Below are 57,671 nucleotides of genomic sequence, written 5' to 3' on the forward strand. Positions count from 1 at the left end.
CACACGACCCCCACCCCGAACGGGACAAGAACCACACGACGATGAACCATCTTGGCATCGACTACTTGGCACACTGTTGAGTTCTCAAGGAACAGACGCGCATCCCGCAAGGCCCTTCGACCCGCCCGGAGGCAACCGTTCTAACTTAGCGGAGTGGACTCCCTCCGTCAACTTGCTCGTTTCTGAGCTCGCTGCGAGGATGCCGCCTCCTCCCGGACACAACAGCGCTGTGGCGACAGAGCCGCCATCAGTGTTGAGCCGGGGGTGGTCGCCCTCCGGGACCAGCCACCGCTGCGGACCATCTCTGGTCCTTCTCGGTGTCCGTTCCTCCCTGCCGGGCGACAACGTGAACACTACGCAGCGCCCCAGTGAACCGTCAAATCGCCTCGACGTGACGACGGTCACTCACATGGACTCTGACCAGCGCAGATACCCGTCTTGCGGGCGTCGCGCGACCTCAGTACAGCGCGCTGGCCAGTGCCCGACGCGCTGGGCCGACCCGCGGATCGTCACTGCCGACGACCTCGAACAGGTCGATCACGCGAACGCGCACCGCCTCGCGATCCTCCCCGGCTGTCACGCGCACCAGGTCGACGAGGCGTGTGAACGCGTCGTCCACGTTCCCCCCGAGCACGTCGAGGTCCGCGACGAGCAGCTGTGCGTCGATGTCCCGGGCGCCCGCCGCGGCCGCCGCGCGAGCAGCAGCGAGGTCAGCACCGCTCGTCCGCATCAGGAGGTTGACCTGAGCGAGACCCGCGCGCGCCATTCCGTCGCGCGGGTTCTCCTTCAGTGCTTGGGCATAGGCGTCGGCGGCCCCCGCCAGGTCGTCTCTTTCGATCGCGTCGTACGCGGCCTGGTGCAGCGGCGGGAGCGGCGGCTCCTCGGGCTCCGATGCAGGCTCCTCGCTCGTCGGGGCTGCTGAGCCGACCGTGCCGGTCACACCGTTCGCCGCAGCAGCGGCGATGACCTGGTCGAGCACCCCGCGCACCTGCTCGAGCGGATGCTGACCCTGGAACAGTGGCAGCGGCTGACCGGCGATGACCGCGACGACCGCGGGCACGGCCTGCACCGACACCTGGAACGCGGCAGCGACCTGAGGGTTGGCCTCGGCGTCGATGCGCGCGAGCAGGAACTTCCCAGCGAACTCCTCGGCGAGCGTGCCCAGGTCACGCGCGAGCGCGATGCTGACCTCGCTCCACGACGCCCAGAGCAGCACCACGACCGGGTGCTCGGTGGAGCTCTCGACCAACGAGCCGAAACCTGCCTCGTCGACGTCGACCACGTAGGTGCCAGCCACCGGCAGCCCGCCGGGACTGCCGGGCGGGGGCGTGGCCGGACGCGTCAGGGCAGCGAGATCGACCGCTCCGCGGACGTCGAGGCGCGGCTGGGGGACGGGGGGCTGACTCATCGTTGCGACTCCTGCGTGTAGCGGTTCGTCACTCGCCGGTGACGGAGGTCAGTGAGTGCTCCGCTGCGAGCACCTGGATCTGCGTCGTCGTGGAGCCTGCCGGCGGCACGTAGAACGCGACGACGTCGGTCCAGGTCCGCACCGCGCTCTTCGTCACGCTCGCTCGACCGGCCAGCGCAGCCTCGAAGGGATCGTCGAGCGCTACACGGCCCTGTGCGACCGCGATCGTCGTCTGGGTCGTCATCGCGCCGACGACGATGGCCCCGCCGTCGGCAGTGGCCAGTGCGACGATTCCTCCGTCTGTGGGCGTGTAGGTCTCGGTGACCGTCGCGACCGCCTTGAGGCTCTCGGAGTACGCCGCCCGCTTGGTCTCGATGTACGTACGGAAGAAGTCGGCTGGGAAGGCTCCAGCGAAGATCGAGGCGTCGCCGTTGGCCAGCACGTCGGCGTACTGCGCGAGCGTCTCGGCCGGACTGAGCAGGAGCCCGGTGGCGTCAGCGGCGATCGGGGCGCTGCCGTGGGCCGTGTCGGCGGTCGGCGGCATCTGCACTCCCGCACCGAGACGCGCCCAGCCCCACAGGCGATACGGGTCGCGAGCCGTCGCCTGCGTGAGCACGAGCAGGCGTGGGGCTTGGAGGTCGTCCGGCTGCTCCGTCACGACGAGCTCGGTCCGTGGCCAGGTCGTCGTGTCCGGAACGACGAGCGTCTGGGCCTTGGTAGGCAGGACGGTCGGCGGCTTGGCGCCGGCGGTGGCCGTCGCACGCACGTACTCAGCGGCTCGGATGGCGAGCGCCGGACCGGTCACGCGTCCCGGGAGGGCCCCCGGGTCGAGCGTCGCGTCCGCCGCCGTGAGCACCGCGCCGATCCGCGAGAGGACGCCCTCGGACTGAGCGACGCTCAGCACCGGAGGAGCGACGGCCGGCGCCGCTCCAGGCTCGGGCTGTGGCAGTGATGCGGCGCAGGCTCCCAGCGACAGCGCGAGCGCTGTCGTCAACGTCAACCGTGCGGCGTGGCGCAGGCCGGCCCTCATCGGTGGGTCCCTTCGTCCGTGTCTCCTGCGGCATCATCCGGTCCGTCGGCGTCATGCCCCGGGAAACCCCACGCGCGGCGCCACGCGTCGGCTCGCGCGCTCTGCGGTTCGACTGACGGTTCGTCGGTCGGCTCGACGGGAAGCGCCGGCTTGCCCATGGCCCAGGTCGGGCGTCGCATGGAGGTCTGATCCGATCCGTCGGTCGCCGCCGGGTCGCGCCGTGCGGTTCCGTGGTCCCCTGCGGGACGCGACGCGCCAGGATCGGCAGCCGTTCGGGAGCCCTGCGACTCCGGCTGGGTCCCCCCGGGCACCCAGCCACCTGGTGCGACCGGGGCGCCAGGACCGGTTCGCCCGCCGCCTGGGGCGGCGGGCCGCAGGAAGTAGCTGGGGAGAGCGGCCGTCGCCGACGTCGGCCCTGCGGGTGTGCGCGGTGAGTGGTCGTGTGGGCCCACCGGTACGGCCGACGACCGGCCGGGCTGCGAGTGCACGCCGTACTCCGACGACGTCGGGCCCGTATCAGGATGCTTCTCGCGCTCCACCGGAGGGGCCGTCGCGGCTCGCTCTTCCTCTCGGCGCGCGGCGGGCTGCACATCCTCAGCAGACCGCCAGGTCGCAGGAGGCAGACCGGCTGCAGCGCCGGTTCCGGTGGCGGTTGCGGGACCATCTGCACCAGCCCGGCGAGCTTCGCGGGCCGGGCCGGTTGCCGGGGCCCAGCCGGTGGCGGCGGGAGGAGTCGCGCCGCCGGCCCTCGCCGGAGCCTCCGTCGGTGCCTCGCGCTCTGCCAGGGGGACGAACAGCGGCTCAGCACCGGCAACGGGGGCGTCAGACGATCCTCGGCCACGCCGCCGGGTGGCCGAGCCGGTGGCTGCCTCCGCCTCGCGCAGCTGGCGGCGCGTGAGAACCACCGTCTCCGTCGCATCGGCCGAGTCCGCACCCGCTGCGGCGCCGGGTCGGGGGCTCGCGACGGTCGGCATGGCGCCTGTGAGGACGGGGTGCCACTCAGGCTCGGTCAGGCCGCGTCGGGCGCGGAGCCACAGGCGTGCGCCGAGAAGCAGACCCGCGAGCAAGAGCAGCGCTCCCCCGATGACGCCGGGCCACAGCCAGGGCGTCGTCACCGTCCGCGGCCACGCGAGCTCGATGACGGGTGACGAATCGCCGAGGCTTGCGACCAGCAGGCTCCACCGGCCCGGCTGCGCATCCCAGGTGAGCGTTGCCGTGCCGTTGCCGGTCGCCTGCGCGACCCAGAGGTCAGAGCCGGTGGGGTCAGCGACCGCAGCCGTGGCGCCTCCGGCGGTCTCGCTGGGCGCGGAGGCGGACGGTGCAGCTGCGGCCGGTTCCGAGGCAGCTGGTTCGGTCGGGGCCGGTTCGGTCGCCGCGGCTCCGGGAGCCACCGATGCGGCAGGCGTCGGAGCCTGCTCGGCGACCGTCGCGGTCCGCAGGGCATGCCAGCTCGCCAGACCGGTGATCTGGGCGTGGGCGTCCGTCCCTACCCAACCCGCCACGTCGGTGTCACGACCGACAGCGATCACCACAGGAGCGTCGTTCGCCGCGTGCACCGTGACAGTGACCGGACTGCCGGCAAGCTCGAGGACGCCGGGATCCGCGACCACCAGGTGAGCATCCGGCGAGGACCCCGCGACCAGGACGTCGTCACCTCGCCAGACGGTCGACGAGGCAACCCCGAGACCGATGGCCAGGAGGCCGAGCACGCCGAGCACGGCGGCGATGAGTCGTTGGAGCACGCGGGATCCTCTCGAACGTGACAGTCCAGGATAGGCAGGTGCCCGCGGCCAGGCAGAACGAGAGCCGGCACCGCCGCTCGGAACGAACCCGTACCGGGCGCGCACGTGGACCGTTACCCTGGCACCAGACTTGTCGCCGACCGAACCGGCGCCTCCCCCGAGGCGGTCACGGACCGGCGCCCGCGCGCTCAGGAGGATCTTCCGTGCCAGAGGACCGTTCGCCCTTCCCCGTGGTCAACTTCCGCGGCTATGACCGCGACGCGGTCGACGGACGACTCGCCGCGTTGGAGCAGGCCCTGGCAGATGCCCGCGCCCAGGTCGAGTCGCTCGACTCCCGCGCGATGCAGGTCTCGGGCGAGCTCTCCGAGGCGCACCGCCAGCTCCGTGAGGCCGAGCGCCCCACGTACTCGGGCCTGGGCTCGCGCATCGAGCAGCTGCTGCGGTCGGCGGAGGAGCAGTCGTCCGACGTCGTCCAGCAGGCGAACGCCCAGGCGTCCGACTCCCTGGCGCGCGCCAAGCTCGCAGCGGGTCAGCTGCGCGCACGCGCTGAGAACGAGGTCGCGGAGCTCCTCGCCACGGCACGCCGTGAGGCCGAGGAGCTTCGGAGCACCTCGACGACCGAGGCCGAGAGCACGCTCGCCGCTGCGCAGCGTCGGGCCGAGGAGCTCGTCGGGTCGGCAGAGCGGGAGGCTGCGCGGATCCAGAGCGCCATCACGACCGAGGAGAGCGAGCGTCGCAGCTCCCTCGAACGCGAGCTCGGAACCCTGCGGGCGACGGTCGAGCGCGAGGCCACCGAGCTGCGGATCTCGACCGAGCGGGCCGCGAGCGAGCTGCGGGGGACGACCGAGACCGAGACCAGCGCGCAGCGCGAGGACGCCGAGCGCTACGCACAGGACCTTCGGCAGAGCGCTGAGGCGGACACCACGGCGCTGCGCCAGCGGGTCGAGGCCGAGCTGGCGGCCGCACGTGGTGACGCCGAGAGGTTCGCTGCGATGCAGCGGTCGGTTGCCGCCACGGAGGTCGCGGAGGCCCGGCAGGCGCTCGCCGCCGAGCTGACGTCCCAGCGCACGGCAGCCCAGGAGTTCGCTGACAACGTCAGGTCGCGGGCCGAGCGCGAGGCGGCTGCGCTGCAGCAGCGGGTCGCGGCCGAGGTCGCGGCGTTGCGCGCCGAGGCCGAGCAGTACTCCGGGTTCGTCCGTGCGAGTGCCGAGCGCGAGACGGGCGAGATGCGGGCCACCACGGCCGACGAGGTCGCTGCTCTGCGTACCGAGACGGAGCAGACGATCGCCGCGCTGCGGCTTGAGGCGGAGACGTACGCCACCGAGCTCCGGTCGCAGGCCGAGCGCGAGACCACCGAGCTGCGCGAGCGTACGACGCAGGAGACAGGCCACCAGCGCGATGCGGCCGTCCGAGTGACGACCGAGCTGCGCGACACGACCCAGCGCGAGGCCACGGAGCTCACCGAGCAGACGCACCGTGAGGTCGCCGAGCTGCGGGAGAGCACGCGGGTGGAGGTCGAGCGACTCGTGACGGAGGCGCAGCGCACGGCTGCCGAGCTGACCGCGACGGCCAAGGCGAAGGCCGACGCCCTCGTGCGGCAGACCGAGCAGGCGCTCGCCGACGCCGAGCTCAGCATCGCGGCGCGGCACGAGGAGGCGGAGCGGTCCGACGCCGATCGGCACACGACGGCCCGCGCCGAGACCGAGCGGCTCGTCCGGGATGCCGAGGCGCACGCGACCGAGGCCGAGCAGCGGGTCGCCAAGGCACTCGAACAGGCCGAGAAGGTGCGGATCGACGCCGAGACGCACGCGAAGGAGCTGCTCTCCAACGCACGGCGCAACGCCGACCGTGTGGTCGCCGAGGCGCGCGAGCACGCCGAGAACTCCCTGTCGGAGGCGATGACCGAGTCGGAGCGCGAGCGCACGAGCGCGCAGCGGCAGGTCGAGGACCTCAACCGCCAGCGCGAGTCCATCACGTCCTACCTCGATGAGCTGCGCAACCTGCTCGGCAACGACCCGATGCCCAGCAAGCAGGCTCTCGAGCGCGCGCAGAAGGCCGAGGCGCAGTTCGCCGAGAAGCAGACGGGCGCGCAGCCCGTCGTGCCCGCACGAGCCGCTGCCGTCGGCACCGCCGGCACCGCGGGGCGGACGCCGACCAGCCAGCCTGCCTCGCGACCGGTGGCTCGGCCGGCAGGCAAGGGTCGCCCGGCGCCGGTCTCGGCGGCGGCGCAGGTCAGCGGTGACGCTTCGACCGACGCCTCGCACCACCCGGAGCCGACCGAGCGCAAGGACGCGGACGCAGCCGGGTCAGGTCGTGACGTGGACAGCGCTGCTGAGAGCGCGCCGGACGCCGTGCCGCAGGACAACGATGCTCCGGTCACCGGTCGCTGACATCGCGGGGACAGCGACGGAGGGCCCGTTCGCGTGACCACCTCGGGCGACAGCACCACGTGGCGCGAGCAACGCCGCGAGGCGAGTGCCGTGCACGCGGATGCTCTCGAGCGTCGACGCGCGGCCGAGGCCGCGCGGGCCCGCGCCCTGATCGCGGACTTCTTGGTGGACGTCCGGGCACGGCAGGTGGCGCCCGTCCCGCTGCAGGCACGGAGCTATGACGGCCGGCATCGCTACCGGACACCACTGCTCGGGTGGTACCTGCGGCGCGACAAGAACGTCGCGATCGGCACTGACGGCAACTACTACGTGCTCGGCGTCCCCACAAGCCTGCGGGCTCAGCTGCGTGGGACGTCTGTCGTGCCACGCGATCCCCCGCTCGTCGTCGGGGCCGGGGGCAAGGACGGCGAGTCGCTCGACCTCAAGGACGCGCTCGCGCGGGTGCTGAGCTCCTAGGCGGGGCGCTGGGCCGGTCCGTTCAGCCGCGAGCGCGCCGTTCGTCGATGTCGGCCCGACCGGCAAGGTCGCCGATCGCTTCCGCAACCGCGTCCGGGTCCTCGATCGCGGTCAGGTGTCCGGCATGGGGGACGACGACGAGATGCGGGGCTCTGAGGGCCGCCGCCATGTGCTCGGCCGCGGCGACCGGCGCTGCGACATCCTCGTCACCCACCAGGACGAGCGATGGCCCCGCAAACCGGCGCAGCACGGGCGTGCGGTCGGGACGAGCGGCCATCGCACGCTGGGACCACGCGACACCGGCTGGCGCCTGCTGCCCGATCAGAGCGCCGACCCGGTCAGCGAGCTCCGGGCGCAGCGTCCGGCTCGTCTCGCCGAGCAACGCTGTCGCCATCGGGCGCACCGCGTCCACGGTCCCTGACGACTCGAGCTCGGCCGCGATCCGCAGCCGGTTCGCCCGCGCCGCGTCGTCGTCCGGGGTCGATCGCGTGTCGAGCAGGCCGAGACCCGCGACGAGACCGCGATGGCGGTCCAGCAGCGCCAGCGCCACGTACCCACCCATCGACAGACCCACGACGACCGCCCGTTCGACGCCGACGGCTGCGAGGGTCTCGGCGACCGCGTCCGCCGCATCCTCGAGCGCGGGGGACGACGTCCCCAGCCCTGCCGAGCCACCGAGCCCCGGCAGGTCGACGGCGAGGACGGTGCGGGCACCGGGCACGAGCGGCGCCACGTCGTCCCACATCCGCGAGTCGAGCGGGAAGGCGTGCAGCAGGACGACGGGGAGCACGTCGCGAGGACCCGTGCGGTACGTCAGGACGTTGAGGCTGGTCATGCGGACTCCTCGGCGGGGGTGGTCACGGTTCCCGACCAGTGGGTGGGCAGCGGCAGCGGGTGCCCGGGCAGGACGTGGCCGACGATCTCGTCGAGCACGCGTCGCACGGCGGGCTCCCCCACCCACAGGTGCTTCGCCCCATCGACCCCGATGACCTCCGCGTGCCGGACCCGCGCGAACCGCGCGCGCGCCTCCTCCGGTCGCAGGTAGTCGTCGAGCTCGGGGACCAGCACGACCAGCGGCTTGCCGAACGCGTCCCACGCGTCGAGGTCGGCGTCCGTCGCGCGGTGCAACGGCGGCGACAGGAGGATCGCGCCCTCGAGCCCCGGGTCGCGCCCGTGCATCAGTGCCAGCTCGGTCCCGAAGGACCAGCCGACGAGCCAACGACGCGGGAGGTCGTGGAACTCGGCGAACTCGATCGCGGCGTGCACGTCGAACCGCTCGCCGTCGCCCGCGTCGAAGGCGCCCTCGCTCGTGCCCCGCGGGCTCGCCGTCCCGCGGGTGTTGAACCGCAGCACCGCCAGGTCGGCGAGCGCGGGCAGACGCCACGAGGCCTTGCGCAGGACGTGGGAGTCCATGAAGCCGCCGTGCGTGGGCAGCGGGTGGAGAGTCACGAGCGTCGCCGCCGGGCGCGCGGGGCTGCCGTCGACCCCGAGCGGCCGGGCGAGCTCTCCGACCAGCGTCAGGCCGTCCGCTGTGTGCAGCTCGATGTCCTCGCGATACGCGGGCAGGACCGTCAGCGACCTGATCTCAGCGCCGCCGGCCGGCCGTGGGTGCGGGTGAGTGCGTGGGGTGCTCATCGGCATCGAGCCTACCGAGCGGGCCGACGACGGTCGCGGGCGGCCCAGCACGCGACGTGCCAGTGGCGCCGGTCGGCGAGCGCCGCCTCGGCACCGAACAGCCCGTCGGCCGCCCAGGCGACGACGTGCGCCGTCCCAGGTGCGATGAGCTGGTCGCACCCCGGGCAGCGGTACTCCCGGTCCGAGCCGGTCACGCGCTGCACCGTCCAGTCGCCGCCCGGTCCGCTCTCGCTGCTGCGCCCGCCACGCACGCGGTCGATGTCGAGCGGCAGGGGCTCCGCGCCGTACGGGCGCTTCGTCGACCTCCGGCTGCTCGGCATGGTGTCCATCCTCCTCCGACGACGTGCGGCGGCGAACGCTCAGCCCAGCGTCGCTGCCGACTCGATCGTCGGGATCGCATGGGCGCGGATGAGCTCGGCGTACCAGTACGCCGAGTCCTTGGGCGTGCGCTCGAGCGTGTCGTAGTCGACGCGCACGATGCCGAACCGGCGGTCGTAGCCGTACGCCCACTCGAAGTTGTCCATGAGCGACCACACGAAGTAGCCGCGCACGTCGGCGCCGTGGTCGATGGCCTCGCCGACCGCGTCGATGTGGTCGTGCAGGTAGGACACGCGGTCGAGGTCGTGCACGCGACCGTCCGGCGACACCTCGTCGTGAAACGCCGCACCGTTCTCAGTGACCACGAGCGGCAGGCCCGGGTAGCTCTGGTGCAGGTCGACGAGCAGCTCGGTGAGGCCCTCCGGCTCGATGTTCCAGCCCATCGCGGTGTGGGGGCCTGGCAACGGGAGCCACTCGATGTCGTCGGTCGCGGGCCAGGCGCTCAGCGCCGAGGACTTGTGGCCGTCGGGCCCCGGCGTGCCGTCCCCCGGCACGCGCACGGCGTCCGACTTCCGCACGAGCCCGGTCGCGTAGTAGTTGACCCCGAGGACGTCGAGCGGGATCGAGATGAGGTCGAGGTCGCCCGGCTGCACGAAGGACCAGTCGGTGACCGACGCGGTGTCCTCGATGACGTCCGCGGGGTAGGCGCCGTCGAGCAGCGGTCCGAGGAAGACCCCGTTGGCGAGCCCGTCGATCCGCCGCTTCGCGTCGAGGTCCTCGGGCGAGTCGGACGCCGCGCGCGTCACGTGCAGGTTGAGCGTGATGGAGATCTGGGCGTCCGGCCCGACGACGTCGCGCACGGCGCTCCCCGCGAGCCCGTGCGCGAGGTTGAGGTGGTGCACCGCGGCGAGTGCGTCGGCGTGGTTCTCACGACCGGGCGCGTGCACGCCTGCTGCGTAGCCGAGGTAGGCCGAGCACCACGGCTCGTTGAGGGTCGTCCAGATCTTCACGCGGTCGCCGAGCACCTCGGCAGCCTTGGCGGCGTAGTCCGCGAAGCGGTACGCAGTGTCGCGCGACGGCCAGCCACCCGCGTCCTCGAGCGCCTGCGGGAGGTCCCAGTGGTAGAGCGTGACGACGGGGTCGATTCCGGCGCCGACGAGCTGGTCGACGAGGCGGGAGTAGAAGTCCAGGCCCCGGGGGTTGAACGCACCCGAACCCGCGGGCTGGATGCGCGGCCACGCGAGCGAGAACCGGTACGCGTGCAGCCCGATCCGCTTCATGAGCGCCACGTCGTCGACCATGCGGTGGTAGTGGTCGGCCGCCACCGCACCGGTGTCACCGTTCAGCACCTTGCCCGGCGTGCTGGAGAACGTGTCCCAGATCGACGGCCCGCGACCGTCTTCGTCGACGGCGCCCTCGACCTGGTACGAGGCGGTCGCCGAGCCCCAGAGGAAGTCGGCGGGGAACTGGCGTCCGGAGGGGCGCGCTGTCGTCATCGGGCAGTCCTTCATGGTGGGTCAGGGGCGTCAGGCGCCGGGTTCGGCACGGCAGCCCACGTCAGATCGAATCGATACGATACACGGCCCGGCCCGAACCCGCGAGGGTCCGACCCGGGCCGTGCGACGACGCACGACGATACGCGAGCACCGTCAGACGGCGACGTCGACCGAGGCCTGACCGGCCTCGGCCCGAGCCTCGGCGCCACCGACCACACGCACCGACCACGGGCCCGTCGCACCGGTCGCGTCGACGCGGATATGGTCGCCGTCGCGCGCCACCGTGAACGTCGCACCCTCGGCGCCTCCCGGCCGCGGGACGGTCGTGACCGACCGGTGCCCGTCGGGGAGCTCGAACAGCTGCAGGGTCACGCCGTCGACGTAGTCGTAGTCGGGGCGGTCGGTTCGTGCGCCCACCGGGAGCACCGTGCCGGGCCGGACCAGCAGCGGCAGCGAGTCGAAGCCGTGACGCTCGTTCACCCAGCGCGGACCCGTCAGGTGCTCGCCTGTCAGGAGGTGCGTCCAGGTGCCCTCCGGCACGTAGAACGACACGTCGCCGACCGCGTTGAACACGGGGGCCACGAGCAGCGCGTCGCCGAGCATGTACTGCGTGTCGATGCCCGCGGTCCCCCGGTCGTCGGGGAACTCGAGAATCATCGGCCGCATGACCGGCGTCCCCGCGGCGTGCGCCTCGCCGCCGACGCGCGCGAGGTAGGGCATGAGCGACAGCTTGAGCTTGGTGAACCGGCGCGTGACGTCGACGGCCTCCTCGTCGAACGCCCACGGCACGCGGTAGGAGCCGGAGCCGTGCAGACGGCTGTGCGACGACAGCAGGCCGAAGGCGAGCCACCGCTTGAACACCGCGGGGTCGGGCGTGCCCTCGAAGCCGCCGATGTCGTGGCTCCAGTAGCCGAAGCCCGACATCGCGAGCGACAGCCCACCCCGCAGCGACTCCGCCATCGACACGAACGTCGACTCGCAGTCGCCACCCCAGTGCACCGGGAACTGCTGGCCGCCCGCAGTCGCCGAGCGGGCGAACAGCACGGCCTCGCCCTTGCCCTTCTCCTCCTCGAGCAGCTCGAAGACGGCCTTGTTGTACAGGTGCGTGTAGTAGTTGTGCATCCCCGCAGGGTTCGATCCGTCGTGCCAGACGACGTCCGTGGGGATCCGCTCGCCGAAGTCGGTCTTGAACGCGTCGACCCCCATGTCGAGCAGGCCCTTGAGCTTGCCCTGGTACCAGGCGGTCGCCTCGGGGTTGGTGAAGTCGACGAGCCCCATGCCGGCCTGCCACAGGTTCCACTGCCAGACCGACCCGTCGGGGTTCTTCACGAGGTAGCCCAGCTCGCGTCCCTCGGCGAAGAGCGCCGAGCGCTGGGCGATGTACGGGTTGATCCACACGCAGATCTTCAGGTCCTTGGCCTTGAGCCTGGCCAGCATGCCCTCGGGGTCCGGGAACGTCGCCGGGTCCCACACGAAGTCGCACCAGTGGAACCGGCGCATCCAGAAGCAGTCGAAGTGGAACACCGACAGCGGCAGGTCGCGCTCGGCCATGCCGTCGATGAAGCGCGTGACCGTGGTCTCGTCGTAGTCGGTCGTGAACGACGTCGACAGCCACAAGCCGTACGACCACTCCGGCACCCGCGCGGGACGCCCGGTCAGCGCGGTGAGCTTGCGCAGGATGTCCTTCGGGGTCGGTCCGTAGATGACGTAGTAGCGCAGCGACTGACCCTCGACGCTGAACTGGGCGCGCGAGACGACCTCGGTGCCGACCTCGAACGAGACCTTCTCGGGCTGGTCGACGAAGACGCCATACCCGGCGTCGGTCAGGTAGAACGGGACGTTCTTGTACGCCTGGTCCGACGCCGTGCCGCCGTCCGCGTTCCAGATGTCGACCGTCTGGCCGTTCTTGACGAACGCCCCGAACCGCTCGCCCAGCCCGTAGACGTGCTCGCCGACTCCGAGCGTCAGCTGCTCGCGCACGAAGTGCCGTCCCACGGCATCGGTGATCACGCCGACGCTGCGGGAGGTCGACGTCGTCAGCTGGCGGTCGCCCGCCACGAAGTCCACGTTCCACTCGCCCTCGGTCGCCACCCGCGCCGTCAGCGCACCCGATCGGAACGTCGCGACCGGTTCACCCGAGCGGTCGGGTCCGGACACCTCGACGTCGGCCGAGGCGGTCGCGAGCTCGAACCTCGGGCCCCTGTTCAACCCACCCTGGAAGTGCTCGATCGTCACCCCGACGACGTCGTCCATGGGCGAGTGGAAGGACACGGTCACGAGCGGACGGTTCAGGGTGTCACCCCGCTTCTCGAGCGGCCCGGTCGCGGCGTACACCGTGAGGGACCCCGGCTCCGCTACCACGTCGTCGACCGCCTGAGGCCGCAGGATCGTGACACCGGGCAGCACCTGCCAGTAGCCATCGTTGAACTTCATGACGTCCTCTCGATCAGCGCGACGGCGCCCTCGGGTCCGAGGTCGACCGTGCCCGTGGTGTCAGTACCGGTGAGCAGGTCTCGATGGATGCCGGCCAGCACGACAGTGCGCTGATCGGCAGCGGGGTCGAGCAGGAACACCACATGCCATGGCTCTGTTCGTGTGCTCGTCCTATCATCGAAGCGTTTCGACATTCTAGAGGCTCCAGGTCTGAAGTGTCCACGCATGCATCCCATGAAAATAGGCACCTGGTCGCGATACTCGCCGTCGAACCGCTTGCGTGTCGAATCGATCCGTCGTCCACGCCGCCAGTCCTGCTCGGGGCCAATCTCGGCGCTAAGGTAGGCGCGGAGGCGCCCAGACGCGCCCGACGGCGGCCACCCGGCCGGACGCACGACCGAGCAGACAGGCGCACGGTGGCAACGATCGACGACGTGGCGAGAGCCGCTGGAGTGTCGACCTCGACGGTCTCGTACGTCCTCTCCGGAAAGCGCCCCATCTCCGCAGCGACCCGTCTCCGCGTCGAGCGGAGCATCCGCGACCTGGCCTATCGGCCGCATGCCGGCGCACGCGCACTCGCGTCGAGCCGTACGAACGTGATCGGGCTCATGGCGCCGCTGCGGGTCGACGTCAACGTCAGCGTCATCATGCAGTTCGTGACCGGCGTCGTCACGGCGGCCCGCACCTTCGACCACGACGTGCTGCTGCTGACGCAGGACGACGCCACCGGGCTCGAACGCGTCGCCGACGGCTCGATGGTCGACGCGCTGATCATGATGGACATCGAGGCCGACGACCCTCGCGTCCCCGTCCTCGTCGGGCTGCGCCAGCCGGCCGTGCTGATCGGCCTGCCCCGCGACTCGGCGGGCCTGTCGTGCGTCGACCTCGACTTCGACGCCGCGGGACGGGTCGCCGTGCGGCACCTCGCGCGCCTCGGGCACCGACGGATCGCCCTGATCGGTTCGCCCCGCGCGGTCCTCGAGCGCCACACGTCCTACGCGGACCGCATGCTGCGGGGGTTCACCGCCGAGTCCAGGGAGCTCGGGCTCGTCGCAGTCGCGGTGTCGTGCGAGTCGTCGCACACAGGAGCGATCGCCGCCGTCGACCAGGTCCTCGAGAGCATGCCCGACGTCACGGCTCTCGTGGTGCACAACGAGGTCGCGCTGCCAGCCGTCATCGCGACCCTGCGCGAACGCGGCCGCCGCGTCCCCGATGACATGTCCCTCGTCGCCGTGTGCCCGGAAGACGTCGCTGTCGGACAACCGCTCCCCCTCACCTCGGTGGACATCCCTGCCCACGCGATCGGACGTGTCGCCGTGGAGATGGCGATGGCTCGCGTCGAGGCCGAGCAACCGGCCGAGACGCGCTTGCTGCTCCCGGTCCTGACCGAACGCCAGAGCACCGCGCCGCTGAACTGAACCGCATGATCGGTCGGGCGCGGCTCGCCGAGCACGACACCCCACTCGCGGCCCCGCTACTTGACCGCCCCGGCCGTGATCCCCCGAGTGAGCGTGCGCTGGAAGATCAGGAAGAAGATGATCGCCGGCAGCAGGCTGATGAGCGAGCCTGCGTTGATCGTCGGTGCGTCCATGAGGCGGTCGCCCTGCAGCGACGCGAGCGCCACGGGGATCGTCTGGGTGCGGTTGTCGATGAGCATGACGAGCGGGATGAAGAACTCGTTCCACGTCCAGATGAAGAAGAAGATGACGAGCACCGACAGCGTGGGTCGGCTGATCGGGAAGACCACGCGCCACAGGACCTGCCAGCGGCTTGCGCCGTCGAGCGCCGCGGCCTCGAGGATCGACGGCGGGAAGGTGGCGAACACCGAGGACAGCAGGTAGGTGCCGAACGCGCTCTGGATCACGGTGAAGATGATGATCACCGAGAGCTGGTTGTTGTAGAGCCCGGTGGCCTTCGCGAGGTAGTAGAGCGGGTAGATCAGCGCCTCCTGCGGCAGCATGTTCGCGAACAGGAAGATGGCGACGATCCACAGCCGGCCCCGGACGCGCCCGATGCCGAGCGCGTACGCGTTGAGCAGCGACACCACCGTCCCGAGCAGGGCGACCGCGCCGCTGATGACGATCGAGTTGACGAGCTTCTCGGGGAAGTTGACGCGGTGCCAGAAGTTCACGAGCCCATCGGTGTAGAGCTTGCTGGGCAGGCTCAGCGGACCGTTGGCGGAGTACTCGGCGGGCGACTTGAACGCGTTGAGAACCATGATCACGAACGGCACCATCATGGCGAGCGCCACGAGCACCGTGAGCGCCAGGATGACCCAGCGCAGCGCGCCACGGTGGAACCTGTCGCGCGGTCGGTGCGCGGCGACCGGAGCCGGACCGGCCGGGTCCAGGACGAGGATGTCAGCAGCCATCTCAGCGGCCCTCCTTGCGCTCGCTCGCCGCTTGCGCGCGCATGAACACAGCGGCGACGACGATGACGATGAGGGTCAGGACGGTCGCGATCGACGCGCCGTAGCCGACCTGGGACTTCGGGAAGAAGTTCTGGTACGAGAAGTACGACGGCACGTTCGTGGTGTTCTCCGGGCCACCCTTGGTGAGCACGTAGATCGGGCCGAACACCTTGAGGGCCGCGATGGTGCACGTCAGCGTCACGACGAACGTCTCGGGCTTGATCTGCGGCAGGGTGATCGCCCGGAACCGGGCCATCCACCCCGCACCGTCGAGCTCGGCGGCCTCGTACAGCTCGGGGTCGACGCGCTGGAGCGCGGCCATGAAGATGACCACCGGGTAGCCGACCTGGACCCAGATCATGACCAGCATGACGGTCGGCAGGGCCGTCTTCGTGTCCCCCAGCCAGTTGAGCGCGAGCGAGTCGAGGCCGATCCGCCGCAGGAGCACGTTCAGCGCACCGGTCTGCGGGTTGAGGATCCAGCCCCACAGGATGCCGGCGACGGCGACGGGCAGGATCTGCGGCAGGTAGTAGGTCGCCCGCAGCGTGCTCGCGACCCGGCCCGGGAACCGGCGACCCAGGTAGTCGAAGAGCACCGCGGCGAGGAGCAGGCCCAGGATGGTCGGCACCACGACCATCGCGACGATCATGGCGATCGAGTTGCGGAAGGACAGCCAGAACGTGTCGTCCTGGAGCAGCCGCGAGTAGTTCTTGAGCCCGATCCACTTCGGGTCACCGATGCCGGCCCACTTCGTCATGCTGAAGTAGAGGTTCATGACGAACGGGACGAGGATCACCCCGACGAACAGGACCCCGCCGGGCAGCAGGTAGGGCCAGTAGCTGAGCTGCCCGCCCCCCTTGCGTCGTCGGCGGGTCCTCGCACCGCCGGACGCCTGTGTCGGCGCCTGCACCGTTGTCGTCATGTCGCTCGTCCCTCTCGGTCTGGTCCCAGGTGCGCTGGTGCGCTGGTGGCGCCGACCCGAGGGTCGGCGCCACCCGTGCACAGGTGCGGTGTCAGCCCGCGTTGGCGACGCCGTCGTCGTAGGCCTTGCCGATGTCCGTGAGCACGGCCTGCGGCGTCTTCGACTGGTTGATCAGCGACTGGAACCCGGCGACCAGCACGTCGTAGTAGCCGGGGACCGGCCAGTCGGGGTAGAACGCGAGGCCGTCGTTGTTCAGCACGTCGTTGAACGCCGTGATGAGCTCCTGGCTCTTCGGGTCAGTGATGTCCGAGGCCTTCGCAGCGACCGGGAGCCCGCCGTTGTTGCCGAGGATGGCCTGGATCTCGGGCCGCATCGTGATGTCGATGAAGTCGTACGCGAGGTCCTTGGCCTTGGACTTCGCCGGGACGACCCAGAGGTTGCCCGACGAACCGGCGTTGAGCTTGTTGCCCGGGAAGTTGAAGATGCCCCAGTCAAAGCCCTTGATGTCGGTCGTGAACCGGCCGTACCACCAGCTGCCCGACACGAGCATGGGCGACGTGCCGTTGATGAAGCTCAGCCCGGCGTCCTCAGCCTTGAGGCTCGCGGAGTCCGTCGCGATGTAGCCCTTCTTGACCCACTGGTCGAAGGTCTCGGCGCCGTACTTGAGCGGGTCGGCCTGGAAGTCGACCTTGCCCTTGTACATCTGGTACGAGTCGACGAACTTGCGGTCGGCCTTGCTGAGCGCGAGCTCGTAGTAGAGCTGACCGGCGGGGTATTCCGCACCGGCCATCGCGAGCGGCGTGACGCCCGCGCTCTTGAACGTGTCGAGCGCCGCCGTGAACTCGTCGAACGTCTTCGGCACGGCGATGTTGTGCGCGGCGAACATCGCCTTGTTGTAGTAGACCGTCACGAACTCGCCGTAGTTCGGGACGCCGTACCAGTTGCCCGACCCCATGACGCCCTTGTCGTCGTAGCGTGCGGTCGTCTGCAGGCTCGGGGCGAGCTTGGTGTCCCAGCCGCGCTTCTTGGCCACGTCGGTCAGGTCGGTGAGGAGGCCCTGCGACGCGAGGAGCCCAGCGGTCGCGTTGCCCTTGTTGTACTCCATGATGTCGGGGCCCTGGTCCGAGCTGAGGACCATGCCCGCGGTCTGCTGGATCTGCTCGAACGCCTTCTGCTCGAACTCCACCTTGACGCCCGGGTGCTCGGTCTCGAAGACCTTGATCGACTCGTTCCAGGCCTTGCCCATCGCGCTGTCGGCGCCTTCGTAGTGCCACAGCTTGAGGGTCGTGGCGCCGGACGTCGCCTCCGACGTCGTCTGGGTCGAACCGCCGCCGCTGCTGCATGCTGTCAGCACGAGCGGGAGTGCCGCGATCGCGGCGATCAGTCCCAGGCGCTTGCTGTAACGCACCATCTTCGTCCTCCTCATTGAGTGTTTCGATCGTGTCATGCGGTCCGAGGAGGCGCCCGGCATGGGCACCGCTCGGTGGACACCGCGCCAGTGCGGGCCGTCCCCCTGCGCCAGGGTCGGCTGCACGGCAAGGTGACGATGTCCCGGCCGAAGCGTTCATCGAAGCGCTTCGACGATTCAAGCATGTGCCTGGAAACGTGCGCAGTCAAGTTTCGGCGGATCACCGTTCGGTCACGGTCTGGGCACACGCAAGCGAGGAGAAGCTCACCCGCCGCCGTCAGAAGAGGCGCGAGTCCACGTCGTCGACGCCGCGCATCGCGTCGTAGTCGAGCACCAGGCACAGGATGCCCCGGTCGGTCGCGAGCACCCTGGCCTGCGGCTTGATCTCCTGAGCGGCGAACACCCCACGCACCGGAGCAAGGTGCGGGTCGCGGTTCAACAGCTCGAGGTACCGGGTCAGCTGCTCGACACCGTCGATGTCCCCGCGACGCTTGATCTCGACGGCCACCGCAACCCCGTCGGCGTCGCGGGCGAGGATGTCGACGGGCCCGATGGCCGTCGGGAACTCACGGCGGACCAACGTGTGGCCCGCCCCGAGCGCCCCGATCTGGGCGGCGAGCAGCTCCTGCAGGTGCGCCTCGACGCCGTCCTTCACGAGGCCCGGGTCGACGCCGAGCTCGTGCGCCGAGTCGTGCAGCACCTCGTGGACCTCGATGACGAGCCGGTCGTCGCTCTTGGTGTGCTGGACGGTCCAGACCTCCGCGGCGCCGCGCTCGGTGGCGTCGTCGTCGGGCGAGCCGATCGCGAGCGTGCACGGCGGGCTCATCCAGTTGAGCGGCTTGTAGGACCCGCCGTCGGAGTGCAGCAGGACGCTGCCGTCGGCCTTCACGAGCACGAGCCGGGTGGCCAACGGGAGATGGGCGTTAAGACGCCCGGAGTAGCGGGCGGAGCACCGCGCGACGACGAGCCGCATGGGCCTCTCCCCCCTTCAGATCACGTGGCCCGTGGCCGGCGGCGCGGCCTCGAGCCACGAGGCCAGCCCCGCATAGGCCTCGGCGGACATCAGCAGGTCGAACGCGTCGTCGTCAGTCCGACACCGCACGACGAGCTGGCCCTCGTACCCTCGCGCGTCGGCCACCGCGAGGTGCTCGATGACGAGCATGCGCGACCGCAGCCACGACCGGGTCGGACGCGGGGCCAACGACCACCAGCGCCACCAGTACAGGCTGTCGGCGCCGTACTGCCCGATTCCGGCGATCCACGGTGCGTTCGGGTCGGTCGCGCGGCTGAAGGCGCACTCGAAGGAACCGACGCGACGCGTGAGCGTCTGCACGCGCGAAGCGCCGAGCGCAAGCACGCACAGCACGAGCACCACGACAGCGCCGAGCACGAGCGCGGCATGAGCACCCGTCACGGCCAGACCGTCAGTGCGCGGTGGTGCCAGGGGCGGCCTCGACCGAGTCCACCACGACCGTCACCTGGTCGGAGTCGACGGACAGGAACCCGCCGTCGACCATCCATCGCAGCGCCTCGCCGTCCGACGTCTTCACGCGCAGCTCGCCGCGACGCAGGATCGTCAGCACGGGCGTGTGGCCCACGAGGATGCCGATCTCGCCATCCGCGGCGGGCGCGCTCACGAGCCGGGCACGACCCGACCAGATCTTGCCGTCGGCGGCGACCAGGTCGACCTCGAGGTCTGCCATGCGGGACTCCTTAGGGATCGGGAGCGCGAGCTCCGGGACGGGATCGAGGGCCTCCGAGGTCAGACCCCGTACTCCTTCTGGATCCGTGCCCAGTTGCGCTCGAGGTCCTCGAGGCCACCGATGTTGAAGAACGCCTGCTCGGCCATGTGGTCGAACTCGCCGTCGGCGATCTTCCCGAAGGCCTCGACCGTCTCCGCGACCGGGACCGTCGAGCCGACGACACCGGTGAACTTCTCGGCCATGTAGGTGTTCTGCGAGAGGAACTGCTGGATGCGGCGGGCCCGGGCCACGACGGTCTTGTCCTCCTCGGACAGCTCGTCGACGCCGAGGATCGCGATGATGTCCTGGAGCTCCTTGTTGCGCTGCAGGATCGACTTCACGCGCGTCGCGGTGTCGTAGTGCGCCTGGCCCACGTACCGCGGGTCGAGGATGCGGCTCTTGGACGCGAGCGGGTCGACGGCCGGGTACAGGCCGCGCGAGGCGATCTCACGGCTCAGCTCGGTCGTCGCGTCGAGGTGGGCGAACGTCGTCGCGGGCGCGGGGTCCGTGTAGTCGTCGGCCGGCACGTAGATCGCCTGGAGCGACGTGATCGAGTGACCACGCGTCGACGTGATGCGCTCCTGCAGCTGGCCCATCTCGTCGGCGAGGTTCGGCTGGTAGCCGACCGCCGACGGCATCCGGCCGAGCAGCGTCGAGACCTCGGAACCGGCCTGCGTGAACCGGAAGATGTTGTCGATGAACAGCAGCACGTCCTGCTTCTGCACGTCGCGGAAGTACTCCGCCATCGTCAGGGCCGACAGCGCGACGCGCAGACGCGTGCCCGGCGGCTCGTCCATCTGCCCGAAGACGAGGGCCGTCTTGTCGAAGACACCCGCCTCTTCCATCTCGACGATGAGGTCGTTGCCCTCGCGGGTGCGCTCACCGACACCGGCAAACACCGAGACGCCACCGTGGTCCTGCGCGACGCGCTGGATCATCTCCTGGATGAGGACCGTCTTGCCGACGCCGGCACCACCGAACAGGCCGATCTTGCCGCCGAGGACGTAGGGCGTCAGCAGGTCGATGACCTTGATGCCCGTCTCGAACATCTGCGTCTTGGACTCGAGCTGGTCGAAGGCCGGCGGCTTGCGGTGGATCGGCCAGCGCTCGGTGATCTCGAGCTTCTCGCCCGGGGCCAGGTTGAGCACGTCACCGGTCACGTTGAACACGTGCCCCTTCGTGATGTCGCCCACCGGGACGCTGATCGGCGCGCCGGTGTCGGTCACGAGGGCACCGCGGACGAGGCCGTCGGTCGGCTTCAGCGCGATCGCCCGCACGAGCGAGTCGCCGAGGTGCTGGGCGACCTCGAGCGTCATCGTGAAGGACTTCTCGTCCTCGCCCTGAGACGACAGGTCGATCTTGACCGTGAGGGCGTTGTACATCTCGGGGATCTGGTCCGACGGGAACTCGATGTCCACGACGGGGCCGATCACCCGGGCGACGCGGCCGACTCCGGGCGTGCCCGACTCGGTCGGCGTGCCGTCGACGGTGGTGGCGGTCATGTCCTGCCTCGCTTCGCTCGACCGGAGCGGACTCCGGCGTGGTCTGGGTCGTGCGGTCCTGCTGGGCGTTTCTGGGGGTCAGGAGGCGAGTGCGTCGGCGCCCGACACGATCTCGCTGATCTCCTGGGTGATCTCGGACTGCCGCGCCTGGTTCGCCAGTCTGGTGTACAGGCGGATGAGCTCTTCGGCATTGTCGGTCGCAGTGTGCATCGCTCGTTGCCGGGCCGCGAGCTCGGACGCTGCCGCCTGCAGCATGCAGGAGTAGATGCGGCTCCGCACGTAGCGCGGGAGCAGCGAGTCGAGCACCGCCTCCGGGCTCGGCTCGAACTCGTAGAGCGGGAGCACCTCGTTCGTGCCGACCGGCGCGACGCCCTCGACGACCTCGAGCGGCAGCATCCGGATCACTCGGGGGCGCTGGGTCACCATGTTGACGAACTGCGTGTAGACGACGTGCAGCTCGCCCACGCCGCCCTCGTCCGCGGGCGCCTGGAAGGCCTCGAGCAGCACACTCGCGATCTCGTCGGCCACCTCGACATCCGGCGCGTCCGAACCGCCCGTCCACTGCGCCGTCAGCGCACGCCGACGGAACGAGTAGTACGAGACCGCGCGGCGCCCGAACACGTACAGCGCGACCTCCTTGCCGGCGGCCTCGAGCCGCTCGACCAGGCGCTCTGCCTCACGGATGGCACTCGCGGAGTACGCGCCCGCCATCCCGCGGTCGGACGCCACGAGCAGCACCGCGACCCGGTTCGTGTCGCTGCGCTGGGAGAGCAGCGGGTGCGACACGGTCGAGTGCGTTGCGAGCGCCGAGACGGCGTGCGTGATCGCCCGCGAGGCAGGCGTCGCGTGGTGCATGCGGTCGCGCGCACGTCCGATCCGCGACGCAGCGATCAGCTCCTGGGCGCGGAACATCTTCTTCAGCGCCTGGGTCGACTTGATGCGCTGCTTGTAGACGCGCTGGGTACCGGCCATCCTCAGGCCTTCTTCTGCCGGACGATCTGCTCCTGGTCGATCTGCACTGCCTCGTCGGCGGCGTCGGCACCGACGAGTGGCGTCCCGTCGCCCGTGAGGAAGCCGTTACGGAAGTCGTCGACCCCCGCGCCCAGCGCCGCCTCGGTGGCGGCCTCGAGCTTGCCCGACGACGCGATCGTCGTCAGGACGTCGCTGTTGCGCCGCAGGTGGTCCAGCAGCTCCGTCTCGAACCGACGGACGTCGGCGATCGGGACGTCGTCGAGCTTGCCCTTGGTGCCCGCCCAGATGGACGCGACCTGGTCCTCGACCGGGTAGGGGTTGAACTGCCCCTGCTTGAGCAGCTCCATGAGGCGGGCGCCACGCGTCAGCTGAGCGCGGGAGGCAGCGTCGAGGTCGGAGGCGAACATCGCAAAGGCCTCGAGCGACCGGAACTGCGCGAGGTCGAGCTTGAGCGTGCCGGAGACCTGCTTCATGGCCTTGACCTGGGCCGCGCCACCGACGCGCGAGACCGAGATGCCGACGTCGACGGCCGGCCGCTGGTCGGCGTTGAACAGGTCCGACTGCAGGAAGATCTGGCCGTCGGTGATCGAGATGACGTTCGTCGGGATGTACGCCGACACGTCGTTGGCCTTGGTCTCGATGACCGGCAGACCCGTCATCGAGCCGGCGCCGAGAGCGTCCGAGAGCTTGGCACAACGCTCGAGCAGGCGGGAGTGCAGGTAGAACACGTCGCCGGGGTAGGCCTCGCGGCCCGGCGGGCGACGCAGCAGCAGCGACACCGCACGGTAGGCCTCGGCCTGCTTGGACAGGTCGTCGAAGACGATGAGGACGTGCTTGCCCTCGTACATCCAGTGCTGGCCGATGGCTGAACCGGTGTACGGCGCGAGGTACTTGAAGCCCGCGGGGTCGGATGCGGGAGCCGCGACGATGGTCGTGTACTCGAGCGCTCCGGCCTCTTCGAGCGAGGCACGCACGGCCGCGATCGTCGAGCCCTTCTGGCCGATCGCGACGTAGATGCAGCGGACCTGCTGCTGGGGGTCGCCGGTCGCCCAGTTGGCCTTCTGGTTGATGATCGTGTCGATCGCGATCGCGGTCTTCCCGGTCTGGCGGTCGCCGATGATGAGCTGGCGCTGGCCGCGACCGATCGGGATCATCGCGTCGATGGCCTTGAGGCCGGTCTGCAGGGGCTCGTGGACGCTCTTGCGGTCCATGACGCCGGGCGCCTGCAGCTCGAGCGCGCGCCGGCTGTGGGTCTCCACGTCGCCGAGGCCGTCGATGGGGTGGCCGAGCGGGTCGACGACCCGGCCGAGGTAGCCGTCGCCGACCGGGACCGAGAGGACCTCTCCGGTCCGGCGGACCTCCTGGCCCTCCTCGATGCCGGTGAACTCGCCGAGGACGACGACACCGATCTCACGGACGTCGAGGTTCAGCGCAAGGCCGAGCGTGCCGTCCTCGAAGCGCAGCAGCTCGTTGGCCATCGCGCCCGGGAGGCCCTCGACCTGCGCGATGCCGTCACCGGCGAGGCTGACGCGGCCCACCTCCTCGGAGACAGCTCGGGTCGGCTCGTAGGACTTCACGAAGCTGTCCAGCGCAGCGCGGATGTCCTCCGGCCGGATCGTCAGCTCAGCCATTGCTCTTCTCCTGTCGTGGCGCACGCGGTGCGTACGGTCATACGTGTTCGTGGGACGTCGCGCGCGGCGCGCGGCGCGTCAGCTGGCAAGTTGTCGTCGAGCATCGGCAAGGCGGGCGAAGACTGTCGAGTCGATCACGTCGGGCCCGACCTGGACCCGGAGCCCACCGACCACGTCGGGAGCCACGATCACGTTGAGCTGGATGGCGCGGCCGTAGGTCGCGGCGAGCACCTCGAGCAGGCGATCGCGCTGGGCTGGGCTCAGGTCCGACGCGGAGGTCACGGTCGCCACCTGGCGGCTGCGACGGTCCGCGACGAGGTCGCCGACGTAGCCGAGGGTCGCGACGTAGCGGCGCCCACGGGGTGCCGCCGCGGCGCGCCGGGCCACGACCTGGGTCGCGGCCGTCCCCTGACCGCCGAGCAGCCGGTCGACCAGGGCGACACGTCCGACCGCCTGGATCCGCGGCTCGTACAGCCCGCGGCGCAGCTCACGCTGACCGGCAAGGGCCCGCGTGATGCGGAACAGCTCCTCTTCGACCTTCTGCAGACCGCCGTCGCTCTCGGCGGACGCGAGCACGGCGTGGAACGCGAGCTCCTCCGCCGCGTCGCCCAGGTCGCCGTCGTGCGACCACCGTGAGCCGACGAGGTCACGCACCAGCTCGACCGTGCGCGGGTCCGCCGCCGTGAGCAGACGCGCGGCAAGCGCGCCCTTCGCGTCGGCGTCGACCGACGGGTCGGTCAGCGTGCGCCGCAACGACGCGGAGGAGTCCAGGGCGTCGACGAAGGCGAAGAGCTCCTCGCCCAACGTCAGCGCCTCCGCGCCCGCAGCGCTCAGGACCGGCTCGAACCGGTCCCGGGCCGACTGCAGCGACGCCCGACTCGTGCCGCGCATCAGTTCCCCTTACCGGCGTTCGTCGTGGTGCTGGCCTCGAGCTCGTCGAGGAAGCGGTCGACGACGCGCGACTGGCGTGCCGAGTCCTCGAGCGACTCGCCGACGATCTTCGACGCGAGCTGGGTCGCGAGCGAGCCGACGTCCGCACGCAACGAGACGGACGCCTGCTGGCGCTCCGCCTCGATCTGCTTGTGTGCCGTCTCGACGAGACGCGCGGCCTCCTGGGTGGCCTTCGCCCTCTGCTCCGCGAGGATCTGGCTGCCCTCGGTGCGGGCGTCCTCGCGGATCCGGGCTGCCTCGGTGCGGGCATCCTGGAGCTGCTGGTGGTAGGCCGCGAGTGCGATCGCCGCCTCCGCCTGAGCCGACTCGGCCTTGGCGATCCCGCCCTGGATCAGCGCGGTCCGCTCGTCGAGCACGGCCTGGAACTTCGGCAGGACGAACCGGTAGAACGAGAAGGCGATGACTGCCAGGACGACCGTCGACCAGAGGATGTCGTAGGGCTCGGGAATGAGCAGCGCGAGCCCGTCCGGCTCCCCTGTCGTCTCCGCGGCCGTGAGGACTGCCGCGGACAGCGCGGCGGCGATCACTTGAACAGGAACCCGGTGATCAGGCCGAGGAGGCCGAGGACCTCGACGAAGCCGATGCCGATGAACATGGTGGTGCGCAGCTGGCCGGCGACCTCAGGCTGACGCGCGATGCCCTCGACGGTCTTGCCGATGAGGATGCCGAGGCCGATGCCCGGGCCGAGCACCGCAAGGCCGTAACCGATGGTCGCGATGTTGCCCGAGACCTCGGCGAGGACGGTGGTGGTTTCCGCAAGTGCCACGGTGACTCGTTCCTTCCGTTCGACGTCGGCCGGGCGGCCGAACGTCAGTTCGTGGACGGGGACCGTGCGGCCCCCGTGTGGGGTGGGACTAGTGCTCCTTCGAGACCGACAGGTTGATGTAGACCGCCGTGAGGATCACGAAGATGTACGCCTGGAGGGTCGCGACGAACACCTCGAAGAGAGTGAAGATGAAACCGCCCGCGAAGGTCAGTGCGCCGAACCCCTTCATCGCGGGAACGGCCTCGAAGATGAAGTACTGCGTCGCCGAGAAGCAGAGCGCCAGCATGAGGTGGCCCGAGACCATGTTGGCCATCAACCGGAGTGCGAGCGTCGCCGGCCGGATGATGAACACCTGCAGGAACTCGACCGGGGTGAGCAGCACGTAGAGGAACGGCGGCACGCCCGGAGGGAAGAGGCTGTTCTTGAGGAACCCGCCGAGGCCCAGCTCGCGGACGCCGGCGCTCAGGTAGGACACGTACGTCCAGGCCGCGAGCATGAGTGGCAGACCGATGAGGGCCGTGGCCGCGACGTTGAGGCCGGGGATGATCCCCATCAGGTTGAACATGAGGATCGCGCAGAACATCGTCGTCAGGAGCGCGACGAACCTCGGCGCCTTCTCCTTGCCGAGGATCTCCTCGGCGACGTTGACCCGGACGAAGTCGAGGATCATCTCGACGACGTTCTGGAACCGGCCCGGGACGAGCGTGGCGCGACGCGCGGCGATCACGAAGATCGTGATCAGCGCCGCCGCGGCGATGAAGCGCACGATCTGCAGCCGGTTGATCTCGAAGACCGTGCCGTCGAAGAGGACCGGCCCCGGGAAGATGTCGCCGATCGTCGGCGCGTGGAAGCCACCGCCGTCACCAGTGGCAAACGGCACGATCATCGCAAGGCTGGACAGTGCGTACTCCGAGTCGTCAGCGGTGCCGCACGACCGCGTCTCTGCGGGCACGCCGTCGTCACCTGGCGGTCATGGATGTGAGTGAGAGCCTAACCTATGAGCCGCCCTGCACCGGACCGGCGTCGGCCTGCCGAGCGCCCGGTTCGACGTACGGAACCCGCCCCCGACTGACGGCGCGGTAGTCGAGGACCGCCGACCCGACGACCCCGACCAGGAGCACGACAGCGAGCATCGGCTTGTCGTAGAAGTCCCGGTCCTGGAGGAGCGCGAGGGCGACGATCACGACAAGGACCTTGCCCAGCCACGCTCCCAGGACGACCGCCGCGAGTCGCTGCACGCTCGCGCGCGCGGTGACGAGCATCGAGACGATCGTCGTCCCGGAGAAGACCAGCGCCAGACCCACCCCGATCAGGGCGCCCCACACCCCGGGCCGGCCGGCCACGAGGGCGCCGGCCCCGACGCCCAGCACGGCGAGCGCGGCCAGGAGCACGATCATGTCCCGGAGCGCACGCCGGAAGACTGCAGCGGCCGCTGAGGAGGGCACGGGCGGCACGGCGGGCTGGCGTGGTTCGGTGGTCATCTGACGGTCTCCGGGGTGGGGGCGACGCGTGCGCCGCGCAGTGGGCCGAGCGTGAGCAGGGCCGCGACGACGATGCCGACGCCGAGGGCAACGAATGCGACGGTCGTCGAGAATTTGACGAGCGCCGCGGCGCCGAAGGCGAAGACGGCGGTCCAGACGTACATGATCGCCACTGCCCGCCGGTGCGAGTGGCCGAGCGCGAGCAGCCGGTGGTGCAGGTGCATGCGGTCGGGGTGGAACGGCGACCTGCCGGCACCGACGCGCCTGACGACGGCGAGGACCATGTCGAGGAGCGGGAGCACGAGGACCGCGAGCGGAAGCAGGATCGGGATGAACGCGGGGATCTGCTGGCGGGGCAGCACCACCGTCACGTCGATCTGACCCGTCACGGTGATGGCTGCGGCGGCGATGACGAGCCCGAGGAGCATCGACCCGGAGTCGCCCATGAAGATCCGGGCAGGGTACAGGTTGTGCGGCAGGAACCCGAGGCATGCACCGACGAGCACCGCAAGGGTGAGCGTCGCAAAGCTCGAGTAGTCCCCCGGGCTCGCGCCGCGCGTCAGGAGGTAGGAGTACAGGAAGAACGCGGTGCCGCCGATCGCGATCACGCCCGCCGCGAGCCCGTCGAGGCCGTCGACGAAGTTCACCGCGTTCATGGCGACCACGACCGTGAGGACCGTCAGGGCGAGCCACATCCGTTGGGAGCCGATGAGCACGCCGGCGATCGGCAGCTGGAAGAGCTGGATGCCGTTCCAGGCCATGAACCCGGCCGCGAGCACCTGGCCCATGAGCTTGGTGATCCAGTCGAGGTCCCAGATGTCGTCGGCGACCCCGAGCAGGCAGACGAGCGTCGCGCCGCCGACGACGCCCCACACCGGCCGCGGGTTCGTGAAGACGCCGCTCAGGAACGGGAGCCGCGACGCCATGGCGAGGGCCGCGAGGATGCCGGCGAGCATCGCGAGCCCTCCGAGCCGGGGGGTCGGGATCGAGTGCACGTCACGGTCCCGCACCGCAGTGATCGCGCCCCAGCGCAGCGCGCACCAGCGTGCCAGCGGCGTCAGCAGGTACGTCACCGCGGCCGCGATGGCCATGACGAGCAGATAGACCCTCACCGGTCGAGGTCACCCGGCACAGGTCCCGCGTCGTCCGGGGCGGCTTCGGCGGGGTCGGCGTCCTCGACCGGGGCCACCGCCCGCAGGGCCTCGAGAGAGATCGCGCCCGGCCGCACGATGCGCAGGACGTCGCCGGTCGCGTCGACGATCGTCGACGCGACACCGCCAGGCGCCTCACCGCCGTCGAGGAAGACCGGCACGGCGGCACCGAGCTGCGTATACGCCTCGTCGACCGTGCGACCTGCGGCTCGACCCGTGCGGTTGGCGCTCGACACCGCGAGCGGGCCCGTCCGGCGAAGCAGTGCGAGGGCGACCGGGTGGTCCGGCACGCGCAGTGCGACCGTGCCGTGGGTCTCGCCCAGGTCCCACGCGAGCGACGGCTGCGCGCGCACGATGAGCGTGAGACCACCGGGCCAGAACGCCTCGGCGAGGGCCCGCGCGGAGGCAGGCACGTCGGTCGCGAGCCCGTCGAGCGTGCGCACGTCCGGCATCAGCACGGGTGGCGGAATCTGGCGACCGCGACCCTTCGCGTCGAGGAGCGCCTGGACGGCGGACGGCGTGAACGCGTCGGCCGCGATCCCGTAGACCGTGTCGGTCGGGAGGACGACGAGGTCACCACGCGAGATCGCGTGCACCGCCTCGTCGATCGCAGGGCCCCACGTCGTGGGGTCCGTGGCGTCCTTGATCCGGGTGAGGCTCACGCGTGCGAGTCTCCCACGACGTCCGCACGGGCGGGTTCACCGGAGCCGGACGGGGTCGGCACCGCGCTCGCGTCGAGGGTGCGCCGGGCAACGACCATGCGAGGCCGCCCCGTGAGGTCGGCGCAGGTCCGGACGTCGTCGAACCCCCCGGTCGAGCGCACGAGGTCGAGCGCCGCCGCGGCCTGCACCTCGGCGTGCTCCATGACGAAGAGGCCGCCGGGTCGCAGCAGTCGAGCAGCCGCAGCCGCAATGCCGCGCGGCACCTCGAGGCCGTCGCGGCCCAGGCCGTACAGCGCGACGGCCGGGTCGTGCTGCGCGACCTCCGGGTCGACGGGGACCGCGCCCGGCGGCACGTACGGCGGGTTCGACACCACGACGTCGAGCGTCCCGTCGAGCTCGCCGAGCGCGGTGCGCGCATCCCCACGGACGAGCCGCACGTCGAGCCCCGAGGCGGCCACGTTGCGCGCCGCCCAGTCGTGCGCGACGCGGTCCAGCTCGACGGCGTGCACGACGGCGCCAGGCACCTCGTGCGCGAGCGCGAGTGCGATCGCGCCGGAGCCGGTGCACAGGTCCGCCACGAGGACCGACCCGGCACGCGCTGCGACGGCGTGCGCCTCGGCGATCGCCACCTCGGCCACCTGCTCGGTCTCCGGGCGCGGGACGAACACTCCCGGCCCGACCGCGAGCTCGAGACCACGGAACGGTGCGAGGCCCGTCAGGTGCTGGAGCGGTTCGCGCGCCGCGCGTCTGGCCACGAGCTCGGCGAGCCCGTCGGGAGCGGGGCGACCAAGGATCGCCGCCGCCTGGACCTGCCCGCGGCTGACCGTGGCCCCGGTCACGGCGCCCATCAGGTGCGCGGCGAGGAGCTCGGCGTCGACCCGGGGGCTCGGGACGCCCGCTCCCGCGAGCAGCGCCTCGGCTGCACGCAGCTCCTCGGCGAGGGAACGGCCGGTCATGAGCCCGCGGCCGCCAGCTGGGCGGCCTCGTCGGCGTCGATCGCCGACCGCACGACCGGGTCGAGGTCGCCGTCGAGCACCGCGTCGAGGTTGTACGCCTTGTAGCCCGTGCGGTGGTCCGCGATGCGGTTCTCGGGGTAGTTGTACGTGCGGATCCGCTCGGACCGGTCGACCGTCCGCACCTGCGAGCGGCGCGCCTCGCTGGCGGCCGCGGCGGCCTCCTCCTGCTTGGCGGCGAGCAGCCGCGCACGCAGCACGCGCATGGCCTGCTCGCGGTTCTGCAGCTGCGACTTCTCGTTCTGCATCGACACCGTGATGCCGGTCGGCAGGTGCGTGATGCGCACGGCCGAGTCGGTCGTGTTGACCGACTGCCCGCCGGGTCCCGACGACCGGTACACGTCGATCCGCAGGTCGTTCTGGTCGATCGCCACCTCGGCGTCGTCCTCGGGCTCGGGCAGGACGAGCACACCGGCGGCCGACGTGTGGATGCGCCCCTGCGACTCCGTGACGGGCACCCGCTGCACGCGGTGGACGCCGCCCTCGTACTTGAGGCTCGCCCAGACGCCCTGCGCGGCATCGGCAAGCGTGCCGCGGGACTTCACCGCGACGTGCACGTCCTTGTAGCCGCCGAGGTCGGACTCGGTCGACTCGATGATCTCGGTGCTCCAGCCCCGCCGCTCGGCGTAGCGCAGGTACATCCGCAGCAGGTCACCCGCGAACAGCGCCGACTCCTCGCCGCCCTCGCCCGCCTTGATCTCGAGGATCACGTCGCGGCCGTCGTCGGGGTCGCGAGGGACCAGGACGCGTCGTAACCGCTCGGCCGCCGCGTCGGCGGCGTCCCGCAGGCTCGGCAGCTCCGCGGCGAACGCTGCGTCGGTCTCGGCCAGCTCCGTGGCGTCCTCGACGTCGTCGGCGGCAGCCCGCCAGGCGCGGTAGGCCGCGACGACCTGGCCCAGCTCGGCGTACCGCCGTCCGAGCTTGCGGGCGCGCGCGGCATCCGCGTGGACCTCGGGGGCGGACAGCTGGCTCTCGATCATGGCGTGCTCGGCGAGCAACGGCTCCGCCGCGGCGAACGGGTTGCTCATGCGGGGGACCTCCAGGGTCCGGGTGCTGCGGGGGGCGTGCAGACAAACGAACAGCGCCGGTGCCCTGCGGACGCTGCCATGGAGGGCAGCCGTCCGCCGGGCACCGGCGCTGTGAGGTCGCTAGCTGGCGGCGGTCTTCTTGCCGTAGCGCGCCTCGAACCGGGCCACACGGCCACCGGTGTCGAGAATCTTCTGCTTGCCCGTGTAGAACGGGTGGCAGGCGCTGCAGACGTCGGCACGGATCTCGCCCGACTTCTGGGTCGACCGCGTGGTGAACGTGTTGCCACACGTGCAGGTGACCTGGGTCACCACGTACGGCGGGTGGATGTCCTTCTTCACAGAAACTCTCCTCGATGGGTTGTCCCCGGGTCGCGAGCGAGTACCGCTCACGTGAACCGCGAACCGACGGATCATTGTGCCAGAACCGCGCGGGGCGCCGAAACCTTCCCGGTCGACCCGCCCGATCCCGTCGCGCGCAGTCGTGCTCAGTCGTGCTGGTTGTTCGCTCCGGGTGTGGTCTTCTGCACCTGGAGCAGGAACTCCGCGTTGGACTTGGTCTTGCGGAGCTTGTCGAGCAGCAGCTCGATGGCCTGCTGCTGGTCGAGGGCACCCATGACGCGACGCAGGGTCCAGACGATCTTCAGCTCGTCGGGCGCCATGAGGATCTCCTCGCGGCGCGTGCCCGACGCGTTGACGTCGACCGCCGGGAAGATCCGCTTGTCCGCGAGCGAGCGGGAGAGCCGCAGCTCCATGTTCCCGGTGCCCTTGAACTCCTCGAAGATGACCTCGTCCATCTTGGACCCGGTCTCGACGAGCGCCGAGGCGAGGATCGTGAGCGACCCGCCGTGCTCGATGTTGCGCGCCGCCCCGAAGAACCGCTTCGGCGGGTAGAGCGCCGACGCGTCGACACCACCGGAGAGGATGCGCCCCGAGGCGGGGGCAGCGAGGTTGTAGGCCCGCGACAGCCGCGTGAGCGAGTCGAGGAGCACGACGACGTCCTGACCGAGCTCGACGAGTCGCTTGGCCCGCTCGATCGCCAGCTCCGCGACGATCGTGTGGTCGGAGGCGGGGCGGTCGAACGTCGAGGCGATGACCTCGCCCTTGACCGTCCGCTCCATGTCCGTGACCTCCTCGGGGCGCTCGTCGACGAGCACGACCATGAGGTGGACCTCGGGGTTGTTCGCGGTGATCGCGTTGGCGATCTGCTGCATGATGATCGTCTTGCCGGCCTTCGGCGGCGACACGATCAGACCACGCTGGCCCTTGCCGATCGGGGCGACGATGTCGATCACGCGAGGCGAGATCTTGTTCGGCTCGTTCTCGAGCCGCAGACGCTCCTGCGGGTAGAGCGGAGTCAGCTTGGCGAACTCGGGGCGGTCCCGCGCCTCGTCCGGGTGCAGGCCGTTGACCGAGTCGAGGCGCACGAGCGCGTTGAACTTGGCCCGCGCGGCGTTGCTCTGGGGCAGCTGCTCCCCCTCGCGCTGCTGACGCACCGCTCCCGTGATCGCGTCCCCGCGTCGCAGGCCAGCCTTCTTGACCTGGCCGAGCGAGACGTACACGTCGCTCGGTCCCGGCAGGTAGCCGCTGGTGCGGACGAAGCCGTAGTTGTCGTGGATGTCGAGGATCCCGGCGACGGGCAGCAGGACGTCGTCCTCGCTGACCTCGACCTCCTCGTAACCCGCCAGGTCGCCGCTCGGGCCACGCGTGACGACGCGGCCGCGCTTGGGACGCTCACGGTCGCGGTACCGGTCGCGGGACCGACGACGGCGACCCCCGCGCTCGTCGGTGTCGTCGAACTGGGCCTGGCCCTGCCCGCCACCCTGACCCTGGCTCGAACCCTGGTTGGCGCCCTGGACCTGTGCGGTGTCGCGCGCCTGGCGCTGGCCGCCGTCCTGACGCGCGCCGCCGTCCTGACGCTGCTGGCGCTGGGAGCCGTCCGCGCGCTCGCCGCCGTCCTGACGTGCAACGCCGTCGACCTGGGGCGGGAGTCCGATGTCCGCAGCTGCGTCGCCACGCGGCGCTCCCGCACCCCGGCCCGAACGGCGCGAGCCACGGCGCTCGGCGGCGACGGTACCGATCGCGTCGAGGGCGCGCGCGGCTCGGTCGTCTCGGGTCTCCCCCGGCGCGAGCCGCACGTCGGGCGCACGCTCGGCCTGCACGCGCTCGGGCCCGACGCGCTCGGTCTCGACGCGCTCCGACGGCACGCGCTCGGCCTGCACGCGCTCTGTCTGGGCACGCTCTGTCTGGGCACGCTCTGACCGAGCGGCACGCTCGGACTGCACGCGCTCCGACGGCGCGAGCTCGGCCTGCACGCGCTGGGCCCGCACGGCGGGCTCGGTGCGCGACGCGGCGGGCGCGTCGGCCTGCTCCGCGGTGCTGCGCGGCGCGGTGGTCTCCGCGCGTCCGCCGGCCCGCTTGGTCTTGATGGCGTCCACGAGATCGCTCTTGCGCATCTTGGACGTCCCCGCGACGCCGAGCTGGGCGGCGAGCACCTGCAGCTCAGGCAGGCGCAGCGTGGAGATCGCTGCCCCGCGGGTGGATCCACCGGTGTTGGCGTTCCCGGTGGACTCGATGGTGTCTGTCACGAAGGACCCTTCCCCCTCGTCATCGGCCGACGTCCGGAATCGGATCGTGGCCTACGCCCGGGCATGGATGCCGGGACGATGCTGGCGCCTCACGTGCTGCGTACGACGACGTCTGCGCACGTGGGCTGGATCGCTCCCGCTCGTCGTAGCTCTCGCGGCATCCGTCGCCAGATGGACTGCACGATCATCTGGAGCACGGCACGCCGGAACGGAGCACGAAGTCCGGGGAACGACTCATCCTAGCACCGCGGCACCGACCGTTGTCCCGGGATCCGGGTCGTCGCCCGGCGCTCACCCGATGGGCTGACCTCAGCCGACCTGCCACGCACGCGCCCCGTCCTGGTCGATGCCCGGCCGCAGGACCTGCCAGCCGCCCATCTGACCTCCGAACGCTGCCGCGATCGCCTCGTCGGCGTCGGTGCGGCCGTCATCGGTCCGGCGGGCGAGCGCAAGGACGGTCGGTCCGGCACCCGAGACCACGGCCGCGACGCCACGCGCGCGCAACGCGTCGACGAGGGCCAGGGAGTCGGGCATGACGGCCCTGCGGTAGCCCTGGTGCAGGCGATCCACCGTCGCGGGGAGCAGGAGGTCCGGTCGCCTGCCGAGCGCCTCGACCAGCAGCGCAGCGCGTCCGGCCTGTGCCGCGGCGTCGGCGTGCGGGACGGTCGCCGGGAGCACGCCCCGGGCGGTCTTCGTCGCGAGCCGGAACGCGGGGACGAGGACGATCGGCTCGATGTCGGCGTGCACCTCGAGCCGGACCGCGTGCGGGCGGACGGTCCCCGGCGCCGCGCCGTCGGGCTCGAGCCACGCGATCGTGGCACCACCCAGGATCGCGGGCGCGGCATTGTCGGGGTGCCCCTCGAGGGCGCAGGCGATCGCGAGGGCGGTGTCGTCGTCGAGCGCCTCGGGCTCGGCGAGCAGGGCCCGCGCGAGCAGCACGCCGCCGACGGCCGCCGCGGCGGACGATCCGAGCCCCCGACCGTGCGGGATGCGGTTGACGCACGTCAGGTGCAGGCCCGTCTGCGGAGCCCCGACGTGGTCGAGGGCGAGCCGCAGCGCGCGCACGACGAGGTGGTCCTCACCGAGCGGGACCTCCCCCGCACCCTCGCCCGTGACCTCGACCACGACGTCGGGTGATCCGAGCGCGCGCACGTCGAGGTCGTCGTGCAGCGCGAGCGCGAGGCCGAGCGCGTCGAACCCGGGGCCGAGGTTCGCGCTCGTCGCCGGCACGCGGACCCGAGCGTGGTCATGCCCCAGCCGCATGTCCCGCCCCGCTCAGCTGAGCTCGAGCGCGTCGGCGATCGCGACGACGTCGGCGGACACGCGCATCGGCGTGACCTCCGAGCCGTCCGCCGTGCGCAGGGCCCACTGCGGGTCCTTGAGCCCGTGACCCGTGACGGTCACGACGATGCGTGCGCCCGCCGGGACGCGGCCCTGCGCGGCCAGCGCGAGGATGCCCGCGACGCCCGCGGCCGACGCGGGCTCGACGAACACCCCGACCCGGCTCGACAGGATCCGGTGGGCCGCAAGGATCTGCTCGTCCGTGACGGCCTCGATGAGCCCGCCCGAGGTGTCGCGCGCGTCGATCGCCTGCTGCCACGACGCGGGGTTCCCGATCCGGATCGCGGTCGCGATGGTCTCGGGCTCCGTGACGGGGTGGCCCAGCACGATGGGTGCGGCCCCGGCCGCCTGGAAGCCCCACATCGCGGGGGTCCGGGTCGCGACCGCCGGAAGCGAGCTGCCCGCGTCGAGCCCCGCGTACTCGCGGTAGCCCTTCCAGTACGCCGTGATGTTGCCCGCGTTGCCGACGGGCAGCGCGTGGATGTCGGGAGCGTCACCGAGCGCGTCGACGACCTCGAACGCGCCCGTCTTCTGGCCCTCGATCCGGTCGGGGTTGACCGAGTTCACGAGCTCGACGGGATACGCCTCAGCGAGCTTGCGGGCCGCGACCAGGCAGTCGTCGAAGTTGCCGTCGACCTGCAGCAGCCGGGCGCCGTGCGCGATCGCCTGGCTCAGCTTGCCCATCGCGATCTTGCCGTCGGGGACCAGCACCGCGCAGAGCATCCCGGCGGCCGTCGCGTACGCCGCGGCCGACGCGGAGGTGTTGCCCGTCGACGCGCACACCACGACCTTCGCCCCACGCCCCGCAGCCGAGGAGATCGCGGTCGTCATCCCGCGGTCCTTGAACGAGCCCGTGGGGTTCATCCCCTCGACCTTGAGGTACACGTCCGCCCCCGTGAGCAGGGAGAGCGCGGGCGCGGGGACGAGCGGCGTGCCGCCTTCCCCGAGCGTGATCACGCGGCGCTGCACGTGCTCCGGGAGTCGGTCCGCGTACTCGGCGATGACTCCGCGCCACTGGTGTGCCATCAGGCTCCCTCGACTCGCAGGACAGAGATGACACGGCGCACGGAGTCGAGCTCGGCGATCGCGGCAACCGTGCCCGCGAGCGCCTCCTCGGAGGCCTCGTGCGTCGTGATGATGAGGAGTGCGACACCGTCGCGACCCAGCGCTCCGGGCAGCTCGGGCACCTGGCGGATGGCCTCGATCGAGACGCCACGGTCACCGAGGGTCGTCGCCACCTGCGCGAGCACCCCGGGACGGTCGGTCACGTCGAGCCGGATCTGGTAGCGCGTCCGGGCCGCCGACGCGGGCAGCACGGGCAGCGCGGCGTACGACGACTCGACCGGCCCCCTGCCCCCGAGCACACGGTGCCGCGCGACCGACACGACGTCGCCGAGCACCGCCGAGGCCGTCGGTGCGCCGCCGGCCCCACGCCCGTAGAACATGAGCTCACCGGCCGCCTCGGCCTCGACGAACACGGCGTTGAACGCACCGCGGACGCCCGCGAGGGGGTGCGCGACGGGCACGAGCGCGGGGTGCACGCGCACCTGGATGCCGTCCCCCTGGCGCTCGGCGATCGCGAGCAGCTTGATGACGTAGCCGGTGCGCTCGGCCCAGGCCACGTCGTCCGCCGTGACAGAGCTGATGCCCTCCCGGTCCACGTCGTCGATCGACACCCGGGTGTGGAACGCGAGCGACGCGAGGATCGCGGCCTTCGCGGCGGCGTCGTACCCCTCGACGTCGGCGGTCGGGTCGGCCTCGGCGTAGCCGAGCGACTGGGCCTCGGCGACAGCGGCGTCGAGGTCGAGCCCCTCGGTCGCCATGCGGTCGAGCACGTAGTTGGTCGTGCCGTTGAGGATGCCCAGGACCCGCAGCACGCGGTCGCCGACGAGCGACTCGCGCACCGGCCGGACGATCGGGATCGCACCGGCGACGGCGGCCTCGAAGTACAGGTCCACCTGCGCGGCGTCCGCGGCGGCGTACAGCGTCGGACCGTCCTGCGCGAGGAGCGCCTTGTTGGCGGTGACGACCGCGGCACCGTGCGCGATCGCACTGAGCAGCAGGCTGCGCGCCGGCTCGATGCCGCCCATGACCTCGACGACGACATCGGCCCGCGTCACGAGCTCTGCCGCGTCCGTCGTCAGCAGCGCGCGGTCGACGACCGGGTCGCGGTCGGCCGCGAGGTCGCGCACGGCGACACCCACGAGCTCGAGCGGAGCGCCGACACGGGCTGCGAGGTCGGCCGACTGCGTCACGAGGAGGCGCACGACCTCGGTGCCCACGACCCCGGAGCCGAGGACGGCCACCCGCAGCGGTGCGGGCCGCGGCTGGGAGCGTCCGGCAGCCGCCTGCCCATCAGGAGCTGTCACTGCGTCCGCCTCCGCCTCCGGGCCGCGCCCGGTCGGTCGTCATGGTCAAGGAGTCCGGCCCACGGCGCGCCTCGCGGCGTTCGCCGGACCGCCTCAAAGGATAGAGGGCATCAGCCCTGGTCGAGGGCCAGGAGGTCGTCCTCGGTCTCGCGGCGGACGAGCACCCGGGTCACGCCGTCGGTCACCGCCACGACAGGCGGGCGCGGGACCTGGTTGTAGTTGGACGCCATCGAGCGCCCGTACGCCCCTGTCGCGGGCACCGCCAGCAGGTCGCCGGGCGCCACGTCGGCGGGCAGCTGGACCTCGTGCACGACGATGTCGCCGCTCTCGCAGTGCTTGCCCACGACGCGGCACAGCACGAGGGGCGCCGTGCTCGTGCGCGACGCGAGCTCGGCGTGGTACTGCGCGCCGTACAGCGCCGGGCGCACGTTGTCGCTCATCCCGCCGTCGACCGACACGTACGTGCGCACGCGCCCGTCGTCGAGCGTCACGGGCTTGACCGTCCCGACCGTGTAGAGCGTGCAGGTCGTGGGTCCGACGATGGCCCGACCGGGCTCGACGGAGACGCGCGGGAGCGCGGTGCCGAGCTCGGCGCACGCTGCGTCGACCGCCGCGGCCATGTCCTTCGCGATCCGGACCGGGTCGAGCGGCACGTCGCCCGGCAGGTAGGCGATGCCGTACCCGCCGCCCAGGTCGACCTCGGGCACGAGGTAGCCCGTCTCGGCGGCCAGCTCGGCACGCAGCCGCAGGACCTTGCGCGCGGCGACCTCGAAGCCCGACGGGTCGAGGATCTGCGAGCCGATGTGCGAGTGGAGGCCGAGCAGGCGCAGCTCGGGGCGGGCGAGCACCGCGCGCAGCGCCGCGACCGCGGGGCTCGCGGCGCCGTCCGGACCGGGGACGAGCGACAGCCCGAACTTCTGGTCCTCGTGCGCGGTCGAGATGTACTCGTGCCCGCCGGCGTGCACGCCCGTCGTGACCCGGACCATGACCGGCGCGGGATCGCCCCGGCGTGCGCGGACGGCGTCAGCGATGCGCTCGACCTCGCCGAGGGAGTCGACGATGAGCCGGCCGACGCCGGCCTCGAGCGCGCGGCTGATCTCCGCGTCGGACTTGTTGTTGCCGTGCAGACCGATGTCCGCCCCCGGAACACCCGCGCGCAGGGCGACCGCGAGCTCGCCGCCGGTGGCCGTGTCGACGCGCAGGCCCTCCTCGTGGGCCCAGCGCGCGACCGCGACGGACAGGAACGCCTTGCCCGCGTAGTACACGTCGACGTCCGTCCCGATCGCCGCGAACGCCGCGGTGAACGCGGCGCGGTAGGCGCGGGCGCGGGCGCGGAAGTCGGCCTCGTCGAGCACGTACACCGGTGTCCCATGCTGCGCCGCGAGCGTGCGCAGGTCGACGCCCGCGACCGCGAGCGCGCCGTCGAGGACGCGCGTCGTGCCGCTCGACCAGGGCGCGCCCGTCACATCCGCTCCGGCGCGCTCACGCCGAGCAGCTCGAGTCCGTTCGCGAGGACCTGACGGGTCGCGTCGTTGAGCCACAGCCGCGTGCGGTGGGTGTCCGAGACGACCTCGTCGCCGAACGGCGCGACCCGCCGCTGGTCGTACCACTTGTGGTACGAGCCCGCGAGCTCCTCGAGGTAGCGCGCGACGCGGTGCGGCTCGCGCAGCTCGGCGGCGTGCGCGACGAGGCCGGGGAAGCCTGCGATCTGGCCGAGCAGCACCGACTCCGAGGGGTGGTCCAGCAGGGTCGCGTCGAACCCGTCCGCGCGGTCGACGCCCGCCTCGGCTGCGTTGCGCCCCACGTTGACCGTCCGGGCGTGCGCGTACTGCACGTAGAAGACCGGATTGTCGTTCGTCGCGGTCACGAGCAGGTCGAGGTCGATGTCGAGGGTCGAGCTCGCGGCGGACCGTGCGAGCGCGTACCGGGCGGCGTCGATCCCGACCGCGTCGACGAGGTCGTCGATCGTGACGATGTTGCCCGCACGCTTCGACATCCGGACGGGCTCACCGTCCTTGACGAGGTTCACCATCTGGCCGATGAGGATCTCCAGGTTGACCCAGGGGGTGTCCCCGAAGGCCGCGCACATGGCCATCATGCGGCCGATGTACCCGTGGTGGTCCGCGCCGAGCATGATGATCACGCGGTCGAAGCCGCGCTCGCGCTTGTCGAGGTAGTAGGCCAGGTCCCCCGCGATGTAGGCGGCGTTGCCGTCCGACTTGATGATGACGCGGTCCTTGTCGTCCCCGAACTCGGTCGTCCGCAGCCACGTGGCGCCGTCGGCCTCGTAGATGTGGCCGAGCTCGCGCAGCCGTGCCACCGCCCGCTCGACCGCGCCCGACTCGTGCAGCGAGTCCTCGTGGAAGTAGACGTCGAAGTCGACCCGGAAGTCGTGCAGCTTGGCCTTGATCTCGCCGAACATCTGGTCGACGCCGCGGGACCGGAACACCTCCTGCGCCTCGGCCTCGGGCAGGGTGCGCGGGTCCGGCTGCCCGTCGGCGATCGCGGTCGCGATGACGGAGTCGGCGATGTCGGAGATGTACTGGCCGCCGTAGCCGTCGAGAGGAGCCTCGGCGCCCATCGCGCGGGCGAGCAGCGACCGGGCGAAGCGGTCGATCTGCTCGCCGTGGTCGTTGAAGTAGTACTCGCGCGTGACCTCCGCGCCCGCCGCCTGCAGCAGCCGCGCGAGCGAGTCGCCCACGGCTGCCCAGCGCACCCCACCGATGTGGATGGGTCCGGTCGGGTTCGCCGAGACGAACTCCAGGTTGATGCGCTCCCCCGCGAGCACCGTGCCGCGTCCGTAGGCCGGGCCGGCCTCGACCACGGTGCGGGCGAGCTCGCCGGCCGCGGCCGTGTCGAGCGTGATGTTCAGGAAGCCGGGACCGGCGACGTCGACCTGCGCGACGCCCGGGTGGTCGGCGAGGCGACGCGCGAGCTCCTCGGCGAACGCGCGGGGGTTCGTCCCGGCCTTCTTGCCGAGCTGCATCGCGACGTTCGTCGCCCAGTCGCCGTGCTCGCGCTGACGGGGTCGCTCGACGTGCACCTGCGCCGGCACCGCGGACGGGTCGAGCGCGAACGTGCCGTCGTCGACGGCGGCCATGAGGGCAGCACGGAGGGCCTCGGAGAGCTCAGCGGGGGTCACCGGACAAGGGTAGCGAGCCCTCGGCGGGCCCTCGTCCGCCCCAGGTGTCCTCGAGCATGACGGGCCGGCACGCCACCCAGCCCGCCGCGAGGAGGACCGCCAGGGTCACGAAGAGCAGCCCGAACGGCAGCTCCCAGCGGCCTGTCGACCCGTAGAGGACCCCGACGAGGAGCGGGCCGACAGCCGCGATGGCGTAGCCGACCCCCTGCGTGAAGCCCGAGAGCGAGACTGCGCCGGCCGACGTGCGGGTCCGCAGGTTGATGAGCGTGAGCAGGAGCGGGAAGGTGCCGGGTCCGAGCCCGAGGAGCACCATCCAGAGCCCCACCGCGGCCCTCGGAGCCAGCAGCAGCCCGGCGTACCCCACGACCCAGACGCCGACGAAGGCGGTGGCGACCCAGAACGGGTTGCGCAGCCTCGTCGCGACAAGGGGCACACCGAACGACGCGGGCAGACCGAAGATCGCGACGACCGCGAGCCATCGGCCGCCGGCGGCCTCGCCGTAGCCCGCGTCGACGAGGATCTGCGGGATCCACGCGAACATCACGTACGAGTTGAGCGAGTTCATCCCGAACGTCAGGGCGAGGCCCCAGGCGAGCGGGCTGCGCCACACGCGCCCCTCACGGCGGTGCCGGGAGTCGAGGGCAGGGGTGTGCCGCGGCGCCCAGCGCAGGACGCCCGCGAGCGCCGACCGGGCCGTCGCCGACCGCACGACGACGACGAGCCAGGGAAGCGCCGCGACCAGCCCGACCGCGCCCCAGGAACCGAGCGCCACGCGCCAGCCGAGCCGGTTCGCGAGAGGGACGGCGAGCAGCGGCGGGATCGCCGTGCTGAACGACATCGCGACCGAGTAGACCGCCGTGACGGGACCGATCCGGTCGGGAAAGTACCGCTTGACGAGCGGTGGGAGCAGGACGTTCCCCATCCCCATGCCCGCGAGCGCGATGACGGACCAGCCGAGGAAGCCGGCCGAGGTCGTCGCGCTCGAGCGCGCGACCTCGCCAAGGACCGAGACGAGCGTGGCGACGACAAGGGTCGGCTCGAGCCCCAGGCGGCGCGACACCATCGGTGCGAGCGAGCCGAACAGCGCGAACGAGGCGACCGGGATGGTGCCGAGCACGCCGGCGAGGGTCGGGGACAGTGCGACGTCGACGCGCACGGCATCGAGGATCGGGCTCACGGCGGCGACGGCGATCCGCAGGTTGAGGGCCACGAGCACGATCCCGACGAGGACGACGACGCGGCCTCGCCACCAGGCGGTGCGCCCTGTGAGTAACATCCGGACCAACTTCACGCTCGGTCTGACAGGGCGGCGTCGGGGCGAGTGGTGCTGCACCGGCACATGTGACAAGGAGAATACCTGGGATGATTCGTCGCACCGGATTGATCGACGGCGCGGTCGACACGCTACGTGAGCGGATCACCGCGGGTGAATGGCCGGTCGGCACACGGATCCCGCCGGAGCCGGCCCTCGCGGCACTCCTCGGGGTCGGCCGCAACACCGTGCGTGAGGCCGTGCAGTCCCTCGTGCACGCCGGGCTGCTCGCACGCCGTCAGGGGTCCGGCACGTACGTGCTCTCGACCTCCGAGCTCACCGTGACCATCGGCCGGCAGATCGCGGACGCGCACCAGCGCGACGTCGTCGAGGTCCGCCGCAGCCTCGAGGTCGAGGCCGCCCGGCTCGCGGCGCACCGGCGCACCGCGACCGACGTCGCACAGCTGCTCCAGATGCGGGACGCTCGGGCGCACGCGCACGCCCTCGGGGACCTCGACGCGATGGTCTCGACCGACCTCGAGCTGCACCTGGCGATCGCGCGCACGGCTCGCAACCCCGTGCTGCTCTCGCTGTACGAGAGCCTCCTCGACGCCATCAGCGCGAACATCCGGTTCAACTTCGAGCGACCGGTGTCCAACGAGTCGGACGACACGGGCCATGACGACCTCGTCGCCGCGATCGGCGCCGGCGACGTGCCCCGCGCCGTCGCCGAGGTCGAGACGTACCTCTCGCGGCAGCTCGCGCGCGGCTGACCGGGGCTCATCCCGGCTGATCCGAGCTGATCCGGGCTGATCCCCGGCACGCGTCGGCGGCACGCGCCGACGCGGGCTGATAGTCTCGTGCACCGCATCAGCTGCTGGTCGATCGGCCTTCTCCGCGGAGCTTCCGCGGAGCCGGGCCGCACGGTCAGCCGTTGTCGCCGGCCCGCGTAGCTCAGTGGATAGAGCGTCCGCCTCCGGAGCGGAAGGCCGAAGGTTCGAATCCTTTCGCGGGCACCCCTCATCGCGTGTCACGACCTGCGTGTCACGACATCGTGCCGTCGCGGACCCTCGTGCGAGTCCGGATCACCGCGTGACGCAGCCGGCACCGCCCAGCGCGACTCCCCGGGAGGCTCCATGAGTCACGTCGAGCTGTTCGCCCTCGTCGTGGGCGCCGTCGGGATCACCGCGTTGTGCCGCCGCTGGGGCTGGTCCCCGCCGCTGATCCTCGTCGCGACCGGGCTCGCGGTCTCGTTCGTCCCGGGGATGCCGCGCTTCGAGGTCGACTCGAAGATCATCCTCGAGTTCGTCCTGCCGCCCCTGCTGTACTCCGCGGCGCTGTCGAGCTCCTACCAGGACTTCCGCCGGTCGCGGAACTCGATCCTGCGGCTCGGCGTCGGTCTCGTGCTCGTGACCGCGGCCGCGGTCGCCGTGGTCGCGTGGGCTATCGTCCCCGAGCTGCCGATCACAGCGGCCCTCGTCCTCGGCGCGGTCGTCGCACCGCCGGACGCCGTGGCCGCGGTCGCCGTCGGTCGCAGGCTCGGCCTGCCGCGGCGGGTCATGACACTGCTCACGGGCGAGAGCCTGATCAACGACGCGACGTCGCTCACGCTGTACAAGGTCGCGATCGCGGGCGTCGCGACCGGGGCGGCCGTCCCGTCCACGGGCGTGCGCGTCTTCATGGTCGCGGTGCTGGTCGGCACCGGGCTCGGCCTCGTCATCGGCTGGGTCGTGCACCGGCTGCGGCTGCACCTCGACGACCCGGTGGTCGCGTCCACGATCGGGCTCCTCACGCCGTTCGCCGCCTACTGGGCCGCGGAGACCCTCGGCGGCTCGGGCGTCCTCGCGGTCGTCGCCGCGGGCCTCTACCTCGGCCACACCGCGCCCCAGGCGGGGTACGCGACGCGGCTGTACGAGACGCCCGTGTGGTCGACCGTCGACCTGCCGCTCGAGGCGTTCACGTTCGCTCTCATCGGCGTCCAGCTCAAGTGGGTCCTGGGCGACGTCATCGCGTCCGACCAGGGGCTCGGCATCGCGGTGGCGCTCTCGCTCGCCGTCCTCGCCACCGTGATCCTCGTCCGCCCGCTGTACGTGTTCGCGACCGCGCGCGTCGACCTGGTCCGACTGCGCGGCAGCCACCGCACGCCGCACGACGCGCTCGCGACCTCCGAGCACGCCGTCGTCTCCTGGGCGGGGATGCGCGGCGTCGTCACGCTTGCCGCCGCGGCTGCGATCCCCGCGACCGTCAACGGGGCACCGTTCCCCGCCCGCGCGACCCTCCAGCTCGTCGCCTACGCGGTCGCGATCGGGACCCTGCTGCTGCAGGGGCTCAGCCTGCCGTGGGTCATCCGGCGGCTGAGCGTCGAGGAGCACGACGACGCCGAGCGCGATGCGGCCCAGGAGGCCGCGCTGCGCCTCGCGACCGCGGCGGCCGCCCAGCGGGTCATCGAGAGCAAGACGGCGGCGTGGTCGCGCGAGCTGGGTGAGTCGCAGGCCAAGGCTGTGACCGAGGCTCTCGTGCGCGCAGGAAACGTGCGCGCACAGGCCGCGGCTGCGATGCTTGACCCAACGCGCGGCGACGACGACCCTGCCCTCGCCGGTGCACCCGCCGCCCCGGTTCGAGGCAAGCGGGGCCACCGTCTTCGCCGCGAGATCCTCGCCGCCCAGCGCCGGGTGCTCGTCGCACGGCGCGACGCCGGCGAGCTCGATGAAGCAGTCATGCGGCGCGTGCTGCGGGAGCTCGACCTCGAGGACGAGCGGATGTCCGCGTCGTGGCTCAACCGCGTGTGATCTGCGCCACAGGACTTTAGACACATCGAATCGGGCAATGCGTCGCATAGCCTTGTGCACGAGGTCAACGGAGATCTCGTTCACTCACCGACAACGTGGGGAGCACCCCGTGACCAGCTTGACCACCCCTGACGCCGCAATTGCTGGCGCCATCGACCAGCTCGTCGAGGGCGCGAACAAGGCCCTCGCCGAATACGCACGGTTCACCCAGGAAGACATCGACCACATCGTGCGAAAGGCGTCCGTCGCGGCGCTGAACCAGCACGGTGAGCTCGCGCTCCTGGCGGTCAACGAGACCGGCCGCGGCGTGTTCGAGGACAAGGCCGTGAAGAACATCTTCGCGTGCGAGCACGTCACCAACTCGATGTCGACGCTCAAGACGGTCGGCGTGATCCACCGCGACGACCTCGCGGGCATCATCGAGATCGCCGAGCCCGTTGGGGTCATCTGTGGCGTCACGCCCGTGACCAACCCGACGTCGACCGCGATCTTCAAGGCTCTCATCGCGCTCAAGACGCGCAACCCGATCGTCTTCGGGTTCCACCCGAGCGCGCAGCAGTCGTCGGTCGCCGCAGCTCGCGTCGTCCGCGACGCGGCCGTCGCCGCAGGCGCACCCGAGAACTGCATCCAGTGGGTCGAGGAGCCGTCGCTCGCCGCGACGTCCGCGCTCATGAACCACCCGGGCGTCGCACTCATCCTCGCGACCGGCGGCAACGCGATGGTCCGCGCCGCGTACTCGTGCGGCAAGCCGGCTCTCGGCGTCGGCGCCGGAAACGTCCCCGCATACATCGAGAAGACGGCCAAGCTCAAGCGGGCCGTCAATGACGTCGTCCTGTCGAAGGCATTTGATAACGGAATGATCTGCGCATCTGAGCAGGCCGTCATCATTGACGACGAGATCTATGACGCCGCGATGGCGGAGTTCGACGTCCTTCACGCCTACCGCGTGAACAAGAAGGAGAAGGCGCTCCTCGAGAAGTTCATCTTCGGCGTCGAGGCCAAGGGCAAGAACTGCGGCGAGGCCAAGCTCAACGCCTCGGTCGTCGGGCAGCTGCCCAGCTGGATCGCGGAGAAGGCCGGCTTCACTGTCCCGGCCGACACCTCGATCATCCTTGCCGAGGTCAGCGGGGTCGGGGCGGACGAGCCGCTGACCCGCGAGAAGCTGTGTCCCGTGCTCGCGGTGCTGCGCGCCAAGTCGACCGAGCAGGGTCTGACCTACGCCGAGCAGATGGTCGCGTTCGACGGCCTCGGCCACTCGGGTGCGATCCACACGCAGGACGACGCGCTCATCGAGGAGTTCGGCAGCCGGGTCAAGGCGGTGCGCATCATCGTCAACGCGCCCTCGTCGCTCGGTGGCATCGGTGACATCTACAACTCGTTCATCCCGTCGCTGACCCTGGGTTGCGGCTCCTACGGCCACAACTCGGTCTCCAACAACGTCTCGGCGGTGAACCTGGTGAACATCAAGCGGATCGGTCGCCGCAACAACAACCTGCAGTGGTTCAAGGTCCCGGCCAAGACGTACTTCGAGCCGAACGCGATCCGCTACCTGTCCGACATGGCCGACGTCGAGCGCGTGACGATCGTCACCGACTCGACGATGACCACGCTGGGATTCGTCGACAAGATCATCGACGTCCTCAACCGCCGGTCGAACAAGGTCGCGCTCCAGATCATCGACCAGGTCGAGCCGGAGCCGAGCGTCAAGACCGTGCAGGCCGGTGCCGCGCAGATGCGCCACTTCCGTCCCGACACGATCATCGCCCTCGGTGGCGGTTCGCCGATGGATGCCGCGAAGGTCATGTGGCTGCTGTACGAGCACCCCGAGATGGTTTTCTCCGACCTCAAGCAGAAGTTCTTCGACGTGCGCAAGCGCGCGTTCAAGTTCCCGGTGCTGGGTGAGCTCGCCAAGCTCGTGTGCATCCCGACCACGTCGGGCACGGGCGCCGAGGTCACGCCGTTCGCCGTCATCTCCGACCCGGAGACCGGCAAGAAGTACCCGCTCGCGGACTACGCGCTGACACCGACGGTCGCGATCATCGACCCGATCCTCACCGCGAAGATGCCGCGCTCGCTCGCCGCCGACTCGGGCTTCGACGCCCTGACGCACGCGACCGAGGCCTACGTCAGCGTCTACGCGAACGACTTCACCGACGGCATGGCGCTCCAGGCGATCCGCCTGATCTTCGACAACCTCGCACAGAGCGTCAACGGCGTCCCCGAGACCCCCGAGACCGCCGCGGCGCGCGAGAAGATGCACAACGCCGGGACGATCGCGGGCATGGCGTTCGGCAACGCGTTCCTCGGGATCGTGCACGCCATGGCGCACGTCGTCGGCTCGACGTTCCACCTGGTGCACGGCCGCACGAACGCGACCCTGCTCCCGCACGTCATCCGCTACAACGGGACCGTGCCGACCAAGCTCACGAGCTGGCCGAAGTACGAGAGCTACGTCGCGCCGGAGCGGTTCCAGCAGATCGCGGCGATGCTCGGCCTGCCGGCGACGACACCGGCCGAGGGTGTCGAGTCCTACGCCCTCGCGGTCGAGTCGCTGCGGGCGAAGGTCGGGATCCCCGCGTCGTTCCAGGCGCAGGGTGTCGACGAGCAGGACTTCATCGGTCGCCTCGACGAGGTCGCGATGGGCGCCTACGAGGACCAGTGCGCACCCGCCAACCCGCGGATGCCCATGCTGGCCGACATGAAGGACATCATGACCGCGGCGTACTACGGCACGTCGCTGGGCGAGGTGCGCAGCCGCCGGGAGCTCCCGGCCGCCGTCGCCGAGGTCGCCGAGCCCGCCGCCGAGGCCGCTGCCTCGACCGAGGGTGATGTCGTCACGGCCTGACACCTCAGCGCCTGACCGAGCGCCCCGCCCCGCAGATCGCTGCGGTGCGGGGCGCTCGCACGTCCGGGGCGCGCACCGCCGGTGGTCCGGCGCGATCGACGAGGCACACTGGTCCGAGCAGAACCCCTTCCCCGACGTCTTCAGGAGGCGCCCATGCGCATCGCGACCACACTGCCCGCACGTACGACGGCAACGCTGGGTGCGTGCGTCCTCGGCCTGACGGTGGCCCTCGCCGGATGCTCCGACGTGCGCGACCAGGCCGGCGCGCTGACCACGCAGGCGCAGTCCGCAGTCGCGAGTGCGCGGGCCCTCGCCGACGGCTTCGCGGCGCAGGTCGACAAGGCACGAGCGGACCTGGCGACGGCGCGGACCGCGATCGACGACGCCAAAGCCCAGCTCGGCTCGCTCGACACGACGTCGCGCGCCACCGCCCAGCAGGCGGTCGACCAGGCCACGGCTGCCCTCGACTCGGCCAAGACCGCGCTCGACGCGGCGTCCGCCGACGGCGCCGGACCGGCCGCCGACCAGCTCGCCGCCGCCCAGAGCGCTCTCGACGCCGCGCGCACGAAGCTCGACGCCGCCGCCGCCTCGACCGACGGTGCCGCCCGCACCGCGATGGACGCGCTGGCCGCGCAGGTCGAGGCGCTGCGCGTCGAGGTCGAGAAGGCCACGACGCCCTGAGGTCTGCCCCGGCCGCCGCCGGGTGAAATCAAGGATCAGCCGCGGCAACTGTTGTCTCTCGTGCAGCCGCTGCCGATCCTCAGAGGTATGACCACCATCCGGCCCCCGGAGCGCATGACGCGCCACCATCACCTCGAGTGGTGGGTGGTGACGGCCTGGGGATCGATCGCCCTGGTGGTGGCGGCGGGCGTCGCGGCCGCCGCTGGCGTGGGCTGAGGACCACCCTCGACCCAGCCACGGCTCAGGTGGTCCAGCCGCCCGAGCGATAGGCCGGGGTCGCCAGAGCGAGCACGAGCAGGGCCGCCAACGACGCGCCCGCCATGACGCCCGTCATCGCCAGCGTGGTGCCGCCCAGGACGCCGACGAGCGGGGCGACGGTCCCGGACACGAGCGCCTGCGTCCCGCCGATGAACGCCGCCGCGGTCCCGGCCATCTCACCGTGCCGGCCGAGCGCGAGCGCCGAGGCGTTGGGGGGTGTGACGTTGACGAGCGCGAGCGCGAGCCACAGGACGACGAGCAGCGCAGGCAGGCCGCCCGCTCCGGTGACGCCCACGGCAAGGAGCACGAGGCCGAGACCGAGCGACACCGGCACGATGACGCGGATGATCCGGATCGGCGCATAGCGGCGGACGAGCCACGCGTTGACCTGTGCCCCGCCGACGAGGCCCATGCCGTTGACCGCGAACAGCAGCGCGAACTGGTTCGCGGACAGCCCGTACCCCTCACGCAGCACGAACGGTGACCCGACCACGTAGCTCATGAGCCCCGCCGCGCCCAGACCCGGCAGCACGGCGAGGGCGAGGAAGTGCCGGTCGCGCAGCAGCGCCCGGTAGCCCGCGAGCGCCGTCCTCAGGCCGCCGTCGCGCCGCCGATCCCCTGGCAGCGTCTCGGGGAGCCTGCGCCACACGACGACCCACAGCCCGACACCGAACACCGCGAGCGCGACGAACACGCCGCGCCAGCCGACCTGACCCGCGATGAGACCGCCGATGCTCGGGGCGAACAGCGGTGCGACCCCGATGACGAGCATCAGCCGGGACAGCAGCCTCGATGCGTCGGACCCGACGAACCGGTCCCGGATGACGGCCATCGCCACGACGGACGCCGAGGCGTTGAAGAAGCCCTGCGCCACGCGAAGCGCGACGAGCGGCAGGATCCCGGGGGCGATGGCGCACAGCAGTGACGTCAGGACGTGCAGCGCGATGCCGACGAGGACGGGCCCCCGCCGCCCGAACCGGTCCGACATCGGGCCGATGACGAGCTGTCCGACGGCGCCGCCGATGAGCATGCCGGTCATCGTCAGCTGGACGGCCGCGGTCCCTGTGCCGAGGTCGCGCGCCACGTCCGGCAGGGACGGCAGGTAGATGTCGGTCGAGACCGCCGGGAGGGCTGCCATCGAGCCGAGCAGCAGGACGTACCTGGCATGCGGGCGGTACACCGGCGTAGGCGTGACCGCGGGGGTGCTGGTGCTCATCGCCGCCGATCATCCCACCGTGACGAACGCGACGCGAATCGATTCGACACGCACGTGTCCGGGGTCTGCGAGAGGCTGTGGCCATGTGTGGTCGGTATGCCTCGTTCCGAGAGGACCAGCAGATCGCCGACGAGTTCGCGATCGCGTCGGTCGCCGACGACGTGCACCTCCTGCCGCCGTCGTGGAACCTCGCGCCCACCGACCCGGTCCGCATCGTCGTCGACCGCCCCGAGCGCCTCGAGGACGGCTCGCGGGGCGCGCTCACGCGGCAGCTGCGCACCGCACGCTGGGGCTTGGTGCCGTCGTGGGCGAAGGACCCGTCGATCGGCAACCGGCTGATCAACGCGCGCGTCGAGAACCTGCTCGACAAGCCCGCGTTCAAGCGCCCGTTCGCGCTGCGCCGGGCGCTGCTCCCCGCGGACGGCTACTACGAGTGGCAGGTCCCCGAGCCGGGTGCACCGACCCGGACCAAGCAGCCCTACTACCTGCACCCGCCCGACGGCGGACCGCTCGCGCTCGCCGGGCTCTACGAGTTCTGGAAGGACCCGACCAAGGACGACGACGACCCGACGCGCTGGCTCGTGTCAGCAACGATCATCACGACCGCGGCGACCGGGGAGCTGGCGCGCATCCACGACCGTCGCCCGCTGATGCTCCGGCGAGACGTGTGGGATGCGTGGCTCGACCCCGCGGTCGACGCCGCAGGGGCCATGGAGCTCGTGCTCGGTCCGGCGCCCGAGGTCGTCGCGACGCCGATCTCGACGGCAGTCAACTCGGTCGCCAACGACGGTCCGGAGCTCATCCGCCCGGTCGACTGACGCGGGCCGGGCGAGGTCACGCCGAGCGCAGCAGCACCGGCGCGATGGGCCCGATCCCCGCGAGCTCGCGCTCGGGCAGCGTCTCGACGACGAACCGGGCGTCCCGGGCGAGAAGCTCCCCCGTCGCGGTGTCGGTGAGCACGGCGCTCGGGTCGGCGATGTCCGTCAGCCGGGCGGCGAGGTTGACCGAGGGGCCGAACACGTCTCCGAACCGGGACAGCACCCGCCCCCACACGAACCCGACCCGCACGGGCGTCACGCCGCGTGCTCCCTCGGCCAGCCCTCCGGCGGCCTGCTCGAGCTCGACGTCGAGCTCTCCGCCCAGCTCCCGGGCGAGCCCGAGCGCCACGCGTGCGCCCGTGACCACGTCGTCGGCGACGAAAAGGACGGCGTCACCGATCGTCTTGACCACGCGGCCGCCCGCATTCGTGACGACGTTCCGCGCGGCGTACTCGAACCGCTGCACGAACTCCGAGAGGTCGGTCGAGCCGAGACCCGCGGTCCGGCGGGTGAACGAGACCATGTCGGCGAACCCGACGGCCCGGGCGAGCGGCAGGCCCTCCCGGTCGGCGCCGGACGTGCGCTGCTCGCTGTAGTCGGCGGCGAGCCGTCCGGCGATCGCGGCGAGCTGGCGGCGCCAGGCGTGCACGAGCTGCGCCTCGAGCAGGGGTGCCAGGTCGGCGAGCCGGTCGAGGACGAGCAGCCGGGCGCTCGTGTCGTCGAGCCCGTACCGGGTCGCCATGTCCTCGACGAGCGCCTCGACCTGCCACAGCGCGAGCCGGTCGGCGGTGTGCCCGAGCGCGCGGGTCAACGACGACGCGGTCCGCAACGTGAACCCGCGCTCGCGGATCATCCGCGACACGCGCGCGACCGCGTCGGCGTCCTGCTCGGTGAACACCACGTCGTCCGCCTCGGGGTGCGGCAGCCCCAGCGTCTGCCAGTACAGCCGCACGAAGTCGAGCGGCGCGTCGATCCGGCTCGCGAGGTCCCGCAGGGTCAGCGTGCGCGGTCCGCCGAGCAGCACGTCGTCCAGCTCGGCGAGGGTCGAGGCGGCCGCTCCTGCGGGTGTCGACGTGGCGTCGGTCGGTGTTCCGTCGGGGGGCGGCGAGGCGGCGGCATCCGCGGCAGTCGGCACCTCTGGAGGGTAGTTCACGTCGCCCTGATGTGATGCACGTCACCCGCACGCACGTGCTGCTCCGTCCCGGTGTCGTCCATCACCACGAGGGCGCCGTCCGGGCCGAGCCGACGCGCGGTGCCCGTGACCTCGTCACCGCCCGGCAGCTCGACGCGGACCCGGGTCGTGAGCGTCGAGCACACCGAGGCCACCTCGGCGGCGAGCCCGGACGCGTGGACGTCCCCGTCGTGCTCGCGCCAGCGGCCCATCAGCTCGTCGAGGGCCGAGACGAGGGCGACGAGCAGGATCTCCCGGTCGACCTCGCGCGCGCCGACCAGGGCGAGCGACGTCCCGCTCGGGACGGGCAGCTCGTCGGGCGCTTGGGAGACGTTGATCCCGATGCCGACGACGACGACCCGACCCGCGGAGGTGTCGACGAGCTCGCTGAGGATCCCGCCCACCTTGCGCACGCGGCCCCACCCGTCCAGGTCGGTGTCGTCGGGCGCCGGGACCATGAGGTCGTTGGGCCACTTGAGCGATGCCTGCACCCCCGCGGTGGCGCGCAGCGCGGTCACGGTCCCGAGGCCCGCGAGCAACGGGATCCAGCCGAACGACGAGATCGGCCCGTCGGGCTGCAGCGCGAAGGACACCGTCAGGGCGGCGCGCGGCGGCGTCTGCCACGTCCGACCGGCACGGCCCTGGCCGTCGTCCTGGTGGTCCGCGACCAGCATGCTGGGTGCGGGCCAGGCGTTCGGCTCGGCGTGCAGCCGCTCGATGAGCTCGCGGTTCGTCGAACCCACGCGGTCCAGCACCTCGACGCGTGCGAGCGGCCCGGCAGGCGCGAGGAGCAGGGACCTCACGACCGACGCTCGCAACGGCCGACGTGCCTCGGCCAGACCCCCACCATGCCCACCGGTCACTGCGTGCTCGCTCATGTCCCCATCCTCCCGCGGACCGGGTCGAGACTCCACGGGTGGCGACCGACGGGCCGGCATTGTCGGGACCCGACGACCTCGCTCCCACGACACGGTCGCCGGTCGGCATCCTGTCGGGCGGTTCGGACGTCTAGCCTCGGAGGGTGACCGACCCGACCCCCGCTGCAGACCCGGCTGCTCCCCCGGCCACCTCCTCCGTTGCAGACCCGACCCCCCGGCTCAGCACGACCGCCGACAAGCTCGCCGACCTCGCGACCCGCCACGAGGCAGCCGCGGTGTCCGCGGAGGCAGCAGCTGCCGTCAAGCAGCATGCGCGTGGCAAGAAGACCGCCCGGGAGCGGATCGACGCGCTCCTCGACCCGGACTCGTTCACGGAGCTCGATGCGTTCGTCAAGCACCGCTCGACCAACTTCGGGCTCGACAAGAAGCGGATCGCGGGCGACGGTGTCGTCGTCGGGCACGGGACCGTCGACGGCCGACCCGTCGCCATCTACTCGCAGGACTTCACGGTGTTCGGCGGCAGCGTCGGCGAGGTGCACGGCCAGAAGATCACCAAGGTCATGGACCTCGCGCTGCGCATGGGGGTCCCGCTCGTCGGGATCAGCGACGGCGGCGGCGCGCGCATCCAGGAGGGTGTCGCCGGCCTCACGCAGTTCGCCGAGATCTTCCGGCGCAACGTCGCGGCGTCGGGCGTCATCCCGCAGATCAGCCTCATCCTCGGCCCCTCGGCCGGCGGCGCGGTGTACTCCCCCGCCCTCACCGACTTCATCGTCATGGCCGACGGCACGTCCAACATGTTCATCACCGGGCCCGACGTGATCCGCGCCGTCACCGGCGAGGACGTCGGCTTCGAGGAGCTCGGCGGCGCCACGGCGCACAACACGAAGTCCGGCGTCGCGCACTACCTCGCGGCCGACGAGAACGACGCGCTCGACTACGTGCGCTCGCTGCTGTCCTACCTGCCCGCGAACAACCTCACCGACCCCCCGACGTACGCGCACGAGTCGGACCTCGGCGTCACGCCCGAGGACGAGGAGCTCGACACGCTCGTCCCGGACTCCGACTCGCAGCCCTACGACATGCGCACCGTCGTCGAGCACGTCCTCGACGAGGGTGTGCTCCTCGAGGTGCAGCCGCTCTACGCGCAGAACATCCTGATCGGGTTCGGGCACGTCGAGGGTCACCCCGTCGGCATCGTGGCCAACCAGCCGCTCGCGATGGCAGGCACCCTGGACATCAACGCCGCTGAGAAGGCGGCGCGGTTCGTGCGGACCTGCGACGCGTTCAACCTGCCGGTCCTGACGTTCGTCGACGTGCCCGGGTTCCTGCCCGGCACCGACCAGGAGTGGAACGGCATCATCCGGCGCGGCGCCAAGCTCATCTACGCGTACGCCGAGGCCACGGTCCCGCTCGTGACCGTCATCACGCGCAAGGCCTACGGCGGTGCGTACATCGTCATGGGCTCCAAGCAGCTCGGCGCCGACGTGAACCTCGCCTGGCCGACCGCGCAGATCGCCGTCATGGGTGCCGGCGGCGCGGTGAACATCCTGCAGCGCTCCACGCTCAAGGCCGTGGCCGACGCGGGCGGGGACGAGGAGGCCGAGCGGGCGCGGCTCACGGCTGAGTACGAGGACGCCATCGTCAACCCGTGGGACGCCGCCGAGCGCGGCTACGTCGACGCCGTCATCGCGCCGTCGCGCACCCGCGGGGAGATCGTCCGGGCGCTGCGGCTGCTGCGCACCAAACGCGCCACGACCGTGCCGCGCAAGCACGGGAACATCCCCCTGTGAGGCAGACTCGTCGCGTGAGGACATCATGAGCGACCACGACCACGACCACGACGAGCACGGCGAGCACGGCGACAGCCCCGCGCACGGGGTCGAGCCGCTGCACGGGGTCGACCCGAGCGACCTGCACAGCGTCGTCGACGCCCTGTCCGTGAGCCTGCACGAGTACATCGACGCCGCCGTCGGGGTGCGGGCCGAGTTCGGCGCGCACGAGGCCGACGAGGACCCGCGGATCCTCGCGCTCGAGTCACGCGTGTCGAACCTCAACGCCGAGCTGTACGACGTGCTGCACGACAGGCTCGGCCTGCACTCGGACCTGACCGGCATGACGTGGGACGACGGCGCAGAGGCCGACGCCGACCTGCCCCCGCAGGAGGAGGAGCTCGACACGTTCCACCTGGGCTTCGTCGTCGGGCCGCCCACGGGCACGTCGGACCTGTCGATGGACTCGGTGCTCGGCATCGTCGACGACGGCGGCGCCGAGATCGCCCGGCGCCTGACCGACCGCGGCTTCGACGTGACCGAGTGGGGTGCGTCGCGCGGTGTGCCCGTCGAGTTCGAGCCCGACGACGACGAGGACGAGGACGACATCGAGTGAACGGACCCGAGCCCGCCGCAGACGGCCGCGCGCGAGTGCGCGTGGTCCGCGGCGCGCCCGACGACGTCGAGCTCGCGGCACTCGTCGCCGGCCTGGTCGCCGCGTCGGCCCGATCCGACGAGACCGACGAGCCGGCGACGCGGTCGATGTGGCGCGACCGGGCCCGGGCGATGCGGGGCGACCCCGTGCGGGCCGCTCCAGGGCCGGACGCCTGGCGCTGGAGCCTGCGCGGCTGACGGCTGCTGCTGCGTCCGGTGGGATCACCGCGGCCGTCGGGCTGCTCCTGGCCCAGGGCGCGACGAGGATCGGGATCGCGCCGATCACGTCTCAGGCGGAGGGGGCGCCGCGCACCCTCACGCTAGGGTCAAGCAATGACCACGATCTCCGCCGGACCGGGTGCCACCCGGCACCGCGACGCCTCCCCCATCGACGCGATCGCCGATGCCTTCGTCGCCACCTCGGCTGCCCTCGACCCGCTTGCGGCGACCGCGATGGGGATCGCGGGCCATGACCACGAGATGACCGATCTGTCCCCGGCGGGTCACGCGGCCCGCACCGAGTCGGCCCGGCGCACGCTCGTCGCTCTCGACGGGCACGCGCCGAGCGACGCGACCGACGAGGTCACGCTCGCCGCGATGCAGGAACGCCTCGGCCTCGAGCTCGAGCTCGATGCTGCCGGCGAGACGCTCGCCATCGTCAACAACATCGCCTCGCCCGTCCAGGGCCTGCGCGACGTGTTCGACCTCATGCCGACCGGGTCGATCGAGAGCTGGGAGAACATCGCCGCGCGCCTCAACGCGCTCCCGGGCGCCGTGGACGGGTACGTCGAGTCGCTGCGCGAGTCCGCGTCACGTGGCCGCGTCGCCGCAATCCGCCAGGTCAAGGACGCGATCGCCCAGGCGGGCGAGCTCGCCGACCCCACGAGGTCGTTCTTCACGTCGTTCGTGCACGGTCCCGCGGCGGACCTCGTGCTCGACGACTCGTCCTCGTGCTCGCTCGTGCGCGCCGAGCTCGAGCGTGGCGCGACTGCGGCGCGAGCCGCCTACACGACGCTCACGGCGTTCCTGCGCGACGAGCTGGCCCCGCTGGCTCCCGAGGCCGACGCCGCGGGCCGTGACCGCTACGCGCTGTGGTCCCGGCACTTCCTCGGTGCGACCGTCGACCTCGAGGAGACCTACCAGTGGGGGCTCGACGAGCTCGCGCGCGTGGTCGACGAGCAGGAGCGGGTCGCTGCGCAGATCGCCGGGCCGGGGGCGACGGTCGCCCAGGCCGTCGCGGTGCTCGACGCCGACCCGGCGCTCACGTTGCACGGCACCGCCGAGCTGCGGGCGTGGATGCAGGAGACGTCGGACGCGGCGATCTCCGCCCTCAACGGCACGCACTTCGACATCCCCGTCCCCGTGCAGACCCTCGAGTGCCTCATCGCGCCGACGCACAACGGTGGCATCTACTACACCGGTCCGAGCGACGACTTCAGCCGGCCCGGCCGCATGTGGTGGTCGGTGCCGCCGTCGGTCACGACGTTCAACACCTGGCGAGAGAAGACGACCGTCTACCACGAGGGCGTCCCGGGCCACCACCTGCAGGTCGGCGAGGCCGTCTTCCAGCGCGACACCCTCAACACGTGGCGTCGACTCGCGAGCTGGACGTCGGGGCACGGTGAGGGCTGGGCTCTCTACGCCGAGCGGCTCATGGCCGACCTCGGGTTCCTCGACAACCCCGGCGACCGGCTCGGGATGCTCGACGGGCAGCGCATGCGCGCCGCTCGCGTCGTCCTCGACATCGGCGTGCACCTCGGCCTGCGGGCGCCCGAGCGATGGGGTGGCGGGATCTGGGATGCGGACAAGGCGTGGGAGTTCCTGCGCGCCAACGTCAACATGCCCGAGGCGTTCGTGCGCTTCGAGCTGCACCGGTATCTCGGCTGGCCCGGGCAGGCGCCCTCGTACAAGATCGGCCAGCGGCTCTGGGAGAAGGCGCGCGACGACGCAGCTGCCGCAACCCGCGCCCGCGGCGGCGCGTTCGACCTGCGGGAATTCCATGCCCGGGCGCTCAACCTGGGTTCGCTCCCGCTCGACGTCCTGCGCACGGCACTCGTCTGACCGGCCCGACGACCTGACCGGCCCGACGCGACCGAACGACGGACAGACAGACCGACCGCGAGGATCAGCCGAAGACGGCCGCGCCGTACTTCAGCAGGATCAGCGCGACGAGCACGATGAGCACCGCGGCGACGACGAACAGGTCGTTGTCGGCATCGACGAACTCGCGGACGGACCGCTCGATCCGCTTCGGCATCCACAGGTTGCCCTCGCGGATGTTGAAGTGCGTGAGCGTCGAGAACACGAGGGTCGTCGAGAGCGTCACGAGCAGGCACCAGGGGCACAGCGCGTGGATGACCATCATCGACTGCTGGAAGAGCCAGTACGCGAACAGCACGCCGATCGTGTAGACGACCTGCGCCGACATCATGAACCAGCGCGGGAACCGTGCGCCGCCGAGGCTCGCGACGGCGATCGTGATCACGACCGGCTCGGCGATCAGCCCGAGGAACGCGTTGGGGAAGCCGAGCAGGCTCGCCTGCCACGACAGCCCGACGGTGCCGCAGCTGATGACCGAGTTGATGTTGCACGCCAGCGTCGCGGCGGGGTCCCTGGCCAGGGCGATCGCGTCGACCGAGAGCACGAACGACGCCGTCAGGCTGATGAGCGCCGAGAACAGCATCGTGCCGAAGATCCAGCGCCGGGACTGACGGAGCTCGTGGAACCGGCTTCTCGACTCCGGCAGTGCCTCCGGGTCGCTCACGTCGCTCACGTCGATCATCGCTGTTCGGTCCTCAGGTCGGGTGCTGGTGCCGGCTCGGGGTCGGCCGGGGCGGCGGCGCGGACGCACGTGCCACCGAATCATCGCCCAGAACCGGGCCGCGGGTCGAGGGCCCAACGTCCCCGGCGTCGGTAGGCTCGCTCGCCGTGACCCGAATCGTCCTCGCCTCCGCCTCGCCCGCCCGCCTCGCGACGCTCCAGTCCGCCGGCATCGACGCGATCGTCGCGGTCTCGCGCGTCGACGAGGACACGGTGCTCGCGGCTGCGCGTGAGCGGTTCGGCGCGATCGAGCCGGTCGACGCGGTCCTCCTGCTGGCGCAGGCCAAGGTCGAGGACGTCGCGCACTCGCTCGACGACGTCGCACCTGAGCTCGCCGACGCCGACGACCTGATCTTCCTCGGGTGCGACTCGATGCTCGAGATCCATGGCGAGATCGTCGGCAAGCCCGCGGGCGTGGCCGAGGCGACCGCGCGGTGGCGCGCGATGCGTGGGCGCAGCGGCGTGCTCCACACCGGGCACTGGATCATCGACGACCGGCTGCCGGTGAGCGATGGCGGCCAGGGAACGGCGGGGAC

At 71.5% G+C, this 57,671-nt stretch carries 52 protein-coding genes and 1 tRNA gene (1 of these 53 running past the window's edge); 15 read left to right on the forward strand and 38 right to left on the reverse strand.

What is annotated here, in order from left to right; genetic code table 11:
- Positions 1 to 457: 457 nt before the first annotated feature.
- Positions 458 to 1,408: a tetratricopeptide repeat protein gene (locus tag VFW79_RS03015; RefSeq protein ID WP_329675833.1), complete on the reverse strand. Its 951-nt coding sequence runs from the start codon at positions 1,406 to 1,408 to the stop codon at positions 458 to 460.
- 28 nt (positions 1,409 to 1,436) lie between these two features.
- Positions 1,437 to 2,438 (reverse strand): hypothetical protein, encoded by a 1,002-nt coding sequence (locus VFW79_RS03020; RefSeq protein ID WP_329675834.1) that lies wholly within the window; start codon positions 2,436 to 2,438, stop codon positions 1,437 to 1,439.
- Positions 2,439 to 4,383: 1,945 nt separating this feature from the next.
- Here VFW79_RS03020 and VFW79_RS03025 point away from each other — a divergent pair.
- Positions 4,384 to 6,570 carry a hypothetical protein gene (locus tag VFW79_RS03025; protein ID WP_329675835.1) on the forward strand — a complete coding sequence of 729 codons (2,187 nt, stop codon included), beginning with the start codon at positions 4,384 to 4,386 and terminating at the stop codon, positions 6,568 to 6,570.
- Positions 6,571 to 6,603: 33 nt separating this feature from the next.
- Complete coding sequence (locus VFW79_RS03030) at positions 6,604 to 7,026, forward strand: hypothetical protein (RefSeq protein WP_329675836.1); 423 nt, start codon at positions 6,604 to 6,606, stop codon at positions 7,024 to 7,026.
- A 22-nt stretch (positions 7,027 to 7,048) separates the two neighbouring features.
- Here VFW79_RS03030 and VFW79_RS03035 read toward each other — a convergent pair whose 3' ends face one another.
- From VFW79_RS03035 to VFW79_RS03060, 6 genes are all read right to left on the reverse strand, one after another.
- Positions 7,049 to 7,861: an alpha/beta hydrolase gene (locus VFW79_RS03035; RefSeq protein ID WP_329675837.1), complete on the reverse strand. Its 813-nt coding sequence runs from the start codon at positions 7,859 to 7,861 to the stop codon at positions 7,049 to 7,051.
- Positions 7,858 to 8,661, reverse strand: coding sequence for an alpha/beta hydrolase (locus tag VFW79_RS03040; protein WP_329675838.1), 804 nt, complete (start codon positions 8,659 to 8,661; stop codon positions 7,858 to 7,860). Before VFW79_RS03040 ends, VFW79_RS03035 begins: the two co-directional genes overlap by 4 nt.
- Before the next feature lie 11 nt (positions 8,662 to 8,672).
- Positions 8,673 to 8,981 carry a hypothetical protein gene (locus tag VFW79_RS03045; RefSeq protein ID WP_329675839.1) on the reverse strand — a complete coding sequence of 103 codons (309 nt, stop codon included), beginning with the start codon at positions 8,979 to 8,981 and terminating at the stop codon, positions 8,673 to 8,675.
- A 39-nt stretch (positions 8,982 to 9,020) separates the two neighbouring features.
- Positions 9,021 to 10,475 (reverse strand): beta-glucosidase, encoded by a 1,455-nt coding sequence (locus VFW79_RS03050; protein ID WP_329675840.1) that lies wholly within the window; start codon positions 10,473 to 10,475, stop codon positions 9,021 to 9,023.
- Between the two features lie 153 nt (positions 10,476 to 10,628).
- Positions 10,629 to 12,908 (reverse strand): alpha-xylosidase, encoded by a 2,280-nt coding sequence (yicI, locus tag VFW79_RS03055; RefSeq protein WP_329675841.1) that lies wholly within the window; start codon positions 12,906 to 12,908, stop codon positions 10,629 to 10,631.
- Positions 12,905 to 13,051 (reverse strand): hypothetical protein, encoded by a 147-nt coding sequence (locus tag VFW79_RS03060; RefSeq protein ID WP_329675842.1) that lies wholly within the window; start codon positions 13,049 to 13,051, stop codon positions 12,905 to 12,907. Before VFW79_RS03060 ends, yicI begins: the two co-directional genes overlap by 4 nt.
- A 273-nt stretch (positions 13,052 to 13,324) precedes the next feature.
- Between VFW79_RS03060 and VFW79_RS03065 the strand changes: the two genes are divergently transcribed.
- Positions 13,325 to 14,326, forward strand: coding sequence for a LacI family DNA-binding transcriptional regulator (locus VFW79_RS03065; RefSeq protein WP_329675843.1), 1,002 nt, complete (start codon positions 13,325 to 13,327; stop codon positions 14,324 to 14,326).
- A gap of 56 nt (positions 14,327 to 14,382) precedes the next feature.
- Here the strand turns inward: VFW79_RS03065 and VFW79_RS03070 are convergent, their stop codons facing one another.
- From VFW79_RS03070 to VFW79_RS03195, 26 genes are all read right to left on the reverse strand, one after another.
- Complete coding sequence (locus VFW79_RS03070) at positions 14,383 to 15,279, reverse strand: carbohydrate ABC transporter permease (RefSeq protein ID WP_329675844.1); 897 nt, start codon at positions 15,277 to 15,279, stop codon at positions 14,383 to 14,385.
- A 1-nt stretch (position 15,280) separates the two neighbouring features.
- Positions 15,281 to 16,240 carry a sugar ABC transporter permease gene (locus VFW79_RS03075; RefSeq protein ID WP_329675845.1) on the reverse strand — a complete coding sequence of 320 codons (960 nt, stop codon included), beginning with the start codon at positions 16,238 to 16,240 and terminating at the stop codon, positions 15,281 to 15,283.
- 91 nt (positions 16,241 to 16,331) lie between these two features.
- Positions 16,332 to 17,651, reverse strand: a complete 1,320-nt coding sequence (locus tag VFW79_RS03080; protein ID WP_329675846.1) for an ABC transporter substrate-binding protein — start codon at positions 17,649 to 17,651, stop codon at positions 16,332 to 16,334.
- A gap of 274 nt (positions 17,652 to 17,925) precedes the next feature.
- Positions 17,926 to 18,621, reverse strand: coding sequence for an endonuclease NucS (nucS, locus tag VFW79_RS03085; protein ID WP_109131991.1), 696 nt, complete (start codon positions 18,619 to 18,621; stop codon positions 17,926 to 17,928).
- Positions 18,622 to 18,636: 15 nt separating this feature from the next.
- On the reverse strand, positions 18,637 to 19,062 hold the full coding sequence (locus tag VFW79_RS03090) for a DUF2550 domain-containing protein (protein ID WP_329675847.1): 426 nt from the start codon (positions 19,060 to 19,062) through the stop codon (positions 18,637 to 18,639).
- A 10-nt stretch (positions 19,063 to 19,072) separates the two neighbouring features.
- On the reverse strand, positions 19,073 to 19,351 hold the full coding sequence (locus VFW79_RS03095; RefSeq protein ID WP_329675848.1) for a F0F1 ATP synthase subunit epsilon: 279 nt from the start codon (positions 19,349 to 19,351) through the stop codon (positions 19,073 to 19,075).
- A 59-nt stretch (positions 19,352 to 19,410) separates the two neighbouring features.
- Positions 19,411 to 20,892 (reverse strand): F0F1 ATP synthase subunit beta, encoded by a 1,482-nt coding sequence (atpD, locus tag VFW79_RS03100; protein WP_329675849.1) that lies wholly within the window; start codon positions 20,890 to 20,892, stop codon positions 19,411 to 19,413.
- Between the two features lie 78 nt (positions 20,893 to 20,970).
- Positions 20,971 to 21,864 (reverse strand): F0F1 ATP synthase subunit gamma, encoded by an 894-nt coding sequence (locus tag VFW79_RS03105; RefSeq protein ID WP_329675850.1) that lies wholly within the window; start codon positions 21,862 to 21,864, stop codon positions 20,971 to 20,973.
- Between the two features lie 2 nt (positions 21,865 to 21,866).
- Complete coding sequence (gene atpA, locus VFW79_RS03110; protein ID WP_329675851.1) at positions 21,867 to 23,495, reverse strand: F0F1 ATP synthase subunit alpha; 1,629 nt, start codon at positions 23,493 to 23,495, stop codon at positions 21,867 to 21,869.
- Positions 23,496 to 23,573: 78 nt separating this feature from the next.
- Positions 23,574 to 24,386, reverse strand: coding sequence for a F0F1 ATP synthase subunit delta (locus tag VFW79_RS03115; protein ID WP_329675852.1), 813 nt, complete (start codon positions 24,384 to 24,386; stop codon positions 23,574 to 23,576).
- A complete protein-coding gene (locus VFW79_RS03120) occupies positions 24,386 to 24,973 on the reverse strand; it encodes a F0F1 ATP synthase subunit B (RefSeq protein ID WP_329675853.1) in 588 nt (195 codons plus the stop codon). The genes VFW79_RS03115 and VFW79_RS03120 overlap by 1 nt, the downstream gene beginning before the upstream one ends.
- On the reverse strand, positions 24,970 to 25,212 hold the full coding sequence (gene atpE, locus VFW79_RS03125) for an ATP synthase F0 subunit C (protein WP_109131984.1): 243 nt from the start codon (positions 25,210 to 25,212) through the stop codon (positions 24,970 to 24,972). The genes VFW79_RS03120 and atpE overlap by 4 nt, the downstream gene beginning before the upstream one ends.
- An 88-nt stretch (positions 25,213 to 25,300) precedes the next feature.
- Entirely contained in the window at positions 25,301 to 26,164 is an 864-nt protein-coding gene (gene atpB, locus VFW79_RS03130) for a F0F1 ATP synthase subunit A (RefSeq protein WP_329675854.1), read from the reverse strand.
- 43 nt (positions 26,165 to 26,207) lie between these two features.
- Positions 26,208 to 26,693: a hypothetical protein gene (locus VFW79_RS03135; protein WP_329675855.1), complete on the reverse strand. Its 486-nt coding sequence runs from the start codon at positions 26,691 to 26,693 to the stop codon at positions 26,208 to 26,210.
- Positions 26,690 to 27,805 carry an MraY family glycosyltransferase gene (locus VFW79_RS03140; RefSeq protein WP_329675856.1) on the reverse strand — a complete coding sequence of 372 codons (1,116 nt, stop codon included), beginning with the start codon at positions 27,803 to 27,805 and terminating at the stop codon, positions 26,690 to 26,692. Before VFW79_RS03140 ends, VFW79_RS03135 begins: the two co-directional genes overlap by 4 nt.
- A complete protein-coding gene (locus VFW79_RS03145) occupies positions 27,802 to 28,506 on the reverse strand; it encodes an L-threonylcarbamoyladenylate synthase (protein WP_329675857.1) in 705 nt (234 codons plus the stop codon). The genes VFW79_RS03140 and VFW79_RS03145 overlap by 4 nt, the downstream gene beginning before the upstream one ends.
- The gene (gene prmC, locus VFW79_RS03150; RefSeq protein ID WP_329675858.1) at positions 28,503 to 29,462 is read right to left on the reverse strand and encodes a peptide chain release factor N(5)-glutamine methyltransferase; all 960 of its coding nucleotides are present in this window, start codon (positions 29,460 to 29,462) and stop codon (positions 28,503 to 28,505) included. Before prmC ends, VFW79_RS03145 begins: the two co-directional genes overlap by 4 nt.
- Positions 29,459 to 30,547: a peptide chain release factor 1 gene (prfA, locus tag VFW79_RS03155; protein WP_329675859.1), complete on the reverse strand. Its 1,089-nt coding sequence runs from the start codon at positions 30,545 to 30,547 to the stop codon at positions 29,459 to 29,461. Before prfA ends, prmC begins: the two co-directional genes overlap by 4 nt.
- A gap of 120 nt (positions 30,548 to 30,667) precedes the next feature.
- Positions 30,668 to 30,886 (reverse strand): 50S ribosomal protein L31, encoded by a 219-nt coding sequence (gene rpmE, locus VFW79_RS03160; protein WP_329675860.1) that lies wholly within the window; start codon positions 30,884 to 30,886, stop codon positions 30,668 to 30,670.
- Between the two features lie 146 nt (positions 30,887 to 31,032).
- Entirely contained in the window at positions 31,033 to 33,132 is a 2,100-nt protein-coding gene (gene rho, locus VFW79_RS03165; RefSeq protein WP_329675861.1) for a transcription termination factor Rho, read from the reverse strand.
- A 309-nt stretch (positions 33,133 to 33,441) separates the two neighbouring features.
- On the reverse strand, positions 33,442 to 34,395 hold the full coding sequence (gene thrB / locus VFW79_RS03170; RefSeq protein WP_329675862.1) for a homoserine kinase: 954 nt from the start codon (positions 34,393 to 34,395) through the stop codon (positions 33,442 to 33,444).
- 12 nt (positions 34,396 to 34,407) lie between these two features.
- A complete protein-coding gene (gene thrC, locus VFW79_RS03175; protein ID WP_329675863.1) occupies positions 34,408 to 35,499 on the reverse strand; it encodes a threonine synthase in 1,092 nt (363 codons plus the stop codon).
- The gene (locus VFW79_RS03180) at positions 35,499 to 36,842 is read right to left on the reverse strand and encodes a homoserine dehydrogenase (protein WP_329675864.1); all 1,344 of its coding nucleotides are present in this window, start codon (positions 36,840 to 36,842) and stop codon (positions 35,499 to 35,501) included. The genes thrC and VFW79_RS03180 overlap by 1 nt, the downstream gene beginning before the upstream one ends.
- A gap of 110 nt (positions 36,843 to 36,952) precedes the next feature.
- On the reverse strand, positions 36,953 to 38,308 hold the full coding sequence (gene lysA, locus VFW79_RS03185) for a diaminopimelate decarboxylase (protein ID WP_329675865.1): 1,356 nt from the start codon (positions 38,306 to 38,308) through the stop codon (positions 36,953 to 36,955).
- Positions 38,305 to 39,984: an arginine--tRNA ligase gene (argS, locus tag VFW79_RS03190; protein WP_329675866.1), complete on the reverse strand. Its 1,680-nt coding sequence runs from the start codon at positions 39,982 to 39,984 to the stop codon at positions 38,305 to 38,307. Before argS ends, lysA begins: the two co-directional genes overlap by 4 nt.
- Entirely contained in the window at positions 39,971 to 41,260 is a 1,290-nt protein-coding gene (locus VFW79_RS03195; protein WP_329675867.1) for an MFS transporter, read from the reverse strand. The genes argS and VFW79_RS03195 overlap by 14 nt, the downstream gene beginning before the upstream one ends.
- Before the next feature lie 86 nt (positions 41,261 to 41,346).
- On the opposite strand from VFW79_RS03195, the gene VFW79_RS03200 reads away from it, so the two are divergent.
- From VFW79_RS03200 to VFW79_RS03225, 6 genes are all read left to right on the forward strand, one after another.
- Entirely contained in the window at positions 41,347 to 42,009 is a 663-nt protein-coding gene (locus VFW79_RS03200; protein ID WP_329675868.1) for a FadR/GntR family transcriptional regulator, read from the forward strand.
- 170 nt (positions 42,010 to 42,179) lie between these two features.
- A tRNA-Arg gene (locus tag VFW79_RS03205) sits at positions 42,180 to 42,252 on the forward strand.
- Between the two features lie 120 nt (positions 42,253 to 42,372).
- Entirely contained in the window at positions 42,373 to 44,025 is a 1,653-nt protein-coding gene (locus tag VFW79_RS03210) for a Na+/H+ antiporter (RefSeq protein ID WP_329675869.1), read from the forward strand.
- 37 nt (positions 44,026 to 44,062) lie between these two features.
- Positions 44,063 to 46,870 (forward strand): bifunctional acetaldehyde-CoA/alcohol dehydrogenase, encoded by a 2,808-nt coding sequence (gene adhE, locus VFW79_RS03215; protein ID WP_414647846.1) that lies wholly within the window; start codon positions 44,063 to 44,065, stop codon positions 46,868 to 46,870.
- Between the two features lie 153 nt (positions 46,871 to 47,023).
- A complete protein-coding gene (locus VFW79_RS03220) occupies positions 47,024 to 47,551 on the forward strand; it encodes a hypothetical protein (protein WP_329675871.1) in 528 nt (175 codons plus the stop codon).
- 87 nt (positions 47,552 to 47,638) lie between these two features.
- Complete coding sequence (locus VFW79_RS03225; protein ID WP_329675872.1) at positions 47,639 to 47,767, forward strand: molybdopterin oxidoreductase; 129 nt, start codon at positions 47,639 to 47,641, stop codon at positions 47,765 to 47,767.
- A 25-nt stretch (positions 47,768 to 47,792) separates the two neighbouring features.
- Here the strand turns inward: VFW79_RS03225 and VFW79_RS03230 are convergent, their stop codons facing one another.
- A complete protein-coding gene (locus VFW79_RS03230; RefSeq protein ID WP_329675873.1) occupies positions 47,793 to 49,025 on the reverse strand; it encodes a multidrug effflux MFS transporter in 1,233 nt (410 codons plus the stop codon).
- A gap of 83 nt (positions 49,026 to 49,108) precedes the next feature.
- Between VFW79_RS03230 and VFW79_RS03235 the strand changes: the two genes are divergently transcribed.
- Entirely contained in the window at positions 49,109 to 49,843 is a 735-nt protein-coding gene (locus VFW79_RS03235; protein WP_329675874.1) for an SOS response-associated peptidase, read from the forward strand.
- 16 nt (positions 49,844 to 49,859) lie between these two features.
- On the opposite strand, the gene VFW79_RS03240 is transcribed toward VFW79_RS03235, so the two are convergent.
- Together VFW79_RS03240 and VFW79_RS03245 are read right to left on the reverse strand one after the other, a co-directional pair.
- Positions 49,860 to 50,978, reverse strand: a complete 1,119-nt coding sequence (locus tag VFW79_RS03240) for an adenylate/guanylate cyclase domain-containing protein (RefSeq protein WP_329675875.1) — start codon at positions 50,976 to 50,978, stop codon at positions 49,860 to 49,862.
- A gap of 14 nt (positions 50,979 to 50,992) precedes the next feature.
- Positions 50,993 to 51,892: a biotin--[acetyl-CoA-carboxylase] ligase gene (locus VFW79_RS03245; protein WP_329675876.1), complete on the reverse strand. Its 900-nt coding sequence runs from the start codon at positions 51,890 to 51,892 to the stop codon at positions 50,993 to 50,995.
- A 143-nt stretch (positions 51,893 to 52,035) separates the two neighbouring features.
- Between VFW79_RS03245 and VFW79_RS03250 the strand changes: the two genes are divergently transcribed.
- The 4 genes from VFW79_RS03250 (at position 52,036) to VFW79_RS03265 (ending at position 56,376) form a co-directional block, all read left to right on the forward strand.
- A complete protein-coding gene (locus VFW79_RS03250; protein ID WP_329675877.1) occupies positions 52,036 to 53,682 on the forward strand; it encodes an acyl-CoA carboxylase subunit beta in 1,647 nt (548 codons plus the stop codon).
- A gap of 25 nt (positions 53,683 to 53,707) precedes the next feature.
- A complete protein-coding gene (locus tag VFW79_RS03255; RefSeq protein ID WP_329675878.1) occupies positions 53,708 to 54,277 on the forward strand; it encodes a hypothetical protein in 570 nt (189 codons plus the stop codon).
- Positions 54,274 to 54,513 (forward strand): acyl-CoA carboxylase epsilon subunit, encoded by a 240-nt coding sequence (locus VFW79_RS03260; protein WP_329675879.1) that lies wholly within the window; start codon positions 54,274 to 54,276, stop codon positions 54,511 to 54,513. The genes VFW79_RS03255 and VFW79_RS03260 overlap by 4 nt, the downstream gene beginning before the upstream one ends.
- Before the next feature lie 135 nt (positions 54,514 to 54,648).
- The gene (locus tag VFW79_RS03265; protein WP_329675880.1) at positions 54,649 to 56,376 is read left to right on the forward strand and encodes a DUF885 domain-containing protein; all 1,728 of its coding nucleotides are present in this window, start codon (positions 54,649 to 54,651) and stop codon (positions 56,374 to 56,376) included.
- 64 nt (positions 56,377 to 56,440) lie between these two features.
- Here VFW79_RS03265 and VFW79_RS03270 read toward each other — a convergent pair whose 3' ends face one another.
- Complete coding sequence (locus VFW79_RS03270) at positions 56,441 to 57,097, reverse strand: vitamin K epoxide reductase family protein (RefSeq protein WP_329675881.1); 657 nt, start codon at positions 57,095 to 57,097, stop codon at positions 56,441 to 56,443.
- A gap of 146 nt (positions 57,098 to 57,243) precedes the next feature.
- Between VFW79_RS03270 and VFW79_RS03275 the strand changes: the two genes are divergently transcribed.
- A protein-coding gene (locus VFW79_RS03275) for a Maf family protein (protein ID WP_329675882.1) crosses the window boundary here: on the forward strand, positions 57,244 to 57,671 show its 5' portion. It continues 244 nt past the right edge of the window; the window shows 428 of its 672 coding nt (coding positions 1-428); it begins with the start codon at positions 57,244 to 57,246; the stop codon falls past the right edge of the window.

The sequence above is a fragment of the Cellulomonas sp. genome (assembly GCF_036279715.1).
In the GTDB taxonomy this organism is placed as follows: domain Bacteria; phylum Actinomycetota; class Actinomycetes; order Actinomycetales; family Cellulomonadaceae; genus Cellulomonas_A.

Excerpts from the sequence above, each read along its gene's own strand:
- nucS (WP_109131991.1), bottom strand. The coding sequence starts at position 18,621 with ATGCGGCTCGTCGTCGCGCGGTGCTCCGCCCGCTACTCCGGGCGTCTT.
- adhE (WP_414647846.1), top strand. The coding sequence starts at position 44,063 with ATGCGTCGCATAGCCTTGTGCACGAGGTCAACGGAGATCTCGTTCACT.
- VFW79_RS03135 (WP_329675855.1), bottom strand. The coding sequence starts at position 26,693 with ATGACCACCGAACCACGCCAGCCCGCCGTGCCGCCCGTGCCCTCCTCA.
- VFW79_RS03210 (WP_329675869.1), top strand. The coding sequence starts at position 42,373 with ATGAGTCACGTCGAGCTGTTCGCCCTCGTCGTGGGCGCCGTCGGGATC.
- VFW79_RS03220 (WP_329675871.1), top strand. The coding sequence starts at position 47,024 with ATGCGCATCGCGACCACACTGCCCGCACGTACGACGGCAACGCTGGGT.
- prfA (WP_329675859.1), bottom strand. The coding sequence starts at position 30,547 with ATGAGCAACCCGTTCGCCGCGGCGGAGCCGTTGCTCGCCGAGCACGCC.
- VFW79_RS03115 (WP_329675852.1), bottom strand. The coding sequence starts at position 24,386 with ATGCGCGGCACGAGTCGGGCGTCGCTGCAGTCGGCCCGGGACCGGTTC.
- VFW79_RS03235 (WP_329675874.1), top strand. The coding sequence starts at position 49,109 with ATGTGTGGTCGGTATGCCTCGTTCCGAGAGGACCAGCAGATCGCCGAC.
- VFW79_RS03270 (WP_329675881.1), bottom strand. The coding sequence starts at position 57,097 with ATGATCGACGTGAGCGACGTGAGCGACCCGGAGGCACTGCCGGAGTCG.
- thrC (WP_329675863.1), bottom strand. The coding sequence starts at position 35,499 with ATGGCACACCAGTGGCGCGGAGTCATCGCCGAGTACGCGGACCGACTC.
- VFW79_RS03195 (WP_329675867.1), bottom strand. The coding sequence starts at position 41,260 with ATGTTACTCACAGGGCGCACCGCCTGGTGGCGAGGCCGCGTCGTCGTC.
- VFW79_RS03015 (WP_329675833.1), bottom strand. The coding sequence starts at position 1,408 with ATGAGTCAGCCCCCCGTCCCCCAGCCGCGCCTCGACGTCCGCGGAGCG.
- prmC (WP_329675858.1), bottom strand. The coding sequence starts at position 29,462 with ATGACCGGCCGTTCCCTCGCCGAGGAGCTGCGTGCAGCCGAGGCGCTG.
- VFW79_RS03245 (WP_329675876.1), bottom strand. The coding sequence starts at position 51,892 with ATGAGCGAGCACGCAGTGACCGGTGGGCATGGTGGGGGTCTGGCCGAG.
- VFW79_RS03255 (WP_329675878.1), top strand. The coding sequence starts at position 53,708 with ATGAGCGACCACGACCACGACCACGACGAGCACGGCGAGCACGGCGAC.
- VFW79_RS03200 (WP_329675868.1), top strand. The coding sequence starts at position 41,347 with ATGATTCGTCGCACCGGATTGATCGACGGCGCGGTCGACACGCTACGT.
- VFW79_RS03095 (WP_329675848.1), bottom strand. The coding sequence starts at position 19,351 with ATGGCAGACCTCGAGGTCGACCTGGTCGCCGCCGACGGCAAGATCTGG.
- VFW79_RS03265 (WP_329675880.1), top strand. The coding sequence starts at position 54,649 with ATGACCACGATCTCCGCCGGACCGGGTGCCACCCGGCACCGCGACGCC.
- atpD (WP_329675849.1), bottom strand. The coding sequence starts at position 20,892 with ATGACCGCCACCACCGTCGACGGCACGCCGACCGAGTCGGGCACGCCC.
- VFW79_RS03075 (WP_329675845.1), bottom strand. The coding sequence starts at position 16,240 with ATGACGACAACGGTGCAGGCGCCGACACAGGCGTCCGGCGGTGCGAGG.
- VFW79_RS03105 (WP_329675850.1), bottom strand. The coding sequence starts at position 21,864 with ATGGCCGGTACCCAGCGCGTCTACAAGCAGCGCATCAAGTCGACCCAG.
- VFW79_RS03020 (WP_329675834.1), bottom strand. The coding sequence starts at position 2,438 with ATGAGGGCCGGCCTGCGCCACGCCGCACGGTTGACGTTGACGACAGCG.
- VFW79_RS03050 (WP_329675840.1), bottom strand. The coding sequence starts at position 10,475 with ATGACGACAGCGCGCCCCTCCGGACGCCAGTTCCCCGCCGACTTCCTC.
- VFW79_RS03040 (WP_329675838.1), bottom strand. The coding sequence starts at position 8,661 with ATGAGCACCCCACGCACTCACCCGCACCCACGGCCGGCCGGCGGCGCT.
- VFW79_RS03070 (WP_329675844.1), bottom strand. The coding sequence starts at position 15,279 with ATGGCTGCTGACATCCTCGTCCTGGACCCGGCCGGTCCGGCTCCGGTC.
- VFW79_RS03230 (WP_329675873.1), bottom strand. The coding sequence starts at position 49,025 with ATGAGCACCAGCACCCCCGCGGTCACGCCTACGCCGGTGTACCGCCCG.
- VFW79_RS03225 (WP_329675872.1), top strand. The coding sequence starts at position 47,639 with ATGACCACCATCCGGCCCCCGGAGCGCATGACGCGCCACCATCACCTC.
- VFW79_RS03045 (WP_329675839.1), bottom strand. The coding sequence starts at position 8,981 with ATGCCGAGCAGCCGGAGGTCGACGAAGCGCCCGTACGGCGCGGAGCCC.
- VFW79_RS03035 (WP_329675837.1), bottom strand. The coding sequence starts at position 7,861 with ATGACCAGCCTCAACGTCCTGACGTACCGCACGGGTCCTCGCGACGTG.
- thrB (WP_329675862.1), bottom strand. The coding sequence starts at position 34,395 with ATGCGGCTGGGGCATGACCACGCTCGGGTCCGCGTGCCGGCGACGAGC.
- VFW79_RS03080 (WP_329675846.1), bottom strand. The coding sequence starts at position 17,651 with ATGGTGCGTTACAGCAAGCGCCTGGGACTGATCGCCGCGATCGCGGCA.
- yicI (WP_329675841.1), bottom strand. The coding sequence starts at position 12,908 with ATGAAGTTCAACGATGGCTACTGGCAGGTGCTGCCCGGTGTCACGATC.
- atpA (WP_329675851.1), bottom strand. The coding sequence starts at position 23,495 with ATGGCTGAGCTGACGATCCGGCCGGAGGACATCCGCGCTGCGCTGGAC.